Annotated in this window: 55 protein-coding genes; 26 read left to right on the top strand and 29 right to left on the bottom strand. The window is 45.0% G+C overall.

Annotated features, from left to right (window positions below):
- Window positions 1-55 precede the first annotated feature (55 nt).
- The 7 genes from QUA83_RS02715 (at window position 56) to gmk (ending at window position 8,862) form a co-directional block, all read left to right on the top strand.
- A complete protein-coding gene (locus tag QUA83_RS02715) occupies window positions 56-1,375 on the top strand; it encodes an NB-ARC domain-containing protein (protein WP_333291301.1) in 1,320 nt (439 codons plus the stop codon).
- Between the two features lie 392 nt (window positions 1,376-1,767).
- Window positions 1,768-2,244 (top strand): type II toxin-antitoxin system antitoxin SocA domain-containing protein, encoded by a 477-nt coding sequence (locus QUA83_RS02710; protein ID WP_333291299.1) that lies wholly within the window; start codon window positions 1,768-1,770, stop codon window positions 2,242-2,244.
- Entirely contained in the window at window positions 2,225-2,668 is a 444-nt protein-coding gene (locus QUA83_RS02705; protein WP_333291297.1) for a hypothetical protein, read from the top strand. Before QUA83_RS02710 ends, QUA83_RS02705 begins: the two co-directional genes overlap by 20 nt.
- An 807-nt stretch (window positions 2,669-3,475) precedes the next feature.
- Window positions 3,476-4,312, top strand: a complete 837-nt coding sequence (locus QUA83_RS02700) for a hypothetical protein (protein WP_333291296.1) — start codon at window positions 3,476-3,478, stop codon at window positions 4,310-4,312.
- Window positions 4,313-4,846: 534 nt separating this feature from the next.
- The gene (locus QUA83_RS02695; protein WP_333291294.1) at window positions 4,847-6,949 is read left to right on the top strand and encodes a M3 family metallopeptidase; all 2,103 of its coding nucleotides are present in this window, start codon (window positions 4,847-4,849) and stop codon (window positions 6,947-6,949) included.
- A 995-nt stretch (window positions 6,950-7,944) separates the two neighbouring features.
- A complete protein-coding gene (remA, locus tag QUA83_RS02690; RefSeq protein WP_190659785.1) occupies window positions 7,945-8,211 on the top strand; it encodes an extracellular matrix/biofilm regulator RemA in 267 nt (88 codons plus the stop codon).
- Window positions 8,212-8,289: 78 nt separating this feature from the next.
- A complete protein-coding gene (gene gmk, locus QUA83_RS02685) occupies window positions 8,290-8,862 on the top strand; it encodes a guanylate kinase (RefSeq protein ID WP_333291292.1) in 573 nt (190 codons plus the stop codon).
- Window positions 8,863-8,992: 130 nt separating this feature from the next.
- On the opposite strand, the gene QUA83_RS02680 is transcribed toward gmk, so the two are convergent.
- Window positions 8,993-9,727, bottom strand: a complete 735-nt coding sequence (locus QUA83_RS02680) for a hypothetical protein (RefSeq protein WP_333291290.1) — start codon at window positions 9,725-9,727, stop codon at window positions 8,993-8,995.
- A gap of 236 nt (window positions 9,728-9,963) precedes the next feature.
- Here QUA83_RS02680 and xseA point away from each other — a divergent pair, with 236 nt between their 5' ends.
- A complete protein-coding gene (xseA, locus tag QUA83_RS02675) occupies window positions 9,964-11,133 on the top strand; it encodes an exodeoxyribonuclease VII large subunit (RefSeq protein ID WP_333291288.1) in 1,170 nt (389 codons plus the stop codon).
- Window positions 11,130-11,357 carry an exodeoxyribonuclease VII small subunit gene (gene xseB / locus QUA83_RS02670; RefSeq protein WP_015176394.1) on the top strand — a complete coding sequence of 76 codons (228 nt, stop codon included), beginning with the start codon at window positions 11,130-11,132 and terminating at the stop codon, window positions 11,355-11,357. Before xseA ends, xseB begins: the two co-directional genes overlap by 4 nt.
- Before the next feature lie 212 nt (window positions 11,358-11,569).
- Here xseB and QUA83_RS02665 read toward each other — a convergent pair whose 3' ends face one another.
- The 7 genes from QUA83_RS02665 to QUA83_RS02635 form a co-directional block, all read right to left on the bottom strand.
- Complete coding sequence (locus QUA83_RS02665) at window positions 11,570-14,971, bottom strand: CHAT domain-containing tetratricopeptide repeat protein (RefSeq protein WP_333291287.1); 3,402 nt, start codon at window positions 14,969-14,971, stop codon at window positions 11,570-11,572.
- A gap of 173 nt (window positions 14,972-15,144) precedes the next feature.
- Window positions 15,145-15,996, bottom strand: a complete 852-nt coding sequence (locus tag QUA83_RS02660) for a DUF1822 family protein (protein ID WP_333291285.1) — start codon at window positions 15,994-15,996, stop codon at window positions 15,145-15,147.
- Window positions 15,997-16,007: 11 nt separating this feature from the next.
- On the bottom strand, window positions 16,008-16,976 hold the full coding sequence (locus tag QUA83_RS02655; RefSeq protein WP_333291283.1) for a hypothetical protein: 969 nt from the start codon (window positions 16,974-16,976) through the stop codon (window positions 16,008-16,010).
- A gap of 294 nt (window positions 16,977-17,270) precedes the next feature.
- A complete protein-coding gene (locus QUA83_RS02650) occupies window positions 17,271-17,480 on the bottom strand; it encodes a CsbD family protein (protein ID WP_190661281.1) in 210 nt (69 codons plus the stop codon).
- Window positions 17,481-17,677: 197 nt separating this feature from the next.
- Complete coding sequence (locus QUA83_RS02645) at window positions 17,678-18,505, bottom strand: PHP domain-containing protein (RefSeq protein ID WP_039886987.1); 828 nt, start codon at window positions 18,503-18,505, stop codon at window positions 17,678-17,680.
- Between the two features lie 318 nt (window positions 18,506-18,823).
- Window positions 18,824-19,105 (bottom strand): hypothetical protein, encoded by a 282-nt coding sequence (locus QUA83_RS02640; protein ID WP_333082156.1) that lies wholly within the window; start codon window positions 19,103-19,105, stop codon window positions 18,824-18,826.
- 39 nt (window positions 19,106-19,144) lie between these two features.
- Window positions 19,145-19,435 carry a hypothetical protein gene (locus QUA83_RS02635; RefSeq protein WP_333291281.1) on the bottom strand — a complete coding sequence of 97 codons (291 nt, stop codon included), beginning with the start codon at window positions 19,433-19,435 and terminating at the stop codon, window positions 19,145-19,147.
- 154 nt (window positions 19,436-19,589) lie between these two features.
- Between QUA83_RS02635 and QUA83_RS02630 the strand changes: the two genes are divergently transcribed.
- A complete protein-coding gene (locus tag QUA83_RS02630) occupies window positions 19,590-19,916 on the top strand; it encodes a hypothetical protein (RefSeq protein WP_333291280.1) in 327 nt (108 codons plus the stop codon).
- Between the two features lie 148 nt (window positions 19,917-20,064).
- On the opposite strand, the gene QUA83_RS02625 is transcribed toward QUA83_RS02630, so the two are convergent.
- Window positions 20,065-20,532 (bottom strand): hypothetical protein, encoded by a 468-nt coding sequence (locus QUA83_RS02625; RefSeq protein WP_333291278.1) that lies wholly within the window; start codon window positions 20,530-20,532, stop codon window positions 20,065-20,067.
- A 55-nt stretch (window positions 20,533-20,587) separates the two neighbouring features.
- Between QUA83_RS02625 and QUA83_RS02620 the strand changes: the two genes are divergently transcribed.
- Together QUA83_RS02620 and QUA83_RS02615 are read left to right on the top strand one after the other, a co-directional pair.
- Window positions 20,588-21,208 carry a histidine phosphatase family protein gene (locus QUA83_RS02620; protein WP_333291276.1) on the top strand — a complete coding sequence of 207 codons (621 nt, stop codon included), beginning with the start codon at window positions 20,588-20,590 and terminating at the stop codon, window positions 21,206-21,208.
- A 159-nt stretch (window positions 21,209-21,367) separates the two neighbouring features.
- On the top strand, window positions 21,368-21,739 hold the full coding sequence (locus QUA83_RS02615; protein WP_333291275.1) for a VOC family protein: 372 nt from the start codon (window positions 21,368-21,370) through the stop codon (window positions 21,737-21,739).
- Window positions 21,740-21,918: 179 nt separating this feature from the next.
- Here the strand turns inward: QUA83_RS02615 and QUA83_RS02610 are convergent, their stop codons facing one another.
- Together QUA83_RS02610 and QUA83_RS02605 are read right to left on the bottom strand one after the other, a co-directional pair.
- A complete protein-coding gene (locus QUA83_RS02610; RefSeq protein ID WP_333291273.1) occupies window positions 21,919-22,209 on the bottom strand; it encodes a hypothetical protein in 291 nt (96 codons plus the stop codon).
- A gap of 42 nt (window positions 22,210-22,251) precedes the next feature.
- A complete protein-coding gene (locus tag QUA83_RS02605; protein WP_333291271.1) occupies window positions 22,252-22,923 on the bottom strand; it encodes a phosphoribosyltransferase family protein in 672 nt (223 codons plus the stop codon).
- A gap of 167 nt (window positions 22,924-23,090) precedes the next feature.
- Here QUA83_RS02605 and QUA83_RS02600 point away from each other — a divergent pair, with 167 nt between their 5' ends.
- From QUA83_RS02600 to QUA83_RS02590, 3 genes are all read left to right on the top strand, one after another.
- Window positions 23,091-23,777 carry a uracil-DNA glycosylase gene (locus QUA83_RS02600; RefSeq protein ID WP_333291270.1) on the top strand — a complete coding sequence of 229 codons (687 nt, stop codon included), beginning with the start codon at window positions 23,091-23,093 and terminating at the stop codon, window positions 23,775-23,777.
- Between the two features lie 230 nt (window positions 23,778-24,007).
- Window positions 24,008-25,276 carry a DNA methyltransferase gene (locus tag QUA83_RS02595; RefSeq protein ID WP_333291268.1) on the top strand — a complete coding sequence of 423 codons (1,269 nt, stop codon included), beginning with the start codon at window positions 24,008-24,010 and terminating at the stop codon, window positions 25,274-25,276.
- On the top strand, window positions 25,269-26,186 hold the full coding sequence (locus tag QUA83_RS02590; RefSeq protein ID WP_333291266.1) for a Bpu10I family restriction endonuclease: 918 nt from the start codon (window positions 25,269-25,271) through the stop codon (window positions 26,184-26,186). The genes QUA83_RS02595 and QUA83_RS02590 overlap by 8 nt, the downstream gene beginning before the upstream one ends.
- 31 nt (window positions 26,187-26,217) lie before the next feature.
- On the opposite strand, the gene QUA83_RS02585 is transcribed toward QUA83_RS02590, so the two are convergent.
- From QUA83_RS02585 to tyrS, 3 genes are all read right to left on the bottom strand, one after another.
- Window positions 26,218-26,802, bottom strand: a complete 585-nt coding sequence (locus tag QUA83_RS02585; protein ID WP_333291264.1) for a hypothetical protein — start codon at window positions 26,800-26,802, stop codon at window positions 26,218-26,220.
- A gap of 166 nt (window positions 26,803-26,968) precedes the next feature.
- Window positions 26,969-27,679 (bottom strand): orotidine-5'-phosphate decarboxylase, encoded by a 711-nt coding sequence (pyrF, locus tag QUA83_RS02580; protein WP_333291263.1) that lies wholly within the window; start codon window positions 27,677-27,679, stop codon window positions 26,969-26,971.
- Between the two features lie 39 nt (window positions 27,680-27,718).
- Complete coding sequence (tyrS, locus tag QUA83_RS02575) at window positions 27,719-28,948, bottom strand: tyrosine--tRNA ligase (protein WP_333291318.1); 1,230 nt, start codon at window positions 28,946-28,948, stop codon at window positions 27,719-27,721.
- Window positions 28,949-29,259: 311 nt separating this feature from the next.
- Between tyrS and QUA83_RS02570 the strand changes: the two genes are divergently transcribed.
- The gene (locus QUA83_RS02570; RefSeq protein WP_333291261.1) at window positions 29,260-31,179 is read left to right on the top strand and encodes a transglycosylase domain-containing protein; all 1,920 of its coding nucleotides are present in this window, start codon (window positions 29,260-29,262) and stop codon (window positions 31,177-31,179) included.
- 140 nt (window positions 31,180-31,319) lie between these two features.
- Here the strand turns inward: QUA83_RS02570 and QUA83_RS02565 are convergent, their stop codons facing one another.
- From QUA83_RS02565 to QUA83_RS02550, 4 genes are all read right to left on the bottom strand, one after another.
- Window positions 31,320-31,643: a DUF1825 family protein gene (locus QUA83_RS02565; protein WP_006632589.1), complete on the bottom strand. Its 324-nt coding sequence runs from the start codon at window positions 31,641-31,643 to the stop codon at window positions 31,320-31,322.
- Between the two features lie 320 nt (window positions 31,644-31,963).
- A complete protein-coding gene (gene lepB, locus QUA83_RS02560) occupies window positions 31,964-32,557 on the bottom strand; it encodes a signal peptidase I (protein WP_333291260.1) in 594 nt (197 codons plus the stop codon).
- Between the two features lie 235 nt (window positions 32,558-32,792).
- Window positions 32,793-33,689: an abortive infection family protein gene (locus tag QUA83_RS02555; protein WP_333291258.1), complete on the bottom strand. Its 897-nt coding sequence runs from the start codon at window positions 33,687-33,689 to the stop codon at window positions 32,793-32,795.
- Window positions 33,690-33,955: 266 nt separating this feature from the next.
- Window positions 33,956-36,433: an ATP-dependent Clp protease ATP-binding subunit gene (locus QUA83_RS02550; protein ID WP_006632591.1), complete on the bottom strand. Its 2,478-nt coding sequence runs from the start codon at window positions 36,431-36,433 to the stop codon at window positions 33,956-33,958.
- A gap of 758 nt (window positions 36,434-37,191) precedes the next feature.
- Here QUA83_RS02550 and QUA83_RS02545 point away from each other — a divergent pair.
- The 5 genes from QUA83_RS02545 (at window position 37,192) to QUA83_RS02525 (ending at window position 42,828) form a co-directional block, all read left to right on the top strand.
- Window positions 37,192-37,530, top strand: a complete 339-nt coding sequence (locus QUA83_RS02545; RefSeq protein WP_333291317.1) for a phosphoglycerate mutase family protein — start codon at window positions 37,192-37,194, stop codon at window positions 37,528-37,530.
- Window positions 37,531-37,740: 210 nt separating this feature from the next.
- On the top strand, window positions 37,741-39,138 hold the full coding sequence (locus tag QUA83_RS02540; protein ID WP_333291256.1) for a hypothetical protein: 1,398 nt from the start codon (window positions 37,741-37,743) through the stop codon (window positions 39,136-39,138).
- A 160-nt stretch (window positions 39,139-39,298) separates the two neighbouring features.
- On the top strand, window positions 39,299-40,240 hold the full coding sequence (locus QUA83_RS02535) for a bestrophin family ion channel (RefSeq protein WP_333291254.1): 942 nt from the start codon (window positions 39,299-39,301) through the stop codon (window positions 40,238-40,240).
- Between the two features lie 217 nt (window positions 40,241-40,457).
- Window positions 40,458-40,775: a hypothetical protein gene (locus QUA83_RS02530; RefSeq protein WP_333150580.1), complete on the top strand. Its 318-nt coding sequence runs from the start codon at window positions 40,458-40,460 to the stop codon at window positions 40,773-40,775.
- 133 nt (window positions 40,776-40,908) lie between these two features.
- Window positions 40,909-42,828, top strand: coding sequence for a pentapeptide repeat-containing protein (locus QUA83_RS02525; protein WP_333291252.1), 1,920 nt, complete (start codon window positions 40,909-40,911; stop codon window positions 42,826-42,828).
- An 861-nt stretch (window positions 42,829-43,689) separates the two neighbouring features.
- Here QUA83_RS02525 and rimI read toward each other — a convergent pair.
- Window positions 43,690-44,298 (bottom strand): ribosomal protein S18-alanine N-acetyltransferase, encoded by a 609-nt coding sequence (gene rimI, locus QUA83_RS02520; protein ID WP_333291251.1) that lies wholly within the window; start codon window positions 44,296-44,298, stop codon window positions 43,690-43,692.
- 179 nt (window positions 44,299-44,477) lie between these two features.
- On the opposite strand from rimI, the gene lysA reads away from it, so the two are divergent.
- From lysA to QUA83_RS02505, 3 genes are all read left to right on the top strand, one after another.
- On the top strand, window positions 44,478-45,896 hold the full coding sequence (lysA, locus tag QUA83_RS02515; RefSeq protein WP_333291315.1) for a diaminopimelate decarboxylase: 1,419 nt from the start codon (window positions 44,478-44,480) through the stop codon (window positions 45,894-45,896).
- Between the two features lie 230 nt (window positions 45,897-46,126).
- Entirely contained in the window at window positions 46,127-47,020 is an 894-nt protein-coding gene (cdaA, locus tag QUA83_RS02510) for a diadenylate cyclase CdaA (protein ID WP_333291249.1), read from the top strand.
- A 20-nt stretch (window positions 47,021-47,040) separates the two neighbouring features.
- Window positions 47,041-47,787 carry an isoprenyl transferase gene (locus tag QUA83_RS02505; RefSeq protein ID WP_333151307.1) on the top strand — a complete coding sequence of 249 codons (747 nt, stop codon included), beginning with the start codon at window positions 47,041-47,043 and terminating at the stop codon, window positions 47,785-47,787.
- A 145-nt stretch (window positions 47,788-47,932) separates the two neighbouring features.
- Here the strand turns inward: QUA83_RS02505 and QUA83_RS02500 are convergent, their stop codons facing one another.
- The 5 genes from QUA83_RS02500 to QUA83_RS02480 form a co-directional block, all read right to left on the bottom strand.
- Window positions 47,933-48,205 (bottom strand): DUF3143 domain-containing protein, encoded by a 273-nt coding sequence (locus QUA83_RS02500; protein WP_333039717.1) that lies wholly within the window; start codon window positions 48,203-48,205, stop codon window positions 47,933-47,935.
- A 90-nt stretch (window positions 48,206-48,295) separates the two neighbouring features.
- Window positions 48,296-48,775, bottom strand: a complete 480-nt coding sequence (locus QUA83_RS02495; protein WP_333291247.1) for a J domain-containing protein — start codon at window positions 48,773-48,775, stop codon at window positions 48,296-48,298.
- 131 nt (window positions 48,776-48,906) lie between these two features.
- Window positions 48,907-49,818: an Rpn family recombination-promoting nuclease/putative transposase gene (locus QUA83_RS02490; protein WP_333291245.1), complete on the bottom strand. Its 912-nt coding sequence runs from the start codon at window positions 49,816-49,818 to the stop codon at window positions 48,907-48,909.
- Between the two features lie 62 nt (window positions 49,819-49,880).
- The gene (locus tag QUA83_RS02485) at window positions 49,881-51,464 is read right to left on the bottom strand and encodes a chloride channel protein (RefSeq protein WP_333291244.1); all 1,584 of its coding nucleotides are present in this window, start codon (window positions 51,462-51,464) and stop codon (window positions 49,881-49,883) included.
- A gap of 410 nt (window positions 51,465-51,874) precedes the next feature.
- Window positions 51,875-53,308: a hypothetical protein gene (locus tag QUA83_RS02480; RefSeq protein WP_333291243.1), complete on the bottom strand. Its 1,434-nt coding sequence runs from the start codon at window positions 53,306-53,308 to the stop codon at window positions 51,875-51,877.
- Window positions 53,309-53,381: 73 nt separating this feature from the next.
- Between QUA83_RS02480 and QUA83_RS02475 the strand changes: the two genes are divergently transcribed.
- Complete coding sequence (locus tag QUA83_RS02475) at window positions 53,382-53,996, top strand: pentapeptide repeat-containing protein (RefSeq protein WP_333291241.1); 615 nt, start codon at window positions 53,382-53,384, stop codon at window positions 53,994-53,996.
- 193 nt (window positions 53,997-54,189) lie between these two features.
- Here QUA83_RS02475 and QUA83_RS02470 read toward each other — a convergent pair whose 3' ends face one another.
- Window positions 54,190-54,408: a hypothetical protein gene (locus tag QUA83_RS02470; protein ID WP_445301754.1), complete on the bottom strand. Its 219-nt coding sequence runs from the start codon at window positions 54,406-54,408 to the stop codon at window positions 54,190-54,192.
- A 124-nt stretch (window positions 54,409-54,532) separates the two neighbouring features.
- Window positions 54,533-54,862, bottom strand: a complete 330-nt coding sequence (locus QUA83_RS02465) for a DUF433 domain-containing protein (protein ID WP_333291239.1) — start codon at window positions 54,860-54,862, stop codon at window positions 54,533-54,535.
- Between the two features lie 333 nt (window positions 54,863-55,195).
- Between QUA83_RS02465 and QUA83_RS02460 the strand changes: the two genes are divergently transcribed.
- On the top strand, window positions 55,196-55,360 hold the full coding sequence (locus QUA83_RS02460; RefSeq protein ID WP_333291237.1) for a hypothetical protein: 165 nt from the start codon (window positions 55,196-55,198) through the stop codon (window positions 55,358-55,360).
- Window positions 55,361-55,591: 231 nt separating this feature from the next.
- Here the strand turns inward: QUA83_RS02460 and QUA83_RS02455 are convergent, their stop codons facing one another.
- The 3 genes from QUA83_RS02455 to QUA83_RS02445 form a co-directional block, all read right to left on the bottom strand.
- Complete coding sequence (locus tag QUA83_RS02455; RefSeq protein ID WP_333291236.1) at window positions 55,592-55,954, bottom strand: hypothetical protein; 363 nt, start codon at window positions 55,952-55,954, stop codon at window positions 55,592-55,594.
- A gap of 187 nt (window positions 55,955-56,141) precedes the next feature.
- The gene (locus QUA83_RS02450; protein ID WP_333291234.1) at window positions 56,142-56,555 is read right to left on the bottom strand and encodes a hypothetical protein; all 414 of its coding nucleotides are present in this window, start codon (window positions 56,553-56,555) and stop codon (window positions 56,142-56,144) included.
- 21 nt (window positions 56,556-56,576) lie between these two features.
- Window positions 56,577-56,840, bottom strand: coding sequence for a hypothetical protein (locus QUA83_RS02445; RefSeq protein ID WP_333291232.1), 264 nt, complete (start codon window positions 56,838-56,840; stop codon window positions 56,577-56,579).
- Between the last annotated feature and the right edge of the window lie 220 nt (window positions 56,841-57,060).

Raw genomic sequence — 57,060 nt, 5'->3', positions numbered from 1 at the left:
TAAACAGCAGATAACTTGTGTATAATACATAAAAAATTGACATCTCCCTTATCCGATGAATCTTAAAGAAGTGTTAAACCTAGCAGATCGCATAGTCTTCGAGAAAACGGGTAAGCACCTTGACGATTTACAAGCAGCGGTACTGCGGGGAACTCTACAACGTGAGACCTACAAGCACATAGCCAAAGACTTTGACTGTTCGGAAAGTAGTGTTCGGAAAGTGGGAGCAGAATTATGGGAAATACTTTCAGAAGAGTTGGGGGAAGATGTTAGTAAATCAAATTTATCTTCGGCAATAGAGAGGTTGCAAGTATTCCTATTTTCAAAACATTTTGGGCAGGATTCTGTGCAAATAGGCTTCGTTAATTTTTGTGGAGAAACTTTACACTCACCAGATATCCCAAACTCAGATCCACCAAATCAGGAAACAGCTAACGCAAAACCAACTAAAACTCTACATCAAGATTTAAGCGAAATGCCGGAGTTGGGTAATTTCTTCTCACGCACTCCCGAACTCCAAACCCTCACAACCTGGATTCTACAACAAAACTGCCGCCTCATCACCCTCACCGGTATCAGCGGCATCGGCAAAACATCCCTAGCAGTACAACTCGTACAACAAATCAAACACGAGTTTGAGTACGCAGTTTGGTACACACTAGACGAATTTCCCACCATCGATAAATTTCAATCTAACCTAATACAGCTTTTTTCCCAGTCAGAAAACCCTGATTCATCCCCAACAAATCACAAACGATTACCAATAATTAAATATTTACAAAACCATCGGTGTTTAGTAGTCTTGGATGACGTTCACAACCTTTTCTGTAGCGGCGAATTGGCAGGAAAGTATAAACTAGACTACGAAGAATATCGCTCCCTATTCAAACAAATAGAAAAATTATCCCATCAAAGTTGCTTTCTGCTAGTCGGTTGGGAACCACCCAAAGAAGTTCCTCAACTCACCAGCGAAAATACTCCCATTCGTACCTTACAACTCACGGGTTTAGACACCGCTGCCGCCGGAGAAATTCTCAGAGATAAGGGATTAGCTGAAAGCGATAACTGCGAAGCACTCATTCACCGCTACCAAGGCAATCCCTTATGGTTAAAAAGCGTGGCGACTTTGATTCAAGAGTTGGGAATCGGCGCGAATGACTTATTAATAGATGATACCATATTGTTACCCGAAGATTTGAAAGATGTTTTACAGCAGCAGTACGATCGCACTTCCGAACTAGAAAAACAAGTCATGTCATTGTTGGCGACAGAAAAGCAGCCAGTCAACGTCGCCAACTTGCTACAAAATTCACAAATATCATCATCCGATTTGCTAAACGCATTGCAATCTCTATCGCGGCGCTGCTTGCTCTAAAAACAAGAAAGTCTTTACACTTTGCCACCTGTACTGAAGCAATATATTAAAGGGTTGTAACGGAGATATGGCACTCTTCTCGATAAATCTTTTAGGAACAGGCAAGATGCCTGTTCCACAATAAAATTCATCTTTTGTGGAACGGGCATCTTGCCCGTTCTTGAGAATGGTGCGAGATTGTGGGTTTTAGACAATTATTGTTGGTGAACCCGCCCCTACAAATTTTTGACAGAGGGTAAGATTTCAGTTATACCCAATCCGGCTTAAATACCTCCTTTATTTCTTAGTCTGCGGAGGCAGACTTTGTTTGACAAGAAGCGGTTTCAACCGCCCAATCATAAAGAGTGGTGACTGTGCTATCATAGAATACAAAACTTATTGAGTGGAGTTATATGACCACAATAACTACAGTCACAACAGCCTCCCAACTCGCTGATTACTACATCTGGTTTGCGAATGATGTAGGTTCCTATCTCAGCAACCACAAGCTACAAAAACTATTGTACTACGCTCAAGCATGGTATTTAGCTTTTGAAGATACACCGCTGTTTGATGAAGATTTTGAAGCTTGGGTGCACGGGCCGACTATCCCGGCTTTATTTTATGAATACAAAGAACAATTTGACTGGAATCCAATTCTGAAAGAAGTCGAAAAACCCGAATTTCCCGAAGAAGTACAAGAGTTTTTAGACGAGTTAGCTGACGATTATTTCTTCCTGGATGCCTATGAGTTAGAATTGATGGTGCGACGTGAAGACCCTTGGATTAATGCTAGAGGTGAGTTGCCAAGAGATGAACCTTCTCATGCTATTATTACGAAGGAATCAATGAGAATTTTTTACAAAACCCGTGTCATCGAAGAAGCGTAAAAAAAGACAAGATACAGATATTAGTCGTCAGCCATTTTCAGCACCGAGAGAGGTTGTAAAAATACAAATACCGGAAGGAGTTAGTTTTTATTTCAGGTATTATCAGGATGATAAAGAGCAGTTTTCAATTGGTGGTAGAGATGCTAAGTATCTAGCATCTCTATTGAGACGGCTGCGCGATTTGTCACAATTGAACGCTCAAGAAATTATCAATAATCAAAGTAAAAGTCTGCGCTGTCATGGCATAGTTTGGAAAAATACTACTGAACCTAATGGCTTTGGGATTCCCAATGAAGATATCCTAATCAATATCCCCTACCAGTTTCAAATATCTGCTAATGAATACGGCAGGGTGCATGGCTTTTTTAGTGAAAATGTTTTTTATATTGTCTGGCTAGACCCAGACCACAATCTTTACAGTTGAAATTATAACCGAAGGAAGAAGGAAGAAGGAAGAAGGAAGAATGCAATCCAAACAACTGATATCGTGCTTAAGATTCGAGACTTCTTGAAGAAGTGGGGAATCTCAAACAGTCTGGGACTCACTCCGACTAAAGAAACCGGGTTTTTTACCTTATCAGGAGGCTGCGACGAAGTATTTTTGTAAAAAAACTAGGTTTATGAACCCCATGCGTAAGTCCTAATTTTAAGAAAATTTTGCATAGAGAGCTGAAATAAAATTAACGCTTAAAAAGCCTACTCCTAGTACGAGAATGATAAAGATGCCGATACTGAAAATAGACTTTAGCCGATCGGCAATTCCGGGTTTTTCTGAGTTCATCGGTCAATTTTTGCAGTAAATTCTATCCGGGCAATTGAGCAACAGTAAATTATACCAATGCGCGCACAAAAAGGCAACTCCAGACAAGCTCCAAACCCCGATCGCCCTCAGTAGGTCGCCTTTTTTTAACTTTTAATCTAAAATCTAAAATCTAAAATAGTCTTAGGCATTGTTCGGTTAGCCTGGGCAGCTATTGTCGATCGCCCGAACCCGATGGCGCCCGCGTCCTGTAAAATAGAGGGCGCGTTGGGGCGAACCTTTTAACAGCCGGAATTGGGCGCGATCGCCACAGGCTCCCAAATACATAATAATATGGCAGTCATCCTTAACTTACTCACAAAGGTAAAAATAGAAGAGTGCCAAGAAATAATCTAAAACATATAACTGAAAAAAGGATAGAAATCGATGCTCCACCCAGTCTCGCAACCTTACCCACAACGAGCAAATACTATGACCCAAAGAGCCGTGCGGAAGCCAAAACCCTCTGTTGCAAACCACTTGAGACCAAGTTTTCCTCAAAGGCACTGGCTGGAGCTGGCAGAGTACGCCTCTCTGGCGGCCTCTGGTGTGGGTTCCCTGGCGGTGGCAGTGTCGGGTCAAGCTTTTTACGGGGTTGCTCCCCTAACTTTGGCTTTGTCGCTGAATGTTGCTAACCGGTATCGGTTCGAGCAGCAAGTGCGGGTGCATCAAAATTCGGAAATGGCCCAAGTCCAAAAGTCTGTCAATAAAGTCGAAAAAACGGCCGTGACGGTAATTGTTAAATTACGCAAGCAGTTGTCTGCAGATATTGCAGCGCTGCGCCAGCAAATGGCTGCACTACCTAGGCATGAGGCTGTTGAGGATTCTATCGACATCCAGCGGCAGTTGCTGAGTTTAGGAGAGTCGGTAGCTTCTTTGCAAGAAATCGTGGCGTCTGCTGTGCTCGATGTCCGCCAGCAGGTGAGCCAACAACTGCAAGATTTATCGGTTGGCCAACGGGCGAATCTCCAAGCTGTGGAACAGGCTATAGAGCAACTGCAAAGTGCGACGCAAGGCTTGGCAGAAACTTCTATCACCAGAGACGACTGGGAAGTAGTAAATACTAGATTTTTGGAAATCCAGAAAGTCATGGCCAATTTGCAAAGCCAACTGCAAGCTCCCGCACACCAATCGAGTGCGGATTTGTCGATTGTCCAAGCTCAAATCCACCGTTTGGAACACGAGCAGCAAGAAGTTGTCAAACCTCACCTCAAGCGCTTAATCTCAGTTGTCAAGGAGTTGCAGCACACACCAGATAACCGTCAGTAGTCATTAGTCAGCAGTCATTAGTCATCAGTCAGAAGGAATACTTTTCCCATCGGACACGCTGGACACTCTCCGACTCTGTGACTCACGCCCGATCGAGTCCAAATTTTTCGACAACTGTGTTACAAAATGAAAAGCTAATCTGTCTAGTTCACCAACAAAATGACTCTGAAGCCCCGTCCTTCGCTTGACGGCTTTGTGTTAGAACATTTAGAAAGGCAAGTAAGAACAACCATCTACGTGTTGAAACAATCTCAAAAGGTGTAACTCCTGATTTAGCTCGCCTCGACTCGATCGTAGTCTGGTTAAACAAGCAATAGTGAATTGTTGAGCGTACCTAACTGGCTTGGTGATGGACTCTGAAAGTATAAAAAGACAAAAGTAAGCGCAATTGCAATACTTCTGGTATTAGTAGTTGTTTTGAGCGTGTAGAGGCGATTTGTCAACGCCTTTAAGACTCAAATTGTGGTCTTAAGAATCTCCGTGGCTTTAGCCCGGAGAGTGTCAACTGTTTTCAACCTGTTACAAGAAAAATCAATGACTGCAACCGTAACTATTGCTGATAACCCGTTACTAATCGGTCAAGGATTGCCGACCTTTGACGCGATCAAACCAGAACACGTAGTCCCCGCTGTTACCCAACTGCTGACCGAACTAGAAGCCTCGCTAGCTGACTTAGAATCGTCTGTAGAACCGACTTGGAGCGGCTTAGTAGAACCATTGCAGCGACTCGGAGAGCGTTTAAATTGGAGCTGGAGCATTGTCGGACATTTGATGGGCGTGAAAAATAGCCCGGAACTGCGATCGGCTCACGAAACAGTGCAGCCGGAAGTAGTAAAATTTTGGAGCAAGCTCAGTCAAAGCAAACCGCTTTATGAAGCTTTTAAAGCACTGCGGGCTAGCGAAAATTGGGACAGCTTAGAGTCAGCTCAAAAGCGAATTGTCGAAGCCGCTCTCCGAGACGCCCAACTCTCCGGCGTCGGTTTAGAAGGCGAGCAAAAAGATCGTTTTAATGCCATTCAATTAGAATTAGCCGAAATTACTACCCAATTTTCTAATCACGTCCTCGACGCTACCAAAGCATTCAGCATCACCCTCACAAACAAAGACGAAATTGACGGTTTGCCACCGAGTTTGTTGAGTTTAGCAGCTCAAGCCGCTCGCAGCGCCGGCGAAGAAAATGCGGATGCCGAAAATGGCCCTTGGCGGATTACTTTAGACTTTCCGAGTTACGGCCCTTTCATGCAGCACAGCACCCGCGGCGACTTGCGCGAAAAGTTGTACAAAGCTTTTATCGGCAGAGCAAGTAGCGGAGAATTGAATAACTGGCCGTTGACCGATCGCATTTTAGCTTTGCGCCACGAAAAAGCTGCTTTGCTCGGGTTTAGCAGTTATGCCGAATTGAGCTTGGCGAGCAAAATGGCTCCCGACGTTACAGCAGTGGAAGCTTTGTTAGAAGAATTGCGTCAGGCTAGTTATGATGCTGCTGTCAAAGATTTAGAAGAATTGAAAGCTTTTGCTTCCGAAAAAGGCGCGGCGGAATCTGGAGATTTGAAGCACTGGGATATTGGTTTTTGGTCGGAACGGCGCCGGGAAGAAAAGTTTGCTTTTAGTGCCGAAGAATTGCGACCTTATTTTGCTTTGCCACAGGTATTAGAGGGGTTATTTGGATTAGTAAAGCGGCTATTTGGCGTGACAGTAACTGCGGCGGACGGTCAAACTCCTGTGTGGCACAAAGATGTGCGCTATTTCCAAATAGATGATGAAGCCGGAAATACGATCGCCAATTTCTATTTAGACCCCTACAGCCGCCCCGAGGAAAAGCGCGGCGGTGCTTGGATGGACGAGTGCGTGGTACGCGCTAAATTTGTCGAAGCGGGAAAAACAACCACGCGGTTGCCAGTGGCTTATTTGGTGTGCAACCAAAGTCCTCCGGTAGACGGCAAACCGAGTTTAATGACTTTCTTGGAAGTCGAAACTTTGTTTCACGAATTCGGTCACGGTTTGCAGCATATGCTGACAACGGTAGACTATCCGGGGGCTTCGGGCATCAATAATGTTGAGTGGGATGCGGTGGAATTGCCCAGTCAATTTATGGAAAATTGGTGTTACGATCGCGCGACTTTGTTCGGAATGGCAAAGCATTACGAAACCGGGGAAACTTTGCCGGAACACTACTACCAAAAACTGCTAGCAGCGCGCCACTACATGAGCGGCACCGTCATGCTCAGGCAAGTACATTTTAGCAGCGTTGACATTGAATTGCACCACCGCTATCGATCGGGCGGCAGCGAAACTGTGGCAGATGTCCGCAACCGCATCGCTAAAACTACCACAGTTTTGCCTCCTCTGGAAGAAGACGCATTTTTGTGCGCTTTCGGACACATTTTTGCGGGCGGGTATGCGGCGGGGTATTACAGTTATAAATGGGCGGAAGTGCTCAGCGCTGATGCTTTTGCGGCGTTTGAGGAAGCTGGTTTGGAAGATGAAAGTGCGATCGCCTCTACAGGTAAGCGCTTCCGAGATACAGTATTAGGATTGGGCGGCAGTTTGCACCCGATGGAAGTGTTTAAAACTTTCCGGGGACGCGAACCGAGCACTAAAGCTTTGTTGAGACACAGCGGTTTAGTTGCGGCTTAATTAAGTGTGGAATAACTGGGATTAATGCGGGTGAATTTATCTGCATTAATCCCAGTTTTTTGTTGAATAAGATTTATACATATCCTGTATGTGTAGGGTGCGGTGTGCATAGAGTCTTACCGCTATAATTCATATCAAATCCGCTAGCATCGGAATTATTCATCTCTCTGTTCTCTGACTCTGTGTTCTCTGTGTCCTCTGCGGTTTCATCATTCCAATTCAACCGGAATTCATATCATGAGTAAAACCACTTTTTGCCTAACTTGTGCTGAATTCAAAATGTTTGTAGTAAAAACTAAAATGTTCATATTTTTATACTAATTCCCACAATTCTTGCTAGCTATAATCCTGCAATAATCTGTAGAAAAACGGCAATGCCTTGTCCGGTCGGGACTCTGCAAATTGTCATAATAGTTATAAAAATGATAATTCTAGCCACACTTTTTTATTGGTATTAATAGGACTAAATTCCTCACTACACACCAATTTTATTGGTAGAACATCATGCAATAAACATCTGTAGTTTGGCACATCATCCCCAATCTTTTGGTTAAAAATCGGGCAGAAAGTGCGTTAGCGAAGCCCTCGAAGATGATCGCCAGCAGCTTTTAGTTTAGGTTGGAAAGCTCATCAAAGCAGCTTTTGCGAATATTTGCTGTCATCGATCACTGATTATACTTAAGTTTCCCTTTCCCTAAAATTATATTTATATTTCGCAACATTTACGGTTTTTTTTCTCGATACAGCTAATGCTTTTATTGGCAACTAAAAATCGACGCTTTTACCGAATCTTTAAGATAAAGTGGCAACAGCGAGCTTTTTTTAAATTTTTGATAAAGAACTGGGTACTCGGCGTCAAAAGGGTAAAGTTTTTAGTTAGAAACTAAAAAACTTAGTTGGGATTAATTTGAGGATTGTCAGAAAAAATCTTTGTATATTATATGATCAAAAGTAAGGATTGATAGTCAATCGTTCACCTACAGATTAAGAATTTCATGGATATTCAATTAATTAATATCGGTTTTGGTAACATTGTGTCTGCTAATCGAGTGATTGCCATTGTCAGTCCCGAGTCAGCGCCAATTAAGCGGATTATTACTGATGCGCGGGAGCGAGGACAACTGGTTGACGCAACTTACGGGCGCCGCACGAGAGCGGTAATTATTACAGATTCGAGTCACGTCATCCTCTCGGCGATTCAGCCGGAAACGGTTGCTAATCGTTTTGTAATCAGCAAAGACGGTCAAAGTCGGGATGATTGAGGTTGGTCAGTTGCAATTTGAGCGCTTACAGTCTAAAGTAAGCGGAAACTTAAATTGTTACACGTTTCTATTCTAAAAATGAAATCTGGTAAATTAATTGTTCTGACGGGGCCTAGCGGTGTGGGGAAAGGCACCTTAGTACGATCGCTCCTCAATCGCCATCCCAAATTGTATCTTTCGGTATCGGTGACCACTCGATCGCCCCGTGAGGGAGAAATCGAGGGAAAGCATTATTATTTTGTCAGCCGCAGCCGCTTTGAACAAATGGTTGAGGCTGGAGAGTTGGCCGAATGGGCCCAGTTTGCCGGTAATTTTTACGGTACTCCTTATTTTGGTCTCAAACAAGGAATCGGTGAGGGAAAGTCGGTAATCCTGGAAATTGAGCTGGAAGGGGCGAGGCAAATTAGGAATAATTTTCCAGAGGCGGTGCGAATTTTTATTTTACCTCCTTCTTGGGAAGAATTGGAACGGCGCTTGCGGAGTCGGGGTCAAGATTCCGAAACTGCGATCGCCCGTCGGTTGGTGCGGGCTAAAGAGGAAATTGAAGCGGCAGGGGAATTCGATTTCCAAGTTGTTAATGACGATTTGGAAGTTGCTTTGAAAAAGCTAGAATCAATACTTAATTTGGTTGAACTTTCAGGTGGTAACTAATGACTAATGACTAATGACTCATGACTAAATGACTCATGACTAATGACTCATGACTAATAACTAATAACTAATGACTAATGACTAATGACTAATGACTAATGACTAATGACTAATGACTAATGACTAATAACTAATGACTAATTACCCATTTCTCCGTCCTGGCTAAAACTTCGCTACTTTGTTTGATAGCAACACAAACTTTTAAATTCAATTCCAGAATATTAGATGAAGGCGAAATTTTTCTCAACGGTTCAATTTCGCGAGCAGAACAGCCCAACATTTCCATATAAGCTAGCGTCCAGCCAATAGCTGCAATGTCCCCTACATTGCCTTCTCCGGCGCAAAGGTAACAACCCAATTCGCCCTCCGGCCCACACTCAGGACAAACCCAATTGCCCAGTTGTGAATTGGGCAGGTTTGTGCGGGAGGCGGATGCGATTGTTAATGCTTTAATATGATTTTGAACTACTTGTTTAAAACCTCGGTTTTGGTTGCTGCGGTGGTCGGAATTGCCGTGCGATCGCCCGATTGCTACTGCTTGCTGTTGTGGCGAAGCAAGAGACGCTGTTTGGTTCTCCCTGGTTACTCTAGATTCGCCTAGGTTCGCAGTTAGCTGAATACCATAGTCTTTCGACTCTTCAGTCTGAGAGTGGTTGAGTGCGCTGGAGGAATCGGGTTCGGAAGTTGTGAAGGATTGTTCTATGCGATCGGCAAAATCTTGCATTGAGAGGTGATGTTCGATCGCCAAAGACCAAGTTCTTTTATGTCGGAGATCGCCATATTTCCTGGCTTCTTCCTCAGTAATGCCGATCGCCGCAGCCTCTTGGCGCAGCGCATTCATCGAAGTCATTGTATCTGATATCATTAGTTTGTTTGCAGTTAAAATTACGATCGCCCGCTCAGCCTACAAATAAATTACCTTAGATATACTACAATAGTCCGGACTATTTTGAGATCCTAGTCTGAAACCATTGATTTTCCGTTAGGAAGTCGATTCTGGAATCGCCCTGAAACCCTTATTTTACGCTTGGCAATCACACACTGTCCGAAGTGTTGATAGTAGCCTAAATCTAAAATCTAAAATCTAAAATCTAAAATTGGATGACTTCAATTCTTCCCGATACAGCTTTATCTGTTGCCGGACTAACATCATACCTGCAAGACTTGTTGGAGGGCGATCGCAACCTGCAATCAGTTTGGCTGACAGGCGAGGTGTCCAACGTTTCGCACCACCCCAGCGGCTGCTTTTTCACTCTGTGCGACACCGACAAAAGCGCTGCTATTCGCTGCGTGGTGTGGAATTCTCAGCGGCAAAAATTGGTGCAAATACCTGCAAAAGGGGAACAGTTGCTGGTTTTGGGAAGCATCCGGGTTTACAAGAATCGCGGCGAGTACCAGTTGACTGTTGTGCAATCGCTACCGGCTGGGGAAGGATTGCAGGCTTTGCGGTTGCAGCAATTGCGATCGCGCTTGGAGGCTGAGGGTTTCTTCGATCCCGCCAGAAAGCGCCCGATTCCCGCACACCCGCAAATTGTGGCCGTGGTGACATCCGATACTGGCGCTGCTTGGGGAGACATTCAGCGCACTCTAGCCCAAAGATATCCGGGTTTGCGGGTGTTGCTGTCGCCGACAGGAGTGCAGGGAGAATTGGCTGCTGCTGCGATCGCGCGGGCGATCGCCCGCGTAGAATTGGACGGTAGGGCTGATGTGATCATTTTAGGGCGGGGCGGCGGTTCTGCGGAAGATTTGGCTTGTTTTAATGATGAGAGAGTTGTCAGGGCGATCGCCAATTGTGCGATTCCAATTATCACAGGCATTGGACACGAAAGAGACGAATCTCTCGCCGATTTAGTAGCAGATAAACGAGCCCACACTCCCACTGCGGCGGCCGCTCAAGCTGTACCAATTTTAGCAGATCTTTACTTTGAACACAAGCAGCGAATGGTCAATTTAGCAAACGCTGTGCGGGCAAGATTTCAGACAGAAGAAGAGCATTTGCAACTGTTACAAAATCGATTAAAACGTTTGCCTGCGACATCCCGAACTTTGCGGCAAGCAACTGGTAAACTGGAGGTATTGCAAGAAAAGTTATCCGCACTGAATCCGGCGGCGGTATTGCAAAGGGGTTATGCGGCGGTAATCCAAAGTGACGGTACGATCGTCCGCACAACTGAGGGTTTGGAATTGGGAGAGGAATTGACTGTGAGGTTGAGTCGGGGCCTGCTGAAAGTTAAGATTGTAGAAGTATTGGATGCGGAAGAAAAGTTATGATTGATTCGCAGTTGCGCCAGTCTGACTGGAATTATGAGGAAACCGTCGATCGAATTGAAGCGATTATCGATCGGGTGGAATCGGGAGAGTTGCCTCTAGAAGAGGTTTTCGAGCAGTTTGCGGTGGCTGTCGAGTGTTTGCAGGAGTGCGAAAGCTTTTTGGCGCGGGGGAAGGAACAGATGGATTTGTCGATCGAGCTTTTAGCTGCAGAACCCGATTTTTAACCGGAGATAAACTCGGATTAATGTGGATGAAATAGCGCGTTTTGCCGAAAGTCCGACAGGGAATTAATTCCCTGTCTCATAGCGAAAGTCCTCTGAAGAGGACTGTTAAATTCATGAGTCCTCTTGAGAGGACTTTCGCTATGAGGCGGGGGTTGAAACCCCCGCCGGAATGTGTGTCTGACGTGTTTGTTGACACAATCAAACACCACAACTCAATGCAAACCCTGACAAATAAACCCCGACCAATAACTCAAATCATCAAAAGGATTTGACATAGTGTAAATATTTTGTTTCAAACTTTCATATCCTTTCTTCTGTTTCTGAATCTGATTCTCCCGCTTCGTTATTTTCTTCAACTCCGCCCCCAACTTATGAAACTCATCCGTCTCCTTGTGGTAGGATTTATGCCGCAATTTTAACTTTTGTTTTTCCTTTTGAACTACAGCCAATTTTGACTTTAAATCCCCAATAATTTTCTGAAGCAACGGATCGATTTGCAGTTGATAAAGCTCTTTCAACTCCGCACCCGAAATTGTCCGCAACCTCACCTGTGCCCGCCACAAAGCCTCTGGACGACTCAAACCTTCCCGACGATACTGATAGTAAAAAATCGAAAACAGCGAAGTAGCAAAATCATCCACAGCCCACAAAGTGCTGACCACACTCCGAGCTCCCGCACACAAAAACCCCGTTCCCAAGCTGAGCAGATTATCGGTAATTTCCGTCCCTCCTAAATTAGTTTCGCAGCAGGACATAAACACATCGGATAACTGCGGCAACCGCCAACCAGGTGTCATCAATTCCCCTAATGTGATACTCCCGTCTCCTAAAAACAATCGCGATTCTAAAGGATTGTCCAAACGCGAGACAGCGTGGTGACTGGAGTGGATTACATTCACATTTTGGGCTAGGTTTCGATAGGCTGCGACTGTTGCTTCTTGACTTCCTTTTAACCGCTCAGGTTTCGTCACAATTTCGGCAATTTGTTCGCACTCGAAAGGAGTGAAGTACAAATCATCCGTGGCATTTTCTACAATCCCGTATTTCGGCGATTCGATGGTTGGGCGTTGATTGCAATACTCCAAGATTCGGCAACTGGGCACGTAACGAATCAGGAATTTGTCACCAAGGAACGCCCTTCGTAGGGGCGGTGCCCCCGTGCCCGCCCTCGGTTGGGGGGGTTCTATGGGCAATGCCGCCAGCGGAATCTGATGCAAAAACAGATGCGGAATCACAATCAATTCCTCAATTCCATCCAAACAATTACCCATCAACTCATCAACTTTCAACCGCTGCGACAACTGAGACAAAAACTCACCCATCCCCTGTTGCCAAATTTTCCGCTCCTGCAAATAAGGCAACAACCAACTCTCGCCAATCCACTTCTGAAAACTTCCCTTACCCTCTCCCTGACAAGTGTGAATCTGCGGGGCTTTATCCTTGTAAATCACAAAAATATGAGTGTCATCAGTCGTGGTATAAAAACAGAGAATCGCCGTCTGCGAATTGTCAATGAGTTGCTGCATCGCCGCAAACTGCATCGGATCGACTTGAACTTGTCCAGCTAAAACTGGATCTAAACTGCGAATATTTTCCCAGATTTGCTGTTTCTCCCCTTCCAACTGTTGAATCTTCTCCGTGTAAGCAGACAACTCTGCCCGACTGCGCGACAGACTCCCCACACTGGCTAATTCTTTATTGCCTTCAGAAAGTTTGCGGAGTTGTTCAACTTCTGCGTCAATTTCCCGCTGCTTCGCCTCAAATTCCTGCAAATACTTTTGCCCTGCGGGCGGAATTTCGCTGCTAGCATACACATCATTGCTGTGCATTAAATCGACTAACCTCTGAGCACGGGTTCTGTCACAATATTCTATGGCTTTTTCCAGTTGGTTGCTGTTGACGCAAGCTTGAATTGCCTTTTCGTAAACACCTATAGATTCAGCTAAAATCTGCTGGCGGATATCGTCGGAAGTTGCCCAACTTCTGCTTTTTTCTACTGCTTGAATCGCTTTCTCGAATCCTTCCAGGGCGATATCCCAAAAACCAGCAGTGAAAGCGGTATTGCCGAGGTTTCTACCTGATAGCAAGCAGTCTAAAGGGAAAGCAGTAGGAGTGCGAATTTCTAATGCTAAGCGAAAACAGGCGATCGCCTCTTCTATATTCGCCGCCCTGAGTCCTTCTATTCTGTCACTATAGGCAGCCCCCAAATTGTTTTGAGTCATTGCCCACTTTTCGGGATAATTCTCAGGGGTACGGACTATTAAAGCTTCCCGATAACAGGCGATAGCCTCTTCTATATTCGCCGCCCTGACTCCTTCTATTCTCTCACTATAGGCAGTCCCCAAATTGTTTTGAGTCATTGCCCAATCTTCGGGAGAATTATCGCGGGTATAGACTTTTAATGCTTCTCGATAACAAGCGATAGCCTCTTCTATATTCGCCGCACTGAGTCCTTCTATTCTGTCACTATAGGCAGTCCCCAAGTTGTTTTGAGTCAATGCCCATTGTTCTGGATAATTCTCACGGGTATAGACTTTTAAAGCTTCCCGAAAACAGGCGTTCGCATCTTCTATATTCTTTGCCCTGACACCTTCTATTCTCTCCCTATAGGCATTCCCCAAATTGTTTTGAGTCAATGCCCATTGTTCTGGATAATCCTCGCGGGTATAGACATCTAAAGCTAGCCGATAACAGGCGATCGACTCTTCTATATTCGCCCCTCTGACTCGATCTATTCTGTTACTATAGGCAAGACCCAAATTGTTTTGAGTCGCTGCCCATTGCTCGGGATAATTCTCGGGGGTACGGACTTTTAATGCTTCCCGATAACAGGCGATCGCCTCTTCTATATTCGCCGGCCTGACTCCTTCTATTCTGTCACTATAAGCAATCCCCAAATTGTTTTGAGTCATTGCCCAATTTTCGGGATAATCCTCGCGGGTACTGACTTTTAAAGCTTCCCGAAAACAGGCGATCGCCTCTTCTATATTCGCCGCCCTGAGTCCTTCTATTCTGTCACTATAGGCAGTCCCCAAATTGTTTTGAGTCATTGCCCATTGTTCGGGATAATCCTCGCGGGTATAGACTTCTGATGCTGCGCTATAACAAGTAATGCCTATTTCTAAATTCCAGGCCCGCCGCCCCAGGGGAAACTGCTGAATTAAGTTGCCAAAATTGCCAATAACTGCTGCTAGTGATGCAGCTTCTTCTGAGGTAAGTTCTGTGAATGTGGATGTAGCCCAAGCTTGTAATATTCGAGCAAAAATTAAATCCAATTTATCGAAGTTTTGTTGTAAAATAGGATAAACGACTTGAGGATCTCCGCCACTGTCTGACGTTGCTTGCAACACCTCCCCCAAGAAAGATAAATACTCATCAGGACTTGCTGTACTGCTGACATAATTTGCCAAATGTACCGCTAGATTTTGCAACCAAGCTGCTGCATATGAGTTGCCCTCTGCTGCCATATTAGTCGCTACCACTTCCATGACTTGCACCAAATTGGCATCAACTAACTCTAGATTGGCGTTGATAATATCATTTACTGTACCGCTAGGGCACTCAAGCAGGGCTTGAATCAGTTGGATATAGGCGGCGAGGCGTTGTTCGTCCATTGGAGTTTCTCTTTATTCTGTATATATATCTAGCGGGAATTAGGGGGAGAATTATGCAGATTCCTGAAAAATTCTAGATATTTGTCTTGGGAATGTTGTAGATACCCCTTGACAGGTCAAGACAGTATCTACAAGTCATGGAAATTTATCCAGATTTCTGGGACATTGTAGATTTATGACAAGGCAAAATCATCACCATCTCCCCAAATCTCAGCTAACTTCTCCAACAAATCTTCAGCAATCAGATTCAGTTCCGCTTTCACATCCTCCTCAATATCTGAAGCTTTCTCAACAGGTGAAGATTTATCACGAGAGAAAGATATATCTCTATTTCCCAAACCTCCACTGCTAGAACCACTTCCCGCTAAAGCCTTCCCCCCTTCATATCCCCAGTCAGATTTCTCACTACTGTGCAAAACTTTATTCAAAATGGCCACAATTTCCGAAATAGATTTGTTTTGCAAATTATCCCGAACTTGTGCTTGTACGGGGTCATCTTCTCCCAAATCAGATAGCAACTCTTCAATTTCACATTGCAACAGCGGAATCGCCAACTCAATTCGATCCAAATAATCCCACAATTCCTCAAAGGGTTTGAGATTAGTTAGAGAAATCTCTTGAATTTCATCATGAATTTCCACAGCCGGAATAAATCCCAAAAGTTTCACCTTATCGAAAGGTTCCGCAAACTGAACGACGATATATGCAATGCGGTTTCCTCGCACTTCCGGCAGAGAAATCGCCGATTCTCCAAGCTGAACCGGACAGCATTCTATCTTGCCAATCCCCGGCAAAACCAAATCGCCGACATCCAAAACCGCCCGCATTGCTGGATTCCAACTATCACCGCCATCAATATCGGTTTCCATTTCCATCCATTCCAAGAAATAGTTAACCGCCCAAACCGCCAGGGTATTGAAATAAACCCGCTTGCCTTTTTGCGGATTAGCTTGCTCTGAAGCAAATTGCAGAGCTAAATTGCGGGCAGTTTGCTCCAGAGGAATTTGTAACAAATAAGTATCCATGCTATTCACCATTATTCCTCCGGTTGATATCCACATTCTTTAGCAATTCTATTGCCAATCTCTTTGACGAGTTCAAAACCTGTTCTTTTCCAGTGAGAGTTGAGAGTTTGATAGTCAATATTTAACTCTCTGGCAATTACCGATAATTTATCAGGAGGGTCTTTCAGCAGCAATCGCACTGCCAGTATGTGACAATTTGCATCCGGTCGAGGGCGACGATTTTCGGGAGTGTTTGGCTGAGTCTTATCTATTTTTTCATTGGGATAACTGTTTCGCAGTTCTCCCGTCGGATCGTCTTCAATACACTGCCATAGTTTGCGGCCGATGCGCTGCTTATTTTGAGCTTGTTCTCTCTCTATGAGTTGCTCAATCCCATTTTTCGTGGTATCGTCTATCGGTTCTTGAGCCTCAAATTCTTCACCTGGGTTGCTCGTAATCGGAGCATCAAAACTAACAGTAAAAATCTGTTGCTGCATCCGGCGATATTGGTCATAGACTTTGTTCTTGAGAGTTTTATTGAACCGCTGAACCACTCGGGTTCGCAACACATCAGCAGCGAGACTGTCGAGGTCTATTCCCCGCAAAAATACCGAAAGCGTTTTGATAAAACCGCAATAAGCTTCCTGCATCATTTCCTCTAAATCAATATTAGGATAAGGATGCTTGCGAATTCCGGGCAAATCAGGAATGAGTTGGCACACTTGATTTTTGAATCTTTCTTGTTCCTTACTCCCCTCTTGCGAGTCTTTCAAGAGTTGTAGAAGTTGGCGTAACTGTTCGTCGGTGTTCACAGGCACCTTCGGATGACATCGAGATAATTCGATTATCCCAGGGAAAATAGCGCTGTAACGTGCCAGCAATAACAAAGTCAAGGAAATCGGTTTGAGTTCCCAACCTGTGGGTGGAAGCAACAAGTTGAAACTTGCCGCTACAGGAACTAAACCTGCTAAGGGTTCGACGGGGGTATCATGTCTCGTCATAGTCCAGTTTTTGCGTGTTGATACTCTGATATCGCAGGTTTTGGCGGCTTTATGCAGAATTGAGCAAAAATTTTTCGTAAAGGCAATGCGATAAGGACTGAAGTCCTTACTACGAAATTAATCCGGTGTAAAATTAACAATCATAGGGACTTCTCCACTGCGCTTTTGAAGAGATATCGCAGAAGTCACCCAGTTTATGCACCTTCCCAAAATAAATCATATCAAACCCAATTGATGACACAGGATTTGATATGAAGCGAATTCTATTAGCCAGGATTGGGTATAACGCCGTTTCTACAATTTGTCGATCGACCTTTTGGCTTTATCTGCCAGATTTCTCACCGCATTTTTAGCATCTTCTGCTGCGTGGCGGGCGGCAGCTTCCGCTTGTTTGGCTTTGCCTTCAACCTGGTCTTTTCTGTTGCCGGTGATATTACCGAAAATTTCCTGAGCTTTGCCTTCTAAATTTTTGCCGATCGCCTTTGCTCTGTCTTCTGCACTCATAATAAGCTCCGTTTGGCAAGTTGCTATACTAAAATTGTAAAATCAACTCCCCTGCAATTGCCTTTAACTTCATATTAATTTATATTCTGCTTGACCTCGGTCTTCTGCTGATGATTTACTTCCGGCAAACTCCTCACTCAAAAAGCCAAGGATTTTTTTTGACAACTGTATACATCCGCAAAATGCGTCATAAAAAACTATTTCAAACTCGCCGCAGCAACTTTAATCGGTTCCAGCAATTCTAACGGCAAATGCAGCATATTCAATTGGGTGCTATCTGCTGCTTTCCTTTCAGGATCTGGGCCGTGATAATCGCTGCCACCAGTTGCCAGCAAACCGTAATGAAGACACAAATCTTTCAACTTTTGGATTTGGCTGGAACTGTGGCTGGGATGGTATACTTCAACTCCCATTAAACCAGCATCTACTAATTCTTTTAAGACTTCCTCAACAGCGCCGCCGCGAAATAAATAAGGGTGAGCCCAAACTGGTACTGCGCCACAACTCTTCAGTAAATCAATGCCTTCGACGATCGAGAATTTCTCGTAATGCACATAAGCCGGGCCGTCATCTCCCAGCCAGCGATCGAATGCTTCCCGCGATGATTTGGCGTGACCGGCTTTGACAAGTGCAGAGGCAATGTGAGGCCGTCCCGGTGCCATTCCTGGGGATGTTTTTGGCAGTTCGATCGCGTATCCCATTGCTGCTAATTTTTCGACCATTTCCTGCGATCGACGAAACCTTCCTTCCAGGCGATCGTTCAAAGGAACGCGCAACTTATTTGCATCGGGATAAAAACCTAAAATGTGCAGCGAACGGCCGTTGTGAACCGTGCTGAGTTCGAGTCCGGGGACTATTTCGATACCGTGCAAAGCAGCAGCGGCGAAGGCTTCATCCCACCCCGACATCGTATCGTGATCGGTGACGGCCAAAGCGCGAACCCCCGAAGACGCGGCGGCGGCTACGAGTTCGGCAGGGGTGAGAGTGCCGTCGGAATAAGTAGTGTGACAGTGGAGTTCTAGCATTTTTTATGGTAAGTCAAAGTCTGCGAAATCTGCAATTATTCCCCTCACTCACGCGACATCTATCGTCATACTATTTTAGATTTTAGGTTTTAGATTTTTAGATTGGGCATGAGTGACGATATAAGGGTTGGGAGCTTGTCTACTGTTGCATTTTTTTTCGTAACTGGTTTCACAACCAGCAACATTTTTTTTATTTTTATCGTTATTTGTAATAACTTCTTGCGCCTTTAATGGGTACACATTTATGATGATTCAAACTCGGCATAACATGGGTTTCAGCCCGCCTTTGCAGTTGAATTTAGATGCACAAGAGCTTAGCTATTTCTTGATTTCTCGCATTGGGTAAAGGACACCCTCTGGCAATTTGGGAGGAACCGGCGATATTTCAATACTTTGTATGTTGTGAACTGGGATAACTACCAGTTTATCTGCCAATTCGAGAATTATCGGGTCTGCCGTCAACATTTTGTGCAGGCGAGTGCCTAAAGTTGCTTGCTCTCCTACTGTTCCCTCTGGCGCAATGAACTGGAAGTGTTGCTGTTTGCCGTTGGTATAGTGGATTGTCAGATTGATAATTCCTTCTTGGTTGGTTGCTTGCATAATTTTTTTCCCCTAATAGTTGATCGGGACTTCGCAAAATTAACAATAAATCAAAACTGGCGATCGCACCACCGTTGCAAAGCTCGTTGCAAAGCTCGTTGCAAAGCTTTTGACCAAACGAGGCTGTCGGTACGAAAGTCCGGTTACTACTAATTTTACCACAAAAACTGTACGGAAACTCGCCAACTTACCCAGTATACAATTGGCAGTCGCGCTGTCTTTGCTCCTCAATGCGCGAGAGCCTTCGCCAACAATATTTGGTCGATCGGGCTTTCTTCTATGCCACTTGGCAAAGTGGCTCAATTTAGCCTCTCTAGCGACTTGACTCAAAGCGCTCTCAAGTCATACATCATCGGCATTTGAGCGCTTTAGGTGTCAAGGTTTTTCGAGGTGGGAACTGTGGAGGTTAGGATAGTGGCATTCTGCTTTCACTGCCGTAGAGGATTTTTTTATAAATTAATAACATAACATTCAGGTACAGCTTATGAAATCCACACTTTGTTTTCCCGAAACTTCTCTTCACTCTAACGCAGTCACTGTTAATAATAATGCTATTGACTCTTGTATCCTTGCAGCTTGGATTGACTTAGTAGGAGGAGATTTTGAGAGCTTGGGAGGAGATGATTGGCTTCCCTTGTGTGGCGACATTGATGACGGCGAAATTTACCGGGAATGGTTTTTGTGGCAAGACAGCGAAGTGACTCAAGAATGGGAAGCTTACGATCCCATTACTAATTATCGAGTTGTGGCACCTAGCCGAGAAATGATGATTGCTAAAATCGACCAAATAGAAGATGCCAGAACAATTTAGTTGAGAAGGAGAAGGTTAAATCTTGATTTTCAACTTTAATAAAAATTCTGTAAACAAACCCGGTTTCTCCCAACCACACTCAAGAAACCGGGTTTTTCAGACCTAAACTCTAGGTGTGAGTTGAGTTTCACGGGCAGAACATAATAATTTATGTCGCTACTGCTTTTTGTTTTTCTCGTTCTAATTTGCGCTGCTTCAATGCGGCCAGATTTTGTTTAATCGTGTCGATCGCAAATCCAGCCCCCTGCTGTTGGTATAATTCGCTGGCACGGATCAAATCTGCAACAGCCTCGTCATCCGATCGCAAATTTGCAAAAGCTAAGCCGCGATTGTGGTAAGCTTCTGCCAAAGTTGAAACTTGTTCTACAGCGCTGGTAAATTTATCTTTGGCTTTGCGGTACTTTCCCGACTGATAAGCCTCAATTCCTTGTTGAAAATAAACGGAAGCTTTACTACCGCTGTCGGTATCGGGAAATTCTGGGGAAGTTAAAATTGGTTCTTTAAAGAGTACAGAAATGCTGCCCTTGCCGAAGTAAGCCCAAGTCATTGTTCCAAACCCAATCCCCAGCACAAGGGCAATAATGACAGACAGAGCAATAAAATTGGTGAGTTCCATAGAGCAATATTTGTTGTATTATAATATGATAAGTTAATTCCTAACTTCTGCAACAATGGCTGCACGGATTTACCTTAACTGGAAATGGTTTTTCCGGTCGCTAGCTTTAGTATTGTCGATCGGCTTAATTACTGCAACTGCAAGTTCTGACGCAGCAACCAACGCCCAAACTCAAGCAGGGTGGCAATTGTTGCAGCGGGGTGAGACAGGGTTGGTGGTAGCAATGCGACACGCGATCGCCCCAGGTACAGGAGATCCTGCTAACTTTAAGTTGGGTGACTGTTCCACCCAGCGCAATTTATCAGCACAGGGACAAACCCAAGCCAAGCAAATTGGAGCAGAATTTCGCAACCGCAACATCAAAGTTGCCAGAGTTTTATCGAGTCAGTGGTGTAGGTGTTTGGAAACAGCAAAACTGATAAATTTAGGCAAAATCGAACCGTTCCCAGCACTGAACTCGTTCTTTAGCGATAGCAGCAAAGAAGCCCAACAAACAGCGACAATCCGCAAATTAATTGTTGACAACCGCCACACTAAAGGTGCAGTTATTATGGTAACTCATCAAGTAAATATTACCGCTATCACTGATATTGTACCGCAAAGCGGCGAAGCTGTGATTCTCAAAAGCGATAGACAAGGTAAAATCCAAATAGTCGGACGAATTGGAGGATTTTAAATCGATAGAAAGTTATAATATTATTAATAAGCTGTAGCGCATTTAAATTGTATATTCAGGGCGGGCGGGACGCCCACCCACAAGAATTTAATTTTTTTTGACATACAATTTAAAGGCAGAACAGCTTATCCCATTACTAATTCCCCATTACCAAATTATATGAGTTTCCAATACAGCGCAGCCCTCGTGACTTTAGCCGACCTTGATAAAGAAGTTCTCGTTAAATTTTACACAAAATTTCTCGACATAGAACCAAACCCTTACATTCCCAATACTTATGCTGAATTTCAACTCCCAGGGTTAAGACTCGGCATATTCAAACCCAAAGATTCCCACAAATCGGAATTTGCAAGTCGAGCAAAAACAGGCATGAGTTTGTGTCTGGAAGTCAGCGATATCGAAACTGCGATCGCCCGAATTTGGGCTTTAGGTTATCCGCCCAGCGGAGAAATTATCAAAGCTTCTCACGGTCTAGAAATCTATGCCTTCGATCCTGCCGGGAACCGCATAATTTTACATCAATCCCATTAGAATGTAGGATGATGGCTAATGATTTGTGAACTCTCGATCTTCTCTTCTCTTCCTTCGCGTTCTAGCGCTTACGCGCGGCTTCGCCTAACGCGTCTTCGCGGTTCGTTCAAAAAAACATCTAGTTCACAACCCGCTAATGACATTGTAAAACCCGCCTCTACAAATCCCAACTTCCTTAACTATCTAATCAGTTCAGCAAAACTATAAAAACTGATAATTAATAACAACAAAGCTATCAGGTGAGTTAGCTGAAATTGAGGCCGCGGGCCGAGGTATTCCCGCACCAAAATAGAAAAAGACGAACCAATTATATAACTCAGAGACAGCGTTAAATATTGCCACTGCAATGTTACACTCCACAGCCCCAGCAAAATCATAGCCAAAGTCAACATCACCAACTCAACAAAGCGAGGCGGATTGTGCTGAGTAGACAGAATCAAAGTGTCCAACCAATATTGCCAAGGTCTCATGTGTTAGCGATCGAGCTTTTAGATTTAGCCTTCTAGCTTAACCTACGATCGCCATTCAGTTTGTTGCTGCAAACACCTTAAAGCCTCCGCCGTCTCAACCTGCGGAAATTTCCCATAAAAGCGACTGACACTGTAAAAAGGGTGAGGAGTCTCCAGAACGATCAACTTATCGCCCATCTGGGCCAAAAATCCCATCAAATCTGCCGGGGCGACAGGCGCGCAAATCCACAAAGCCAGCGGTTGCTGCGACTCCAAAGCCTTAGCGGCCACAGCCATCGTCATCCCCGTAGCAATGCCGTCATCTACCAAAATCGCCAAAGCCCCAGCCGCGCTGAGATTTGGGCGTCCAGGAGACAAATCTGCCAGCAGAGATTGAGCATTATTTTGAGCCACGGGCAGTGCTGATTTTTGCAAGCGTAAATTGTGCTGCTTTTGCTTTTCCCAGAGGACGTGACCATCAGCAGTTGCAGCCCCGATCGCCAATTCTAAATTATCTGGGCGAGTAATTTTCTTAGCGACAACCACATCCAAAGGACAGCCCAAGCGGCGCGCAATCGGCACAGCAACGGGCAAACCCCCGCGCGGCAAGGCGTAAACAATCGGTTTCACCGCCTTCTGTGTCATTAAACTCAACTTGCCGAACTCGTCCACAACTGCCTCGGCCAGTTTTTCGCCTGCATCGGCGCGATCGTCAAAAAACGGGTTAGAGAACATATTTTTGCCTGTACGAGCTCAACTAAATAATCTGAAACTTGCGAGTATTAATTTGAGATTGTGCGATCGACAGCATCCCATACAAGCTTCTAGCCAAACTCAAATCACCAAACCCGATCTAAACTATAAACTCTAGACTCAAAAAAATCTCCCTAATTGTAAAATTCATGTCCAGCGACTTGCAACTGAGCCTTTTTGACAACAATCAAAGTGCCACTTTCCAAACAGACTCAATACCAGCAAATGCCAAAATTCCCATTCCTCCCGGCACTTATCAAAATATGGAACAAATCGGCGAGCACTGCAACCGCTGTCACCGCTGCGAATTGGGCAATACGCGCACTCACGCCGTCATCGGGCGGGGCAATCCTCAAGCCTCAATTTTGATTGTGGGAGAAGCGCCCGGACAAAACGAAGATGAAACCGGATTGCCCTTCGTCGGGCGATCGGGCAAACTGTTAGATAAGATTTTAGAATCCGTGGGATTGAGTGCAGAAACCGACGTATTCATTGCCAACGTCATTAAATGTCGCCCTCCCAACAACCGCCCTCCGACAGCAAAAGAAATCGAAGCTTGCAAACCTTACTTGCTCGAACAAATCCGCATCTTAGACCCCAAAATTATTTTATTAACCGGTGCAACAGCCCTCAAAGGTTTGCTAAGCGACAAGCGGCCCATTAGTAAAATTAGAGGTCAATGGATTCAATGGGAAAATCGTTTGTGTATGCCGATTTTTCACCCATCATACTTGTTGCGAAATCCCTCCCGTGAACCGGAGACTCCGAAATGGTATATGTGGCAAGATATGCAGGCTATCAAGGCTAAACTAGACGAATTCAAAGAGCAATTCTAATCAATTTTTGTTGTTGATTTGTCGCGGCTGGTTTCACCAACAATCTCTGATATTCACCCACAATCTTAAAACCCGCCCCGACCCACCGAAAAATTATAATTAATTTTCAGTGGCAATTTCTCGGGGCGAGTTTCACCTTCACCAACAATCTCTGATTCTTAACTGCCATCTACAAAACAAGTTCCCGCTTTCCATTCATAAATTCACGCCCCGTAGTAAATATCAGAATTATGGTTGTCTCTAGTATTTTTAGTGAAACTCCTATCAATAGACAAGAAATTCCTCAAGAACTATTAGACATTGAAGATAAACAACGTACTAATCCACTTCCTTGGAAAGGTCAATTTTCTCCCCAGTTTATCGAAACTTTGATTGAGAAATATGCCAATAAAAATAGTGTAATTTTTGATCCATTTTTAGGTAGTGGAACAGTTTTATATGAGGCAGGAAGATTCGGACTGGAAGCCTGCGGAACAGAAATCAATCCAGCAGCTTTAATCCTAGCTAACACTTATAAATTCATCACTCTTTCACCAAGAAAGCGTGAAAAATGTATCAATTGTTTTCTCACGCAACTAAAAACAGAGACCTGGGAGAGAATGCCACTCTTCCAAACAATACAAAAAGAACTTACACCCAATGATTTAATAGATAAAATTATAGACGTAGCCGTTGATGATGAAGAAAATTTCCTTAATATTCTACATGAAGTATTAGTGATATTGCTAGACTTAGAAAACAAAAAACTTACCCAATCGAGAGTTTTTACCATTGCGGAAAATATCGCTACTTTAGTCCTTAAACTACCCTATAGTAAAAAGCCGCTCAATGCCTACAATGCCGATGCAAGACACGTTCCCTTACAAAACTCCAGCGTCAATCTTGTGATTACCTCCCCCCCTTATATCAATGTATTTAACTATCATCAGCAGTATCGCGGTTCTACTGAAGCACTAAACTGGAAAATTTTAGAGGTGGCAAAATCAGAGTTTGGTTCTAATCGCAAGCATAGAAGCAATAGATTTCTAACTGTGATTCAATATTCCTTAGACATCGCTTATACTTTGCAAGAATTGCTAAGAATATGCAGCCCTAATAGTAGAATGATATTTGTAGTAGGTAAAGAATCAAATATTAGAGGAACGCCTTTTTTGAACGGGGAGTTAGTTGCAGAAGTTGCTCGTCAAGTATTGGGGCTTAGCTTAGATATCCGTCAAGAAAGAAGTTTTGTAAATCGTTATGGAAAAATTATCAAAGAAGATATACTACACTTTACAAAAAGAGAAGACTTACAGTATTATTTTGCCATACATCAAGCGAGAACTATTTCGATAGAAGCTTTAATATCTGCTTATTCCGTAGCGAATGAACAAGTAAAATATGAAATCAAGGATGCTATCGATAAGGTGGCAACAGTACAGCCCTCACCTTATTTCGATCGGCAGCGTTCACGGAAAACCATTGAAATACTCAACTCAAAAGAAGAAAATTATGTTTGATTTAGCTCAACCACATGGGGACAAACTAGCAGCATTACTTGATAACGTGAAATTACCTCCTACAGATAAACGGCGTGTTAATCAAGCAATCGAATACTATAAAAAATGGTTGGAAACGCTTAAAAACATCAGGGGGGATGATCTGAAAGTTGTTCCAGAGATGGTATCCCATCTAACCTCCTATAAGCGATACATTGACGTTGAACTAATTTTTGACAGTGACAATGATTTTTTGTACCGTCAAAAAGGGCAATTAAAACTTGACAACTCAATTATTGAAGAATTTATACCTATCTTAGTTACAACCGTCTTTGCAGATTCATTAAAGGACAAAGAATTATCCTTTGGCCCAACACAGTGTTTTTCATCACTACGATTTGAGTCAAGTTTAAAACTCAGTCCAAAAGGCGGTGGGATGAGTATTCGAGCCAAGGATCAAGATTTTGCGATTAGTAGAAAAATATTCCTAAAAGCCTCTCATAACCAAGATTTTAAGGAGACTACCTCCCGCGAGGCAAATATTGCTTATGTTGCGGCTGAGTGTAAAACAAATCTTGATAAAACCATGTTTCAAGAGGGCGCAGCAACTGCCCTGGATGTAAAATTGAGTGTACCAGGAGCAAAGTATTTCTTGCTATGTGAGTGGCTTGATATGTCGCCGATTAGCTCATCACTCACAGCTATTGATGAGATACTAATTCTGAGAAAAGCCAAGCGGTTATCGTCTAATATCAGAAGTGCTTTTAGTACGGTACAGGGAAGAAATAAAAATAGAGATTTTTTTGTAAGCCATCTCGATAACAACCCCTTTGCACCGGAAGTTTTTATGAGATTTTTACGTGAGATTGAAGGGATGATTGGTAAAGATGAACTAGACGAAGATGACGTGCTGTCAAGAGGCTATTTTTAAGTGTAAAAAAAATCATCGGAACCAGCGAAAGTTATGGCTTTGCCTGACAATCGCGCAACCACAAACGAATAGCCTCAGCAATTTCGCTTTTATCGCTATCTTGTCCGAATAAAGGACGGACATCCGCCGCAGTACCAAACCTAGAAACAATTTTTACTAATTCCCAGCCGTTCTCCGTTTTAGTGAAAAACAGCCAATGATATTGCTCAATTTCGACTGGTTTTTCCCCGCGATACTGCCGTTCCAAAGTAGTAATGAAAACTTGACTAGCATTGTCAGGAAGTGCATCCCCATAATTTAAAGGTAACGGTTCAAACTCCGGGCGACCGGCTAAAATTATTTGAGGCAGCGCGTAACCGGGCGGTGTAGAAGTTTTAGGAGAAAAGTGCGATCGCACAATTACGCGATTAGCATAACTCGGCAAATCTTGCAACAGGCGATCGACCAAAGTTTCTAAATCAGCGGGACAGTGCGATCGCACTAACAAATCATACCGACTGGCATTGATACTGTGAGTATGATTTATCACAAAATTAACTGCCCAAGTCGGAGTTGCAACCGCAGATATCAGCAGATAAACACAGATGAACGCAGATAAAATTCCATTGGCGTTCATGGGCGTTTATCGGCGGTTAAAACTGAGATCTTGCACCATTCTCAATAAGCCTTTTATGAACAGGCAAGATGCCTGTTCCACAAAGAGTGAATTTTCTTGTGGAACAGGCATCTTGCCTGTTCTTGAGAATGGTGCAAGATGTGAGTTAAAAACAACATTCATATTGTTATCCCAACTCTTCACAAATACGCGCAAAAGCCGCCGCCGGATCGTCGGAAGCAGTAATCGGCCGCCCAATCACCAGATAATCCGCACCAGCTTTCAAAGCAGCCTTCGGAGTCATCGATCGCTTTTGATCGCCTCCATCGGCCCATTTCGGACGCACACCAGGGCAAACTAACAGAAAATCATCCCCGCAACTCATTCTTAACTGTTCCACCTCTTGCGGAGAACAAACAGCACCAGCTAAACCCGTTTCCTTAGCCAACAATGCCATGTGCAAAGCATATTCCGGCAACTCCAAAGGTATTTTTAACTCAAAAGCCAACTGTCGCGAATTCAAACTCGTTAACAGAGTAATAGCAATCAACTTAGGACTCGGTTTATCCACAGCCGCCGCCCCTTCAGTCAAAGCCAACTGTGCCGCTTTCAAAGCATCTTTACCACAAGTAGAATGGATAGTCAATAAATCCACATTATACTTAGCAGCAGCCCGACAAGCACCAGCCACAGTATTCGGGATATCGTGAAACTTCAAATCCAGAAAAATCCGCTTTTCCCGCTGTTTTAAAATTTCCAAAATCCCCGGCCCGGAACTCACAAACAGTTCCAAACCCACTTTCCAGAAAGATACTTGCGGCAGTTTGTCCAGAAGTGCGATCGCCTCTTCTTGACTCGAAACATCCAAAGCAACAATAATTCGATTATCAGCGTTCATCAGCGTTCATCAGCCTTCATCGGCGGTTAAAAAAGAGATTCAAGACACCAATCGCACAAACTTATTCTTCCCAACCTGCAAAACCTTACCGCATAAATCAGCAGGTGATTCAAAAGTAAGATTAACATCAGAAACCCGATCGCCCTCCAACTTCACCCCGCCGCCCTGCATCAACTTCCGCGCATCACCGCTGCTTTTACAAAGCCCGCTAGCACTGAGAATATAAAACAACTTAGCCGGAAACTGCACACTGGCCAAAGAAAACTCCGCCACAGCATCAGCTTGTCCCGCAGCACCTTTAACCAGCGCAATTGCATCTTGTTGTGCGCGTTCCGCCGCTTCCTTCCCCCGATACTGGCGCACCACATCCAAAGCCAAAAGTTTCTGTTTTTCTCGCGGATTTGCGGGCAATTCATCAAGTGGCAAATCTGTCAATAGTTCAAAATATTGGGCGATCGAACTATCAGCAATTTTCTCCAACTTAGAATACATCGTCAGCGGGTCTTCCGACAAACCCACATAATTGTTCAAAGACTTCGACATCTTCTGCACCCCGTCAGTCCCGATCAAAATCGGCATCAGCAAACCAAACTGCGGTTTCATCCCAAAATGCCGCTGCAAATCTCTCCCCACCGCAATATTAAACTTTTGGTCGGTTCCCCCCAACTCAACATCCGCTTCCAAAGCCACCGAATCGTAACCCTGCATTAGTGGATACAGAAACTCATGCAGATAAATCGCATTCTCCTGCTGCATCCTGTTATCAAATCCCTCTTTAGCAAGCATCTGCTGCACCGTCATGGTCTTCAGCAGTTCCAAAATCTTCGCCAAGTCCAATTTTGACAACCACTCGGAGTTATAGCGAATTTCCAAACGTCCGGGTGTGTCAAAATCTAGAATCGGACGCACTTGGTCTAAATAAGTCTTGGCATTTTCCGCCACTTGTTCGGCCGTCAACTGGCTACGCATCTCCGACTTGCCTGTCGGATCGCCAATTCTGGCGGTAAAATCTCCGATCAGCAGTACGGCTGTGTGACCGGCATCTTGAAAAGCCCGCAGCTTGCGGACGCAAATGCTGTGTCCCAAGTGAATGTCACTGCCTGTCGGGTCAATTCCCAGTTTGACGCGCAACGGTCGATCGACTTTTGCCAGGAGTTGGGCTAAATTTTCGTCAGAGTTGCTAGAATCAGGTCGATCAGGAAAAATCTCGCTGACGCCGCGGTAAAGCGCTGAAAGGTTAGGAGTTATCATCGGGGAGCGATCGTCCATGATATTTTGCCAAAGTGCAGCAGAATTAGTTACACTCACTGGTTGACCCATAAAAACATAACTACCAAGCTACTATAATCCCAAAGCTGACCGGCTTTCATTAGCTGACCCCGCCCAAAAACGGATACGCTGCCACGTACAACAGTCGTGGAGATCCCCAAATTTTAGACTCTTGTTCAAACTCCCAGATTCATCTGTGGAATAAATCTAAAATCTAAAATCTAAAATCTAAAATCGACTGACAGTCTCTAGGTTTCGCATCTAAAATTAAAAGTCTTAAACCCCAAATCGAGTGAGGAAGTGAAATCCACGTGTCAACCAACGCAGTCCGCAATAACACGGAAAACTCAGCCCCCGTATTCGAGTTTGTTCAGTCAGTCAGTAAAGTGACCGCCGGAACCATACTCAGCATGACAATGCTTGCCAGTTCCGTAGTCGCTGGTGGACTGGTTGGCTTAGCGATCAGCTTCCGCAATTTGCCAGATGTTCGGATCTTGCAAACCTACTCTCCCACAGAAACTACCCACATTTACGACATCAACGGCAAGCCGCTAGCCAGTATCCACGACGAAGCCAACCGGGATGTCGTACCCCTTGACCAAATCTCCCCGAACCTAAAACGAGCTGTTCTGGCGATCGAAGATAGCAACTTCTTCACCCACAAAGGCATCAACCCCGGCGGGATAGCCCGAGCTTTGATGGTCAACCTAGAGAAAGGTAGAACCGTTGAAGGCGGCTCGACTATGACTATGCAGCTAGTCAAGAACCTGTTTCTCTCTCCCCAGTCAAAATTTAGTCGCAAGGTAGCTGAAGCGGTAATGTCTATCCGCTTGGAGCAAATTCTCAACAAAGACCAAATTCTGCAACTATACCTGAATCAAATCTACTTAGGTCACAACTTGTACGGCGTAGAGACAGCCTCTCGAAGCTATTTCAACAAGTCCGCAAGTAATTTGACTCTTTCAGAAGCAGCGATGCTGGCCGGCTTAATTTCTGCCCCCGAAGAATACAGTCCTTTCGTCAATTACAAATTGGCAAAAGAGCGGCAAACCCTCGTTTTAGGCCGCATGAAGGATCTTAAATGGATTACGCCGGCCCAAGAGATTGCTGCCCGCCAGGAAAAAATTAAGCTAGGCAAAATTACCTCTTTTGGTGGCTCTCAAGTTCCTTACGTAACACAAGCCGTAGTCCAGGAACTGACGAGGCGTTTCGGGCGAGATGCCGTGGTTAAGGGAGGAATGCGCGTTCAAACAACGATCGACCTCAAAATGCAGCGCATAGCAGAAGAAACCGTCAAAGCGTGGCACAATCGGCTTTACTACCAAGGGCTGTTTTACGATCGCGAGGAAGGTCAAATTGCCCTAGCCGCCGTCGATCCCCGCACCCACTTCGTCAAAGCAATGGTTGGCGGCGTCGATTACGAAAAGAGTCAGTTCAACCGCGCCATTCAAGCACGCCGCCAGCCCGGATCTTCTTTTAAACCTTTTATCTACTACGCTGCCTTTGCTAGCGGCAAATACGCCCCGGATTCAGTTGTCTACGATTCCCCTGTCGGCTACCGCGACGGCGACGGCTACTACTACCCTCAAAACTACGGTGGTGGCTTCTCCGGTGCAGTCAGCATCCGCAGAGCTTTGGAAGTATCTCTCAACATTCCCGCCGTCAAGCTTGGTCAAGAAGTCGGATTGAATAAAGTGATTGAGATTTGCCGCGTACTCGGCATCAGAAGTCCGATGGAACCGGTGATTTCTTTGCCATTGGGTGCCGTTGACCTCACTCCTTTAGAAATGGCCGGAGCTTTTGCTACCTTCGCGAACAACGGCTGGCATTCTGACACCACGTTTATCGTGCAAGTCACTGACAGCAGCGGCAACGTCCTGCTCGACAATACGCCCAAACCCAAATTAGTTCTCAATTCCTGGGCGGCGGCATCTGTCAACAGCGCCCTGCAAGGAGTAATTACCAGCGGAACGGCAAGGGCGGCTCAACTTGGCCGGCCGGCTGCTGGGAAAACTGGTACAACTTCCTCAGAACGGGATATCTGGTTTGTGGGTTACGTGCCGCAGTTGTCGGTGGCTGTTTGGATGGGCAACGACAATTATAGACCGATGAGCTACGGTGCTACTGGTGGTACTATTGTCGCCCCTGTTTGGCGCGATTTTATGAGCCAAGCTTTGCAGGGAGTTCCCGCAGAAAGTTTCAAACCTGCTTCATCTTTTGAGCGGCCTTAATTATCAGTCATTGGGCATTGGGCATGGGGCATGGGGCATTGGGCATGGGGCATCGGGCATTGGGCATTGGGAATACTTTCTTTTTCTTCCTTCTTCCTTCTTCCTTCTTCCTTCTTCCTTCTTCCTTCTTCCTTCTGACACTAGGATTGTTTTTCCAGCTCAGATTTCATCCGCTCCAGCGTTGAGTTCATTTGCTCAAACATCTGCTGGGGCGTGATGCCAAATTGATTGAGCTGTGTTTTTAACTGCTCTACAGTCATCTGAGCCATGAAGTCCTCAGACAGCTCAAAGCGCTTCATAAAAATACGGTAGCGCTCCATCATCGATTCCATCTGAGCGATGAACATTTTCTTGCCTTCGCGATCGAATTTGCCGTAATTGCCACCTAGTTTGATGAGAGATTGATAGTCTTCAAACAACAGTTTGGCTTCTTGCTGAACAATTTCTGAATCAAAAAATCCCATAGCTTTCCTAATTTTTTAATATTCAACTAATTTTGATCTAGACTAGAAATCCCGATGCTTTTTGTACTATTTTATCAGTTGCCGGAGGAAGTCCCTACCCCTTAAGGCACAAGAATAAGTAGAAATTTCCGTACAGCATAAGGCCTGGGCATTGGGCATTGGCCCGCGCAGCGCATCGAGCATCGGCCCGCGCAGGGCATTGGGCATTGGTACTAACTCACAAATAACCAATAACCAATAACTAATAACAACAGTCAACAGTGAACAGTCAACTGTCAACAGTCAACAGTCAACAGTGAACAGTCAACTGTCAACTGACTTCAAACTTGCCCGATGCGTTCTAGAGGCCAAAACCGCACTACAGCGCGGCCGATGATATTCTGCTTAGGTAAAAATCCCCACCTGCTGGAGTCGTTGCTGTTGTTGCGGTTGTCTCCCATCACAAAGTATTCATTTTCTGGGACGCGATAAGGCCCCCACTGGTATTTAGGAGGTTCGGCAATATATTTTTCGACGAGGGGTTTGTCGTTGAGATAAACTAAACCTTTTTTAACGGCGACGGTTTGACCCGGTAAGCCAATTACCCGCTTGATGAATGCTTGGTCTTGGGTAAAGCCTTGTTCTTGCAACTTTTCGGGCGGGGCAAATACTACGATGTCGCCAGTTTTGGGCGGTTCGAGGTAGTAGGAGATTTTTTCGACTACGACGCGATCGCCCACGTGCAAAGTGGGTACCATAGAATCTGAGGGTATGTAGCGCGGTTCGGCGACCAAGGCTCGAATCACTATTGCTAAACTCAAAGCAATAATCACTATCTGAATATTTTCTCGCTGCGACTTCCACGCTTTTTGCCACCAGCTTTCAGGCGGATTTTCTGCTACTTCTGTACCCAAATTCTTTTTCTCAGATGTCATTTATTCCTCCGATACATATCTAATTGTTATATTTTACTGCAAGGGCGATCGGTGCAGGATTTGAAAATTGTATCTTTCTTAATATTTGGTTCTCCAGCAATTCTTTAAAAAAATTAGATTGGCGATTTTAAAATCTAAAATCTAAAATCTAAAATTGCATGATGCGCCCTAGTTTGTCTGATCGTGGCTTTAGCCTGTAATACACGAATCAAACCAGTCAACATCATCAAAAAGGTCAATCATCCCTCTCATCTTGAATTTTATCTAGTCCATCAGTCTCAACATTTTTTTGTTCGAGAGCTTGTATAAACTTGATAAGACTACATATATTATCACATATTAAAACAGCTTCATCAGAATTTACGATAGGATTATCGTGAGCAAAAGTTTGGTGGTTTCTGACATAATTAAAATCTTCCAATATTGAAATTGATGACTTGAGTATTTTTATACTCATTTTTGATTCAACATATTTTTTTTGTTCTAAATGCTTTACGTATCCACCAAAAATACTATTTAATGGGTCTTTTTTATCATAGTTAATCCCATGTTTATTGCACAGGTGTCTAGTATATTTCATCGCAAAAGTATGCAGCCTATCTAATTCGATTTCTCGTGGATTTTTAATAGATTCTCTGAGTTTCTTTGCTAGTAATTCAAAATCCTTATCATCGGAATACGCTTGAATTGCATCAATATTTTCAACAAAACTATCCTGATTTAAGCGTGCTGCTATTTTATAGCATTCTTCAAATAAAGCTTTCTTGTGCTGGTCTGTTTTCAATAAATCTTGCAAAGAATCTTCCCAAAAAATTAGCCCTAGTTCGTTTATTTCTGTCTCTAGTTTGTTTTTTTCTGTATGGGTTTTTGACTCGACGATCTCTTTCCAATAATCTAGTAAATCTAAAAGTAATTTTCCTACTTTGTAGTTAGATTCTTGCTTCCAGAATGCTCTTAATCGATTAGCTTTAGAGCCACTTTCATAGTTGTATTTACTGTCATATATATCCAAACCTATGCTGTCAATTATAAACTCCTGAAATGTTCGATTATTAAAATTACACACAAAACCTGTACCCATTTCAAAGAGTTCTTCAAGTTTTCCCTTTTCAGAATATGATAAATCAGACATTTACTATTATAGGTGATTTCACAATAGTTTTAGTGTAACATAATTAATCCTGATCTATCCAATAAAACCAATCCCATCTCCGGTCAAAAACCTGCCAAACGATACTCTTTCATGCCATGCAATACCATGCCGAGCGCGAGTTCTACTCGCTATGTAAATCATGTCATAAAAGAAGCAGAGAATTTCACTTCCCTACTTCTTTTATACTATGCCTTTTTTAGCGGACAGTCGGCAGTCGTCAGCTATCAACTGTCAACTATCAACTATTACTCAGCGCCTTGGGGCAGCAATTCCCGCTTTTGACCTTGCAGCACCTTAACAATTCCGTCCTCGCCCACATCCACAACAGCGGTGTCGCCGTCTTTGATGCGGCCAGAAAGGATTTCCTCAGCCAAGCTGTCTTCCAGCAAGCGCATGATGGCGCGGCGCAGGGGTCGGGCTCCGTAGCTGGGGTTGTAGCCTTCTTCTACCAGCCGTTCTTTGAATTTTTCGGTCACTTCCAGGGTGATACCCTGTTCTGTCAAACGACCGAACACTTCTTTGAGCATGATAACCGCGATTTCCTTGACTTCTTCCTTGTTCAACTGGCGGAAGACGATAATTTCGTCGAGTCGGTTGAGGAATTCGGGGCGGAAGTAGTTTTTGAGTTCTTCGTTAACCAAAGAACGAATGCGGTTGTAATTAGCATCGGCTTGGTTGTCGCTGAACTCGAAACCGAGGCCGCCGCCGCCTTTTTCAATCACCTTAGAACCGATGTTGGAGGTCATAATCAGCAGCGTGTTTTTGAAGTCCACGGTGCGACCTTTGGCATCTGTTAAGCGGCCGTCTTCCAATATTTGCAACAGCATATTGAAGACATCGGGGTGGGCTTTTTCGATTTCGTCGAACAGCACGACGGTGTAAGGACGGCGGCGGACTGCTTCTGTGAGTTGGCCGCCTTCGTTGTAGCCGACGTACCCAGGCGGAGAACCGATGAGTTTGGAGACGGTGTGCCGTTCCATGTACTCCGACATATCCAGCCGAATCATCGCGTCTTCGGAACCGAAGAAGTAGCCGGCTAGGGCTTTGGTGAGTTCGGTTTTGCCGACGCCGGTAGGCCCGGAGAAGATGAAACTGGCGATCGGGCGATTGGGATTTTTCAAGCCAACGCGAGCGCGGCGGATGGCGCGGGAAACGGCTTTCACTGCTTCTTCCTGGCCGATCAAGCGCTGGTGCAAGGTATCTTCCATGTGCAGCAGCTTTTCGGATTCGGATTCGGTCAGTTTGTTGACCGGGACGCCCGTCCAGCTTGCCACGATTTGAGCGATATCTTCTTCGGTGACTACTGGCGATGGGTCTGTTTCGCCGGTGCGGGCCGAGTCGGTTTTTTTGGCTTGGGAAATAGCGCGAATTTCGGCTTTGATGGTCATTTCCCGATCGCGCAATTCGCCGGCTTTGTCAAAGTCTTGAGAACGCACCGCTTCGTCTTTATCTTTGAGGACTTGGCGCAGTTCTTTGTCAAGTTCTTTGGCTGCGGGGGGCAGTTGGGAGTTGATCAGGCGAACTCTAGAACCAGCTTCGTCTACCAAGTCAATTGCTTTGTCTGGGAGGAAGCGATCGGAGATGTATCGGTGAGAGAGTTTGGCTGCGGCTTCGAGGGCCGTGTCCAAGATTTTCAGCTTGTGGTGCTGTTCGTAGCGTTCCCGCAGACCGAAGAGAATCTCGATCGTCTCGTCAACGGTTGGTTCACCGACCATAACGGGCTGGAAGCGTCGTTCTAGGGCTGCGTCGCGCTCGATGTGCTTGCGGTACTCGTCGAGGGTGGTGGCGCCGATACACTGGAGCTCGCCTCTTGCCAAAGCCGGCTTGAGAATGTTGGCCGCGTCGATCGCCCCTTCAGCCGCACCTGCACCGATCAAAGTGTGCACTTCGTCAATCACCAAAATCACGTTACCCGCAGTGCGGATTTCGTCCATGATTTTTTTGAGGCGTTCTTCAAATTCGCCCCGATATTTCGTCCCCGCAACCAGCAAGCCGATGTCGAGGGTAACGACGCGCTTTTCTTCGAGGATGTCTGGGATGTCGTTGTTAGCGATGCGCTGGGCCAGACCTTCGGCGATCGCAGTTTTACCGACTCCGGGTTCGCCGATGAGCACCGGGTTATTTTTGGTGCGGCGACCCAGTATTTGAATTACCCGTTCGATTTCTTTTTGGCGTCCGACTACTGGGTCTAGTTTCCCATCCACCGCCATTTGAGTCAGGTTGGCACCGAATTCATCCAGGGTTGGGGTTTTGGTGCGAGCGCCGCCGCCAGTGGCTGCGACTTCTGCGGTTTCTCCCAGCATCCGAATCACTTGGGTGCGGACTTTCGATAAGTCTACTCCCAGGTTTTCTAAGACTCTGGCCGCTACTCCTTCACCTTCGCGGATCAGGCCCAGCAGCAGGTGTTCAGTACCTATATAGTTGTGTCCGAGTTGGCGAGCTTCTTCTAGGGATAGTTCTAGAACCCGCTTGGCGCGGGGGGTGAACGGAATTTCGACTGCTACGAAGCCGGAACCGCGCCCGATGATTTTTTCCACTTCAATGCGCGCGTCTTTCAGGTTGACGCCCATTGATTTGAGGACTTTTGCTGCAACCCCGGTTCCTTCACCGATCAGACCCAGGAGGATCTGTTCTGTCCCTACGAAGTTGTGACCCAGGCGGCGAGCTTCTTCCTGGGCCAACATGATTACTTTTATTGCTTTTTCTGTGAAGCGTTCAAACATGATTTATTCCCATCACCTGCTGCTATGTGCCCGTTTCGAGGTCACGCTCGCACAACGAGCGTTTGTGTTCGAGTGTTAACTCGTACTGCTTATTCTAGCGCGACACTCCCAACCTATCTGCCGCACTCGGCTGCGGTTGCAGATTCCAGGCTCATGTTGCAGGGTGGCTTTCAACTGGGAAGACCCAAATGGTGGCTGACCTACAACCTCCCCTAGACTGCAAGAAGATTGCTCTTCTCGGCCCGTGCCCAACCTACGACTGCGTATTGATGGATTCTAGCATAATCTTTTTGGCTGTCATGCAGGCGCAAAAGTGATAATTCTCGCAGTACAGGCCGGGTTTTGCACAAAACTTATTAGTTAGATGGGCGATCGATCCCCTAAACTCACCCTTAAGTAGCAGCCCATCTCAAGAAGGTGTTGGTTTGGGAGGGCGAGAGCGAGCTGGGCTTTCTTCCTCTAAAATTTTGCCTCAGATGCGTGGGGGATTTGGGTAGTATTCATGTTGTCAGTTGTGCGATCGCTCCCGATCAATTAGTGAGTGTTACTACATTCCCAGGGGTTTGGCTCTGACTATACTCAGCACGGTTCAAGACCTTGCTTTCGTAGCAGAGTGCTTTGGTCGTTAACTCGTCTGACTTAAAAGTCTGAAACTTCTATTTTGGAAAAGAATCTAAATCCTGTTTAAGGCGTAGTGAAAATAAATAATGAACCCTAGAAACTTAGATGATCGGGTAGAAAGTACCGAAAATTGATCGATCGAAGTTACAGGTAAATTCCCGGATGGAGCCACAACAACTTCTGCCGATTCACCAAAAGAATTCAATGCAGAAGAGCTAGGACGTGTCTACTTTATTCGGCACGGTGAAAGTACCAGTAACGAACGCAACATTTTTGCGGGAGTTCTGGATGTTGACCTCACATCATTTGGCCGATTGCAGGCGCGCCGTGCAGGTGTTGACCTGAAGAAAAAAGGTACAAAGTTTGACGCAGTATATGTCTCCCACATGAGGCGTGCACGGCAAACCTGTGAAATCGCCCTTGCTGAAAGTCAGGCATTAAAGTCGTCCGATACCCCAGTTGAAATAGCTCATTGAATTAGCGAAAAATCCTTTGGCATTTTTGCGGGTCGTAACCTAAATTTGCTGCGTCTAGCACTGCTTGTAATTTTCCGGGCAAGGGTGGGATCTGCTGTTAAATCAACAGCTATCCCTCTGACTAACTGGTTAAAATCCCAAGAACATGGAATAAAGACATAATCGGACTAATCAACTTATTACTTTCGGATTATAAATTGTAGAGGTAAAATGCTAGAAGCTATCAAATTTAACAATAATCAAACCGCCACAGCCGATTGGCGACTAACTCCTGGCTACTTGCATGAAGGTAGATCGGATTTTGAATCAGCACATATTTTGCTAGGTCGTTTTTTAGCCGATAGAACCTCAGAAGACCCCTTGGTAGAAAAACAACTATTTGCCAGCGACGGCATTTTTGAGTGGGGACACGCCAAGCCTTTAGAAAAAGTGATTAATTCACGGTCTGACTTGGATTTTCTACTGTTGCATCCCAATTTGTTACGCAACTGTATTACTATCATCGAACCTTGGGAACACGTAGGCCTTAACGCTCTTGGCGAAGATGTTCGGGCTTCCAAAAATGTCGCCTACATTGCTCAAAAAGTAGCGGATATGGACTCAGTATTGCTGCCTGTTTGGTCAACAGGAGTCCTCGATCCAGAAATAGTTGTTCCCGCAATTAACTCTGGTTATGCAGTGGTAGTCGAAGGCGGCGATCCATCGACATACGATGCCTCCACCTGGACAAGTCCGGCGTGTCCGCGAGAGGATATGTTTACATTAGTGGAAAAACTATTGATCTCGCGATCGCCCACCAGTGCTGCTGCCATCTTTATTTGTGTGGGACACCAGTTAGCTGCTGAATGTCATATACGGCTCATCCGTCGTGCAGTCAAAGAAGTTTTGGGCACGACATCTCTGGATCGCGATCGCTCAGGGATGGCTCTGAGATCGTTGCAAGAAGTCTGCCAGCGCATTGAAGTAATGGGCAAGACACTCGAAGTCAAAAAGCGTGATGGACGAGTTGTTGCCAATGGCTGGAATGACGAGCATTTTGCCGTGACGCGCAATGAATTAAAAGAAGTAGGCGATCGTGTGTTGTTGCCTTATCAGTCTCCAGACGGCGATGCTTTAGGTATTCCTTGGGAAATTATCCATGCTCATGATGTCACAGCCGACAGCCATGAAGGCGTGATTGACACAACAATTCAATATGAGGCAAGAGTATCAATTTCGATGTTTCATTCGGATGAAGTCAACGAAGAAGCAATATTGTTTGCAAACTGGGCTTACCGCAGTATTCATGACGCTATTGTTCCCTATCGTCATATCATCGCTGGTAGCTCTCTGAGTTGGCTAATACAACTGCCCGACGCCATTGAAATTCTTTGTTCAACAGCAGAGGAAGATGGTGAAATAGTTACCGAATGTTCAGCAACCTGCATTAATTACAAAGACTTTGAAACTAAGAAAATTAGACGCTCGTTTACTTGCCAGTTCCATCCAGAACTGCTCTCCGATTTGCGTGCGATCGGTAACAGTGAAGCTCCCTCCTATTCAACCTTGAAAAATGATGATGGTGTCCGCTTATTTGTCCGACTGCTGTATGCAGGAATGCAAGAGTAAGGCTGTTAGCTTGCGCCACTACTTGCGTGGCGCAAGCGGTGCTTTTAGGGATGACGATAATCATTAATTTATGATCCGGGAAATACAACTAATTATCTAGTTGCCTCATCAAATAAACTTAATAAAAATAGTTTTATTAAAATAAAATTCTGGATTAATTATGAAAACAAAAACTCAAAACTGGTTTAAACTTGCTTTCCAGTTCAGAGGCTCAGTTATTTTAGCCATTTATCAACGAGTTATTGGGTTTGGTCTGTTTAGTTCGATTGTTTCTGTACTTTACTATTTCAACCTCCCTGTATCCCAACCTATTTTGGGAAGTATTATTCCCAGCATCGTCTTAGGCTTATTACTGGTTTTCCGAACTAATACCGCTTACGAACGGTTTTGGGAAGGTCGTAGGTTATGGGGAAATTTAGCCAACGACACCCGTAACATGGTTTGGCAAATTGGCGCAATGATGAACGACATTGAACCCGAAGATCAAGCCAAAAGAATTGCACTCATTCGCCTCGTAGCTGCTTTCCCCATAGCGTGTAAATTGTATCTTAGGTCAGAACCTGTAAATAGCGAATTAGAAGAATTGATGTCTCCATCTGAGTATTTGCAGCTAAAGACTATTCACAATCCACCGCTACAGATAGTCTTTTGGATAGCAGATTATCTACAACAGCAGTATCAACGTGGTAACGCTGTCTTACATTACAGTCATGTAGTTTTTCTGCAAACTACTGTGAAGAGTATGATGGAGTCTGTAGGACACTGCGAACGCATTTTAAGAACGCCCCTCCCCCTAGCTTATTCCATTCATCTCAAGCAACTGTTATTAATTTACTGCCTGTTATTACCTTTTCAGCTTGTTAAAGATTTGGGATGGGGGACAGGCCTATTTGTTAGTTTGATTAGTTTTACGTTACTTGGAATTGAAGAAATTGGTCTGGAAATAGAAAACCCGTTTGGCTACGATACGAACGACTTGCCTCTTGATGCTATTTGCAACACAATCAAATACGACATTGAAGAGTTTCTCACTTGTAATCCCCACCTCAACTCTAAGTCAGAGAAAATTTACCAAGAAGATGGGTATGATAAACAACTGTAACATTTTTAGACCTCTCACAAAAAAAATGAACTTTGAGGTAAGATAAATTGTTAGGACTTACGCACAAACTATCTATAGTTGTAGTATGGGTCTGAAGCACCTTACTACTAGAGATAGTCTAATAATAGAAGGAAGGCAGCGTAAGTCCTCTTGGTTTCATTGATCCCAAAAAAATACTTAGGTGAGTACCTTAAAACTAGGAACAGGAAAGTATCCAATGAAGTTAGACAAGTTTGTACTAGCACAAAACATGGCATTTCTAATAGCCATTCCACCACAAAGTAATTTGGCAAAATTGCTCTCCTTTTGCTTGGCGACAAAAGCTAGACAAAAGACAACTGGAACAGAAATCTTAAGGATCACCTGTGAGCTAATGGCCAACCCCTCTAATTTGCCCTATTGGACTCAAGACGTGATGGGACTAGATTTAGATTACACCAGTGAAGAGTGGAAAGCTTTAGGAGAAATGGGCATCAACGATGCAGAGGAGTTTATGGCTACCCTCTGCCAAGAGTTGGAAAATTTAAGTTTGTAATATCTAGCCCTAGCGTCAGCAAACAAACTCTCAGGTTCCAAACACTCTATCAAAAGCATTCATCACAGCCGGATAGTTAAAAAACCCTGTCTAAAGACAAGGAAGCGTCAACTTTCAAGAGAGAAACAAAAATATGTCTTTAAATGTTGAACTTTTAGAGCAAAGTTTCGAGAAAATCAAACCTCGTGCTGATGAATTTGCCACTAGCTTCTACGAAAAATTATTTACAACTCACCCAGAGTTGAAACCCCTGTTTGCCAAAACTGATATGGCAAAGCAACAGAAAAAGCTCATAAGCGCTCTGGTTTTAGTAGTAGAAAATCTCCGCTCTCCAGAGGCTTTAGGGCCAGTTCTCAACGCACTGGGAGGCAGACACATCGGTTATGGAGTAATTCCCAAATATTACGGCCCAGTTGGAGACGCACTACTAAGTGCTTTTGAGCAGTCTCTCCAGCAAGATTGGACAACCGAAGTAAAGCTGGCGTGGACAGATGCCTACAGAGCAATTACTGCTTTGATGTTAAAAGGCGCTGGGGTAGAAACTACACCTGAAGAAGTTCAATTACAAACAGAGATAATTCCCGATCAACAGGTAAGTATAGCAGCTAATCATCAACTAGAATCAGTCCCAGAAAAAGAGCCTGAATTAGCCGTAGAGGTACTGGAAAGCAGTTTTGAGAAAATCAAACCTCGTGCTGATGAATTTGCCGCTAGCTTCTACGAAAACCTCTTCATTGCTCACCCTGAATTTAAACCGCTGTTTGCTAATATCGATTTAGAAAAGCAACAGAAAAAGCTGATAAATGCGTTGGTATTGGTAGTAGAAAATCTCCGAACTCCAGAAGCTTTAGGCCCTGTTCTCAATGCCTTGGGAGGCAGACACATCGGCTATGGGGTAATTCCCAAATATTATGGGCCAGTTGGAGACGCACTGCTGATGGCTTTTGAGCAGTATCTCCAAGAAGATTGGACTCTCGAAGTAAAACTGGCGTGGACAGATGCCTACAGAGCAATTACAGGTTTGATGTTAAAAGGCGCCGGTGCAGATTCTTCACCAAATGTTGTTGCAGATAAAAAAGATGTCACCCATCATCAGCCACAAGAATCAAAGACAGAATTACTGAAAGAATCTCAGCCGATCGCACCACCAACCGAGGAAGAGAAAAAGCCTTTAGTATCTATTCAGTTAGATGGTAAAAATATCCAAAAAATGCTCTCGAAAATAACTGATAGTTATCAGCTATTTCAGGGTAAATCATTCGTTCAGCGATTGGGTGAAGTTCTCAAAGGAATTTTAGAAAAATTTATTGATATTTTTTGGACACAACCTGCCTGGTTAGTGGCTAGTTTTTCAGCCATTCTGTTCATCATAATTTATGTGTGGGCGGATGATAATTCCCTGATCGGAGAAGTTTTGGAGAGTGTTGATTCTCTCAGTCTTGTCGTTGCTTTAATTTTATTCATCAAGGAAGCACCCGATCGCAGAAAGCAATTTCACTACCAAGCTTGGAGTACGGTTGATGCAGCGCACAACGTAAAAGTTAGCTATGCCAGAATTCTGGCACTCCAAGATTTGAATGAAGATGGTGTTTCTCTTAGAGGTTTGGATGCTCCTGGTGCGGAGTTAGTAGATATTAATCTCCCTCATGCCAATCTCAGTAAAGCCAATTTGATGGAAAGCGACTTGAGTAATGCTAATTTGAGTTATGCAAATTTAGATAATGCTAATATCAGTCAGGTTAAACTTAGTGGTGCAAATTTAAGTCATGCAAAACTGAGTTTTGCTCGGTTGACTCAGGCTAATCTTAGTAGTGCGAATCTTAGTAATGCTAATTTAATCTGTGCAGATTTGAGTAATGCGAACCTGAGTGGTGCAGATTTGAGAGATGCTAGTTTGAGTGGTGCAAACCTGAAGAGTGCCTACCTAACTGGTGCAAATCTCAAAGGTGCTAAAGTTAGCATTTCTGACCTGAGTGGTGCTTTGCTAGAAGGTGCTGTTATGCCTGATGGCTCGAAGTATAAGTCTTTGGAAGATGAGGTCACAAATAAATAAATTTATGCCAGCTTGTTTATGACCTTGAAGTCTGTTTTTATACGAGAAGGGTGACGAATCCTTGAGGAGAAAAGCTTTGGCTTACTGAAATGCGATCGCTACTAATGGTGAGAGATTACGTTTTGGGGCGCTTGTCGCCCCCTGAAAATTCTACGACAATCCGCCGTCAGTAGGTCTTTTGACAGAGTTTTCACCCCGTCAGGTCAAGAAATCTAAATGCTTTCCCGGTTGCGATCACAACTCCTCCAAAGTCCCTTGAATTTTTAACTGCCCATTTTCCAGCATCACAATCCAGTCTGCTCGATCGATCTAGGGCGATGGCTAATCATAATGGTAGTTTGTTTGACCTCGCCTGTGAGCGAATAGCTGGTCTAAAACTTCCGTTTCGCTAACAGGGTCTAGATATCTCGTCGATTCATCTAAAATGAGTACAATCTATTAAGCCTACTTACAAAAACAACTGACGTACGCTCAGTTGATTCTACTGACAATCTAACTTAACCTGCTAGAATAGCGAGAAACAAGTGAGATCAAAACGGAGCGCACGGGTATTTACATATCCAAGTACAACCGAAAGTCGCCATCGCCAACGGCAAAAATTTCTATCCTGTACCTCAATTAACGATCGCACTAATTTTTCATTAATAAGTTATTGGTTAAGAAGTTACAGAGAGAGCAATGAGTAAATTATCTCGATCAATATTCATTAGATGTGCAAGACTTGATGAAGTTCACTCGTAATTAACGTCGCTTTTATCAACGTAGTTGCAAGGCTGCAACCGTTATTCCGTCGAGTAACTCGACCTGTTGACCACCCTCCCAGCAATGCAAGTTAAAGGCGCAATAAATTACATTCTCAACTCAAAATTTATCGATCGCCCAATGCCAGTTTTTCTGGTAAAGCCGATCGCACATCTGCACTTTCTCAACCGTCAAATATCGCTGAAATTCCGGTTTTTCCAGACCGCTGCGCCACATCACCAGAGCATCTTCCCCAGTGTCTTCGTAGTATCGTTTGCGCCGTCCTGCTTCTTTAAAACCAAATTTTTTGTACAGAGAAACTGCGGCTAAATTAGAATCCCGCACCTCTAAAGTCGATCGCTCTAATTGTCTTTCACAAGCCGATTTTAGCAAAGCCCAAAGCAGAGCTTGTCCCAAACCCTGACCTTGAAACTGAGGATGAATTGCCAGCATGATAATGTGAGCTTCTTCTAAAATCGCCCACAAACAACCGATACCAATGAGAGTTGGCGGAATTTGTAGGGGCGGTGCCCCCGTGCCCGCCAGGTTTTGAGCTGATTCACAGTCGTCAGTTTCCCATGTCCAAAGACCTAATAAATCGCTGTTAGGACTGTCTAACTCGCGCCTGTAGCCTTCGATCGCCCAAAGTCCCCCAAAACAAAGCCGATCAAGTTCGACTGCACTGTTGAGGTCTTCAGCGGCGAGATGTTTAATTTGTAGAAAACGCACAGCCGATTTTAAATTTTAGATTTTAGATTTTAGATTTGATCATTACTCACTGCAAGGATGCGGAGTTCGAGCGAGTCTCAGTCAGTCAGCCTGCTTGCGGAATGAATCTGGGGGCAACTGACCCAATTGCTTGCCGTCAATTGTACACTGGGAAAGACCGTAAGGATAGTTATTGCGCGATGGTATCAACTCAATCTTTCGGGGTGGAATCGGGACTTAAGTATCTGTCTGAGTCTCAACCAGCCCTGCAAACTCGATCGCCCAATCAAGAACTGTTACCGCTGACAGCCAGTGTTAACAGCAGCGATCGGTTGGAAATCGGAGGCTGCGAGGTGACAGCTTTGGTGGAGCAATTTGGCTCGCCGTTGTATATTTTAGACGAAGAAACGCTGCGGGCGGCTTGTACCCAGTACCGGGATGCTTTTAAGCGTTACTATCCGGGCGAATCTCAAGTGCTCTATGCTTCTAAAGCTTGGAGTTGTTTGGCAGTTTGCGCGATCGCAGCTTCGGAAGGTTTAGGCATAGATGTCGTATCCGCCGGAGAAATCCACACCGCACTGCAAGCCGGTGTCAGCCCCGACAAAATCTACTTCCACGGTAACAACAAGTCCCGCGAGGAACTCCAGCTAGCTGTCGAAAACGGCTGCATTACCGTAGCCGACAATTGGCGGGATTTAGAGACTCTAGCAGAATTGGGAGAATCGGGTGTCAGCAGCCTCACAGGTGGGCCGACACGAGTTATGGTGCGGTTTACTCCTGGAATTGAGTGTCACACCCACGAGTACATTCAGACGGGTCAAATCGACAGTAAATTTGGATTTGATCCCAACTCACTCGATCGAGTTTTTAAATTTATCAGCCAACAATCGTCGTTATTTTGCGTGGGAGTGCACGCTCACATCGGCTCTCAGATTTTTGAACTGCAACCCCATGACGATTTAGCCGAAGTCATAGTTCACGCCTTGACTAAAGCACAAAGTTATGGTTTACCAGCAACAGAAATTAATATTGGCGGTGGGTTGGGCATTCGCTATACTGAAGCGGACGATCCTCCTAGCATTGAAGATTGGGCTCGTACAATTTGCTCCGCAGTGGTAGCAGCTTGCGAGCGGCAGCAATTGCCATTACCAAAATTGCTTTGCGAACCGGGTCGATCGCTCGTCGGTACAGCCTGTGTCACTGCTTACACCGTTGGCTCTAAAAAAGTCATTCCGGAAATGCGGACGTATCTAGCTGTGGATGGAGGGATGTCCGACAATCCGCGTCCTATTACCTATCAATCAGTTTATCGAGTCCTCGCAGCCGGCAAAATGCGTGATCCCTTAACGGAAACAGTGACAATTGCTGGGAAACACTGCGAATCAGGCGATGTTCTGATTAAAGATGCCAAATTGCCAGAGTGTCATGCCGGAGATGTCCTCGCGGTTACGGCCACAGGGGCATACAATTACAGTATGGCTTCTAACTACAACCGAGTACCCAGACCGGCAGCGGTTTTAGTAAGAAATGGGGAAGTTAACACGATTATACAGCGGGAAACTTACCAGGATTTGCTAAGGCTTGACCGCCTTCCTGAACGACTCGGAGCTCAAAAGTAAAAACTTAGAAGTTAAAAGTTAAAAGTTAAAAGAAAGACAATCCATATTTACTTAGTGATGATTGCATTTTCACTTTTAACTTTTGCCTTGTTCAGTCACACGATTGGATTGACACTCCCCGCTCTAAAAACACGGGGATTTTCAGCGTATTCCTTATAACAACTGTTCATGGTTCACGGGTTCGAGTGCATCACGGTTCGCGGTTCACAGGCGGTAGCGTTCGATGAACCATGAACAATCAACAATCTGGCTTTGACTTGGCCCTGGTTCAGTCCTTATTGATTCAAGGGATCGATATTGGACTGGTTTTTGCCCTTGCGTATTTGGTGCTCGTCATTGTTGGCGAGCGCAGAACGCTGTGGATGGTACGGGGATTTATCATTTTGATGCTGGCGGCGGCGGTGAGCAACTGGGCTGGATTAAGGCTGTTGCACGTTGCGCTCAATAGCTTGGTGACTGGTTCGGCTGTGGCAATGGCGGTAATATTGCAGTCGGAGTTTCGCCGATTTCTGGAACAATTGGGTCGGGGGGAATTTCGGCAATTGTTTGGACGCGATCGCCGACCAACTCCCGAACCGGACAGCGTAATAGATGAAATTGTGGACGCCGTAAAAGAACTTTCGCAAAACCGCACGGGCGCTTTACTAATTATAGAAACTGATTCTCCGATCGACGATCGGGATTTTTCAGTGCCGGGATTAAAGCTAAATGCTGAAGTTTCTAAAGAATTGTTGCAGACTATCTTTCAGCCGCAAACTTTGCTGCACGACGGAGCTGTTTTGATTCGAGGTTCGCGGATCGTGTCGGCGGGGGTAATTTTACCTTTGTCCGATCGCACTGCGTCGCGGCAGTTGGGAACCCGCCACCGGGCGGCGATGGGGATTACAGAACGGGTGCAAGCTTGCGTGTGCGTGGTGGTGTCCGAGGAAACGGGTTCTATTTCTTTAGCTCAGATGGGACTTTTAAATCGACCTTTGACTAGCAACAAACTTAAGGAATTGCTGGAAGCAAAGCTGTTTCCGTCCGAGGGAGAAAGAGCTGTGGCTCCAATTCCGATCGGCAATCTCGGACGCCAGATAGGATTGAAGGGAGTGACGCTATTAAAACGGATACTGCGCCGTTAGTCGGGTAATCGGGAGAAACCATGAGTCAAGGAATTTGCTTGGAAAAGTTGCCGGAGGATCTGCAACAAGAACTACTGCCTAAGCACATAGCAGTGATTATGGACGGGAATGGGCGCTGGGCTAAGAAGAGGGGGTTGCCGCGGATTGCGGGACACCGCCGAGGAGCTAGCACTCTGAAGGAACTGCTGCGCTGCTGCAAAGATTGGGGGATTCCAGCTTTAACGGCCTATGCTTTTTCGACGGAGAATTGGGGGCGGCCGGCCGGGGAAGTAGATTTTTTAATGAGTTTGTTTGAGGGAAAGTTGCGACAAGAATTGCGGGAGATGGTGGACGAGGACGTGCAAATTCAATTTATGGGGAATTTGCAGGCTTTGCCGAAGTCTTTGCAGGCGGAAATCGAGCGTTCTGTGACGGCCACTCAGCACAATCAGGGGATTTTGTTTACGGTGGCGACGAATTACGGGGGGCGTCAGGAAATTGTACAAGCTTGTCGGGCGATCGCCACTCAGGTGAAAGAGGGCAAGTTGCAGCCGGAGGAGATTGATGAGGTTTTATTTAAACGCTATTTGTATACTGCTGATGTTTGTGACCCGGATTTGCTGATCCGGACGAGTGGGGAAATGCGGTTGAGCAATTTTCTACTATGGCAAATGGCTTATTCGGAAATTTACATTACTGAGACGCTGTGGCCGGATTTTGATCGATCGGAGTTTCACCGCGCTTTGTCTGATTATCAGAAGCGCAGCCGCCGATTTGGTAAAGTCTAACGAATTTGGATTTGGGATTTTAGATTTTAGATTTTTTGGTTGATTTTTCAGTTTCCAAGTAGGTCATCTCCTGCTCAGCATAACGATTTTAGATTTTAGATTTGTCCTCCAATCTAAAATCTAAAATCTAAAATCTAAAATCTAATTAGGGGCCGGAGAAAACGGCCGCTTCAATGTCCTGACGTGAGAGGGAGTATTTGAATGCTCGCTGAATGTCTTGGCCGTCGGCTCCAGCATCGATGTAGCGGACGGTAAGTTGGTCAATATCGAGGGAGAGTTCTGCTTTCCATGTAAGTTGCTCGATCTGCCAGCAGTGGAGTTCTCGCCGATCTTGCTGGCAGCCGCGGCTTTTTAGCCACTGCTCAATTTCCGGGAGTGGATGGTTGTACAAAGGAGTGTCAGCGGAAGGAAGAGTCATGGGATTTTAGATTTTAGATTTTAGATTTTAGATTGGGGATTTCGGATTGAGGATTTCCGATTTTAGATTGGAGATTTGGGATTTGAGGGTTTAATTGCCCCGAATTAAGCCGATCGCGATCGCCAGTACCAAACATCCGATTAAGCTAGCTCCCATGATAAACAGAGCGAACATTTCTCCGGGGGAAAGAGGTCGATCCGTGGGATCTAGGTAAGCGGAGTTGTAAGTTTTTTTGCCGGAGCCCGAAACCGGAGTATCGAAGCCTGGGGGCGGCCCAATCACGTTCAGGCGAGAATAGCCTATTTTGAGGTCATAGGCGAGGCGACGTTCTGGGTTGCTGAGGGTGGCGTAGGCGTTGTTGAGCTGCTGAAATTTGGCGGTTGCGACTGCGGGCGGCAGCTCGGTGGTATCGGGATGGTAGAGTTTGCTCAGTTCCCGGTATGATCGCCGAATTTCGATCGGCGATGCGGAAGGATGCAGCCCTAACAAGCCGTAGTAACTAGAACCCAAGGGGGTTTTGCCGGGTATTTTTTGACTTGTGTTTTTTGCAGTTGCCTCGTTAGGAGTCACCTCAGCGCCTCTGGGCTTGTTGTTGATAATTTTTGATTATTTTAGAGCAGATTTGAGGGTAGCGCCACTGTCTGCGATGTCGAGGGGTTGAGGGTGGGCGATCGGCTCAAGGTACGATCGCCCACTTTAAACTATGAATTGGTCGAGCGCAAATTCTGCACATCTTCAACGCTAAGCCCCGTAACTTGGGCGATCGTGGCATTATCTAGCTGTGAAAGTAATTGTCTGGCGATCGCGATCGCCTTTTCTCGCATTCCTTGTTCTCGTCCTTGTTCTATGCCTTGTTCTCGTCCTTGTTCTATGCCTTGTTCTATGCCTTGTTCTATGCCGTCTTGAACAGCCTTAAGAATTGCTCCCTGTTGGTCATAAATAAACTGTTCTCTTCTGTCCAAATCTTCCACTTCCTCTCTGCTCAAACTGGCTTGATTCGCAATATTAAAAGCTTCATGTATTTCTGGTATGCTATCCATTGTTTCTGGAACCGATGTCAGACTTCTGGCATTTTTCATAAAATAAATCCATTTGTCTGCTAAAGTTTCAAGTTCCTCCTGTCCTTTGGTAAACTTCGGCAACTCTACAAACACTAAATCCAGATTGTTTTCGGGATAAATAAAGTTTTTATTGACTTCTTTGAACACAAATCTGGAAATGAATTCGGGGCTGTTAGGAAACATTTCAAAATCAGTAATTGTCAGAGCAATTACTGGCTTTAGCAATCGATATCCTTGTGCTGCTTCCAATTGAAAAGCGTAAGTCTTCGCTGCATTGTACAAAACTCGTTTCCCAAAAGACTGGACGTTGAGCACTTGCATTTCAATAATTACTAACGTGCCGTCGCTGAGTTTGGCTTTAACATCCAGATAACTATCTTTTAATCCTTCTAGTTTGGGTGGTAGATTCGGGTTGATGATTTCTAAGTCTTGAATTGTGGGATTGCCTTCATAAATCAAGGCGTTGAGAAAGCTAATTAGAATGTCTTTGCTTTCTGAGGAACCGAAGATTTTTTTGAAGGCGTAATCGGTTTTCGGGTTGATAAATATCATAGTTGTCAGATTTAGCTTTAAGATTATCGGTTTGGTGGCGAAACAACGGGATTTGAGAGCAGTCAAACTGCTGATTTTGTTTCAGGTAATGGTTTGACATTTTCCGGCAAATGTGCATTGGCGATCGCCAGCACTGGCTCATCGTCCCTGTGTTCGCCCTCGGTGGGGAGTTGGCAAGAAATCAGTTCTGTGACGATGCGATCGCCCAGAACATCTTCCCAATCTTGCAACTGTTCTCTAGCTTTGATCGGTGTATTGAGAGCCACGTCTACGCCCATTTGCTGAAGGTTGAGGCTGTGGGCTGTCGATCGGCGGTTTACCCACTCCACCAGCCAAACGCTCAATCCGACTGCTGCCATCAAAGGCAAGACAATCCGGTAATCGCGGGTTAATTCAAACATCAATAGGATGGCTGTCAGCGGTGCTCTGGCGCTGCCGGCGAGGACGGCGGCCATTCCCACCATTGCGTAGGCGGCAGGGCCTGCGACTCGATCGCTCATTGCGGGCAGCATTTCCAAAAAGAGGCCGTAAGCCGAACCCAGGGAAGCTCCCAAAAACATCGCCGGAGCAAAGATGCCGCCCACTAAACCGCTGCCGAGGCTGATTGCTGTCATCGCCAGTTTGACAAACAGCAGCAGCAACAGCAAAGGCAAGGAAAATTTAACATCTTGGAGCATTGCTTGGACTGTTTCGTAGCCGACACCCAAAATTTGAGGCAATTGTAGGGCGACTAAGCCGACTCCGGCCCCGCCGATGATCGGGTGAAGCGGCCGGGGCAGTCGTCCGAGCCAAGCAAATCCTCGGACTTTTCCTTGAAAACAGCCCTCGGCTAATTGAATTGCTTCTGTGTAGGCTAGAGACACTCCGCTCGCCAAAAGTCCCAATCCCATATACAGAGGCAGTTCCAGGGGGCTGCGGACATCGTAGATCGGCAAAGAAAAAGCCGGCTGAGCTCCCAAGCAGATTTGAGCGATGAGCGCGGAAACTACGGCGGAGAGCAAGACAACGCTGACTGAGGAAGTGGCGAAGGTGCTGCCGAGCACGACTTCTAAAGCAAAGAACACTCCCGCGATGGGAGAGTTAAACCCGGCGGATAAACCAGCAGCAGCTCCGGCGCCGAGGAGCAAGCGCTGCCGTTCTGGGGAAAGCTGCAAAACTTGAGCCAGCAGCATTCCGAAGTTAGCGCCGATTTCGACGCTGGGGGCTTCCGGGCCGAGGGAGGCGCCGGTGCCGAGGGAAACTGAGGCTGCCACCATTTTGGTGATGGGTTTGAGGGGGGAGAGTTCTTGCAGGCCGCGGGTGGCTGCAATTAAGGAAGACATATTCGGGCCAAAGTCCCGAAATCGCCACCGCATCAGCCCGATGATGACTCCGCCGATGGTGGGAATGCAGGCTAGAGTCCAAGAGCCTTTCGACGCGATCGCCCCCATGAAGTCTTCCAGCATCAGGCTGTGGATGAAGTGGATGAGATAGTGAAATGTGACGACGCCTGCACCCGTAACTCCCCCGATGACTAGGGAGAGGATGAGCAAGAGGGTTTCTGGGCTGGGGTGCAGGCGGTTGAATAGCGGGCTTAGGCTGGAGGCTTGGGGAGTTGCTGCGGTTGGCCCGGGTGGCGGCAGATCCACAGGAGGGATGGCTCTCATTTAGCGGTTAATTCTTCGGTGAGAAGTTATATAATATTACAATTTATTTCTTATTTTCATTTTGAGTGATTTTAGGGGAATTGACAACTTAATTAAGGCGTATTTTAGGGTGATTTTTTGGGGGTGGCTGCTGGGCTGGAATGACTGATTCTGAGGAGCGGCGGATTTGGCGTGATTGTATGCTCAGTTACATTCAAACTTAGATATACTCTGGCGATAATGCTAATTAACTATATTTACCGTGTGGGTGGTTAGGCCGATCGCATCTGTGAAATCGCAATATCATATAACTCAGTAAAAAACAACTTTCCAATTAAAGAATTGGCGATAGGAGATTTTACCTTACAACCACAAATCTCAAATCTCCAATTTTAAATCTCCAATTTTAAATCCCTCGCTCGCGCATACTATCACATTGGTTGTTGACTGGGCGGGATTCTTGGTCTGGGTTTGGCGATCGACATTAGCGGATCGCCGATGGTGGTGACTTTCCAGGGTGGGGATTCTAGCTGGCGTGCTGCGATTAAAAAGGGTGCTCCTCGCTTTAGGCGATCGACCATTAATTTAGGTGGAATAAATGCAGATAAAAGAGGTTCGTTGACGCTGCCAATATATGCGTAAGCACCATTCTCTAGCCACCTTCCGGCAACGGTGTTTGTGTCATCGGGCGCTGCTGCTGACCAACTGTGGATCATGTGGATTGCTGCGGGAAATTGAAGTTTTGGTAGGTCTTCAACTGAAGCGTCGCCGTTGCCGACTTGGAATGATTTTGGATAGCCTTTGGAATTCATTAATATTAAGTCAAATGTCCACGGTTTTGAGGCTAAACTCCGCCACTTTTCCAGGCTAGATTCTGGTTTATGCACTACTTCGACATTTAAACCTATGGTTTTTAGTCCGCTAGCTGCTTCCTCCATTTCATATTTTGCCCAATTTCCTTCCTTGGGGTAACTGTCATAAAGCATGGCTGTTTGGCTGTCTAGAAATATGGCACACATGGCTTGATAGATCGATCGTACCTCGGAACCGTAAATCCAGCCAACAGCCGCCCAACGTTCGCCGTTGGGGTGCCTTCCCAAACCGTCGGTAACGGCTAGTTGTTCGTCTGGTTTTTCAGGAGATTGATATTTGACTGCTAGTTGGCGTACAATGGTTATTGTGTCGATCGCGTCTGCGAGTTGAGAATAAAAAAATCCGGTTGATTCGACAGCTTTTGTAACGGCTAGTTGCAGATTTTTCCACTGTGTGTTATTAAGGGTATCGTTGGGTTTCCCGAAGTTGCCTTCTAGAAATACTAAAGGTTGGCCGTGAGCGGCTGCTAAGGCAACTGCTGCTGAGCGTGCGGGGTCGTTTTCTGATGTGATTACTACTCCTGGGGGTTCCCAGCCGAGTTGCGTCCATTTTGCTTTTAAGGTTTGAGTATCGGTGGCATTCCAGGCTGCTGCTGCTGCGTTCAGCATTAATTGTTGGAGTTTTTGATTTTTTGGCAGTTGCTGTTTGATGCTTGGCAAACGAACTATTTCTTCGGGTTGAAAGCGCTGCAAAAACATGGGCGCATATTTTTTATCTTCGATGAGAATAGGCCAGTTTCCTTTGAGATTCCATTTTTGGATTGCTGCTAAGAATGTGGCTTCGTCGGGTACTAAAACTACGCGGTTGACTGTTGGTATATTTTCGCGGACGATGGCTGTTCGGAGGCCTGTTTGAATTGGCCAGGGTTCTTGTTTGGCTGAGGCGGGAAGTTGAAAGGGTTTTTTGAAAAGGCGATCGCACCCGACACCGATTATTGCTAAGCTTACAATAAGTGCGATCGTCAGGAATTTAAATTTTAACTGTTTTTTCATAGGGGCAGGGGAAGGAAGGAACTAGGTTATAAATACTAACAATTATCGAAATATTTTTAGGGACGGCAAGCGGATGTTTCGAGGCGTGGGACAAAGGAATATTGTAAGTGCGATCGGGCTGGCAACTTTTAGTATTATTGCCTTAGCAACTACAGGTTTAATAATTTTCGCAGCGAACCGTTCGTCAGTCAAGCATAAAGTCCGGCAATTGCTGACAGCGAGGGAATGTCAAGGTTGCAATCTTTCCCGGGCGAATTTGAGCGAAGTTTTTCTGGAAGGCGTCAATTTAGAAAAAGCCAACCTTAAAGATGCGAATTTGTGGAGCGCGCATTTGGTAAAGGCTAACTTGAAACAGGCAAATTTGGCTGGGGTTTACCTGATAAGCAGCAATTTAGCCGGGGCAAATTTGGAGAGAAGCAATCTAGAAAATGCGTTTTTAGAGGATGCTTATTTGGGAGGAAGTAATTTGAGAACTGCTAACTTAAGAGGTGCTTTTATGAAAGGTATTTTTCTCGTTAACGCTGATTTGGAAGGGGCGAATTTGGAGGGTGCTAATCTGTGGATGGCTAATCTGGAAAGTGCTAATTTGAAGGGTGCTAATCTGAGAAATGCTTGGCTGTTGGATACTAATTTGGCGGGGGCGAATTTAAAGGGGGCGGTGATGCCTGATGGTAGGCGGCATGAATGAAAGTCAGTTGACAGTTGACAAGAAAGCTGTCAGGAGTGATCAGTCAGGGGAAAGCGCGATCGCGCCTGCAACCTTCATTTCCTGTTATTTGATGAGGGAATGAAGGGGTGAGGTGCGATCAAAGTAATGGAGCAAATAAGGGCGATCGTTGATCAACATGATAACTCCAACAATATCTTGTTGTTAGCCTGCGTCAAAGGGGTAGCTTGGCAATACGATCGACCCACTCTTCTGCGGTGGATGCTGCCCAAATCAGCAAAAGTTCCTCGATAACGACTTCAATTGGTAGCTTTCTGGAGACAATGATAACTCCTGAACTTTGATTGATGGTGATGAATTCAGCAAATTCTGATGGCATCGTTTTCCGATCGTGGCTAACGAGAATACGTTTCTGCTGTGCTGCAATCGCCAATACTTCTGGATCTTTAACACTTTCTAACCCAGCAGCAAAGGCGGTTGGAAAATCAATTGTCGGTTCCCGTCTTAAAACCCCTGTGACGCCTGATTCAAGTCAGCATCAGCTTGGTAGCAAACATTCACGAATTCACCTGCTGTCTTGCTGTTTTGGCTGCCATCAACTTGTCGTATAAAGCAGGATCGGTAGACTGTAATGGTTGGGGCATCGCATCAAAAGCTGCTTCCTCGGCTGCTAAGTAAGCATCGATCTCAGCACGATTGGCCAGGTAAAACGCGATCGCCCCATAAACCTGCTCGAGTTTCAGCAACGGAAAAGACTGAACGATACTTTCCGGCGATCTACCTGCGCGGAAGGCGTATACCACTGAGTCAAGGGAGATTCGAGTTCCTTCCACCCAGTAAGAATCATTCCGATATTCTACATAAGCTTTGGTTGCAACAACCGACATAATTTTACTTTGATTCAATCCCCTCATTAGACCTCTTGCAAAATAATTTTATGCTATAATTAAGGGTTTGGCTTAAGCGGAGCAGATTGGAGGTTATATCAGCACTTTACAATTATGAGTTAACTCTCAGGTCTAAAATTCAAAACCTTTAATTGTAACATAATTTTTTTTTGCAAGAGGTCTATTATAGATAGATTCTTGTCAGGCTACCAATTGTTCTCTGCTTTAATTCAAACAATAAACCATCCCGATCGCCCTGCTGGTGCGAAAAAGTGACAGGCTTTTGTAAAGGTCTGTAAATTGGTAATAAGCAACAGGCAAGGAAGGGTATGAATGCCTCGAAAAATTAAGAGTTCGACTAGAAAGCACGAAACCCTAACGATCGAAGTCAATTGCTTAGCAAATGCAACTCTGAATTCTGACAACCTCGCTACTGGCTTAAACGAAAGTCAGTACCGCGATTTGGGAACTGACGAGAGAATTCTTCTCCAGAAATAGAAATGGAGTTCCCACCACCTACTGCTCTTATGAACTCAGCACTGTTAATGTAATGCCTGTAAGGTTTACCGTCACGATGAATAGACCTCTTGCAAAAAAAATATGTGTTATACTTAAAAGTTTGCTCAAGTTTAGGTCAAAATTGGAATTATTGGGTTGATTGGCATCTCCTTAAACTTGCCCACCCTGCTAGATTTAAAAATTGTCTAAACTTTCTATAATAGCACAAAATTATTTTGCAAGAGGTCTAATAATCACCAACGCACCAAGCCCTCTAGGTGTGGTGACATATGGATCGACTGAACCATTGCAAGGAATGTCAGCGACCACAGGATTAGCACTTATAATCCGGTTAAATACACCAGAACTAACAGCCGTTTGGACTTGAACTCGACTCCAAAGACTTCTGAAAGCAGGACAGCCAAGTGCATAGGACTGCTTTACATCTTCAAACACTGCGATATCTGGCTTTCCCTGATACTGAACAATGTAATCAGGAACACCATTGTCAGCATGAGCAATTGAGGCTGGAATAACACTGAGAATTGAGATACCTGCTGTAAGGCAAGCTTTGAGAGCAAAGTTCAGTTTCATGATTACTACAAGCTAAGTTAACACCGACCAATATCCCAGTTTTACTGTCCTAACTGAGAGATAAAGCGGGCTAACATTGCTGTTCAGCGCCTGCTTACAAACCTTGCATCACCACAAGCAGCTTTCAACAGTCCGCTGCAACAGCGTTGTTATGCACCTTTTACGAATACGCAGGTGAGTTTGACTTCTATTCAACTAGAGAGTTTGTGAAGCTCAAACTGATTTCAGCATGATCGCCTCCACCAGTTCCAGCACTCCTGAGTTGAATACCGTGATGAGCAGCTTCACCACCTTTGGGCACAGTGAAACTAATTACCTGTTCATCTTCTTTATCAGTTGTGTCTTCAGAAGTACCCTCAAACAACTTGGCATTTCCTTCAATCTGAACTGTAGTTCCAGAAACAACTCTGGCTGTAAGTCTTACTTCAACGCGGCATTCTCCTCCCCATCGAACGTCTGGGATATCCATTGCAGAAGCAGGTTGTCCTTCATCAAGCATCATTTGCACATTGAAGACACGATGAACTTTTTCATCACTTTGAGGCCAAAACTCATCATCAGTGCCATCAATGATTACTGTTCCAGCTAAACGTCTTGTCATTGTCATTATCTCCATTCAAGATTAAAGATCTATTTTGATACCAACACGAACAGAACCGTCTCTTTCACGAGTCCCTTGAATGCTGACTCGATCGTTGACGGGTATATCAACGCGCGATCTACCTTCCATAGAATCTCGAACAGATTCGGCAAGGTCGCGCTTTGTATCTTCACTAATGCGATCGAAATCACCATTCAATGCGTGTCCGACATCCTCTCTGACTCGATCTACCCGTTCACGAACTGCATCAACAACACGTTCTACTGGATCGCGAGCTTGTGGCATTTGTTTTCTCCTTTGCGATTTGCTAAAAAACAGGTTCTAATTCTTGTAGATGAAGTACAAGCAACATCCGACCACAACCTGATACTAGAGGGACGATCTAACGCACTGCATTTTTAGTAGAAGTTTTCAAATTTATAGCAACGATATTAGAGTAGATGCCACCCAGTCTAAGAGTAGTTTCAAATTCCATCTTAAGTTATGGAATTACAAGATTTTGCCC

Source organism: Microcoleus sp. K1-B1 (assembly GCF_036704705.1).
Lineage (GTDB): Bacteria > Cyanobacteriota > Cyanobacteriia > Cyanobacteriales > Microcoleaceae > Microcoleus.
Note: the sequence above shows the minus strand (reverse complement) of the source record. Positions and strands in the feature narration are given on the sequence as shown.

What these genes read in the sequence shown, in the direction of transcription:
- QUA83_RS02595 (WP_333291268.1), top strand. Translation starts at nt 24,008, where the DNA reads ATGGTTGTCTCTAGTATTTTTAGTGAAACTCCTATCAATAGACAAGAA.
- QUA83_RS02710 (WP_333291299.1), top strand. Translation starts at nt 1,768, where the DNA reads ATGACCACAATAACTACAGTCACAACAGCCTCCCAACTCGCTGATTAC.
- QUA83_RS02485 (WP_333291244.1), bottom strand. Translation starts at nt 51,464, where the DNA reads ATGAGAGCCATCCCTCCTGTGGATCTGCCGCCACCCGGGCCAACCGCA.
- QUA83_RS02450 (WP_333291234.1), bottom strand. Translation starts at nt 56,555, where the DNA reads ATGACAAGACGTTTAGCTGGAACAGTAATCATTGATGGCACTGATGAT.
- QUA83_RS02610 (WP_333291273.1), bottom strand. Translation starts at nt 22,209, where the DNA reads ATGAGACCTTGGCAATATTGGTTGGACACTTTGATTCTGTCTACTCAG.
- QUA83_RS02540 (WP_333291256.1), top strand. Translation starts at nt 37,741, where the DNA reads ATGCTAGAAGCTATCAAATTTAACAATAATCAAACCGCCACAGCCGAT.
- lysA (WP_333291315.1), top strand. Translation starts at nt 44,478, where the DNA reads ATGGTATCAACTCAATCTTTCGGGGTGGAATCGGGACTTAAGTATCTG.
- QUA83_RS02625 (WP_333291278.1), bottom strand. Translation starts at nt 20,532, where the DNA reads ATGGAACTCACCAATTTTATTGCTCTGTCTGTCATTATTGCCCTTGTG.
- QUA83_RS02630 (WP_333291280.1), top strand. Translation starts at nt 19,590, where the DNA reads ATGAAATCCACACTTTGTTTTCCCGAAACTTCTCTTCACTCTAACGCA.
- QUA83_RS02445 (WP_333291232.1), bottom strand. Translation starts at nt 56,840, where the DNA reads ATGCCACAAGCTCGCGATCCAGTAGAACGTGTTGTTGATGCAGTTCGT.
- gmk (WP_333291292.1), top strand. Translation starts at nt 8,290, where the DNA reads ATGAAATCTGGTAAATTAATTGTTCTGACGGGGCCTAGCGGTGTGGGG.
- QUA83_RS02490 (WP_333291245.1), bottom strand. Translation starts at nt 49,818, where the DNA reads ATGATATTTATCAACCCGAAAACCGATTACGCCTTCAAAAAAATCTTC.
- QUA83_RS02655 (WP_333291283.1), bottom strand. Translation starts at nt 16,976, where the DNA reads ATGACGAGACATGATACCCCCGTCGAACCCTTAGCAGGTTTAGTTCCT.
- QUA83_RS02535 (WP_333291254.1), top strand. Translation starts at nt 39,299, where the DNA reads ATGAAAACAAAAACTCAAAACTGGTTTAAACTTGCTTTCCAGTTCAGA.
- QUA83_RS02500 (WP_333039717.1), bottom strand. Translation starts at nt 48,205, where the DNA reads ATGACTCTTCCTTCCGCTGACACTCCTTTGTACAACCATCCACTCCCG.
- QUA83_RS02600 (WP_333291270.1), top strand. Translation starts at nt 23,091, where the DNA reads ATGTCCAGCGACTTGCAACTGAGCCTTTTTGACAACAATCAAAGTGCC.
- remA (WP_190659785.1), top strand. Translation starts at nt 7,945, where the DNA reads ATGGATATTCAATTAATTAATATCGGTTTTGGTAACATTGTGTCTGCT.
- QUA83_RS02565 (WP_006632589.1), bottom strand. Translation starts at nt 31,643, where the DNA reads ATGGGATTTTTTGATTCAGAAATTGTTCAGCAAGAAGCCAAACTGTTG.
- QUA83_RS02660 (WP_333291285.1), bottom strand. Translation starts at nt 15,996, where the DNA reads ATGGATACTTATTTGTTACAAATTCCTCTGGAGCAAACTGCCCGCAAT.
- QUA83_RS02505 (WP_333151307.1), top strand. Translation starts at nt 47,041, where the DNA reads ATGAGTCAAGGAATTTGCTTGGAAAAGTTGCCGGAGGATCTGCAACAA.
- QUA83_RS02465 (WP_333291239.1), bottom strand. Translation starts at nt 54,862, where the DNA reads ATGTCGGTTGTTGCAACCAAAGCTTATGTAGAATATCGGAATGATTCT.
- QUA83_RS02645 (WP_039886987.1), bottom strand. Translation starts at nt 18,505, where the DNA reads ATGCTAGAACTCCACTGTCACACTACTTATTCCGACGGCACTCTCACC.
- QUA83_RS02605 (WP_333291271.1), bottom strand. Translation starts at nt 22,923, where the DNA reads ATGTTCTCTAACCCGTTTTTTGACGATCGCGCCGATGCAGGCGAAAAA.
- QUA83_RS02680 (WP_333291290.1), bottom strand. Translation starts at nt 9,727, where the DNA reads ATGATATCAGATACAATGACTTCGATGAATGCGCTGCGCCAAGAGGCT.
- tyrS (WP_333291318.1), bottom strand. Translation starts at nt 28,948, where the DNA reads ATGGACGATCGCTCCCCGATGATAACTCCTAACCTTTCAGCGCTTTAC.
- cdaA (WP_333291249.1), top strand. Translation starts at nt 46,127, where the DNA reads ATGAACAATCAACAATCTGGCTTTGACTTGGCCCTGGTTCAGTCCTTA.
- QUA83_RS02590 (WP_333291266.1), top strand. Translation starts at nt 25,269, where the DNA reads ATGTTTGATTTAGCTCAACCACATGGGGACAAACTAGCAGCATTACTT.
- QUA83_RS02585 (WP_333291264.1), bottom strand. Translation starts at nt 26,802, where the DNA reads ATGAACGCCAATGGAATTTTATCTGCGTTCATCTGTGTTTATCTGCTG.
- QUA83_RS02550 (WP_006632591.1), bottom strand. Translation starts at nt 36,433, where the DNA reads ATGTTTGAACGCTTCACAGAAAAAGCAATAAAAGTAATCATGTTGGCC.
- QUA83_RS02475 (WP_333291241.1), top strand. Translation starts at nt 53,382, where the DNA reads ATGTTTCGAGGCGTGGGACAAAGGAATATTGTAAGTGCGATCGGGCTG.
- lepB (WP_333291260.1), bottom strand. Translation starts at nt 32,557, where the DNA reads ATGACATCTGAGAAAAAGAATTTGGGTACAGAAGTAGCAGAAAATCCG.
- QUA83_RS02455 (WP_333291236.1), bottom strand. Translation starts at nt 55,954, where the DNA reads ATGAAACTGAACTTTGCTCTCAAAGCTTGCCTTACAGCAGGTATCTCA.
- QUA83_RS02530 (WP_333150580.1), top strand. Translation starts at nt 40,458, where the DNA reads ATGAAGTTAGACAAGTTTGTACTAGCACAAAACATGGCATTTCTAATA.
- QUA83_RS02700 (WP_333291296.1), top strand. Translation starts at nt 3,476, where the DNA reads ATGACCCAAAGAGCCGTGCGGAAGCCAAAACCCTCTGTTGCAAACCAC.
- QUA83_RS02480 (WP_333291243.1), bottom strand. Translation starts at nt 53,308, where the DNA reads ATGAAAAAACAGTTAAAATTTAAATTCCTGACGATCGCACTTATTGTA.
- QUA83_RS02695 (WP_333291294.1), top strand. Translation starts at nt 4,847, where the DNA reads ATGACTGCAACCGTAACTATTGCTGATAACCCGTTACTAATCGGTCAA.
- pyrF (WP_333291263.1), bottom strand. Translation starts at nt 27,679, where the DNA reads ATGAACGCTGATAATCGAATTATTGTTGCTTTGGATGTTTCGAGTCAA.
- QUA83_RS02650 (WP_190661281.1), bottom strand. Translation starts at nt 17,480, where the DNA reads ATGAGTGCAGAAGACAGAGCAAAGGCGATCGGCAAAAATTTAGAAGGC.
- QUA83_RS02525 (WP_333291252.1), top strand. Translation starts at nt 40,909, where the DNA reads ATGTCTTTAAATGTTGAACTTTTAGAGCAAAGTTTCGAGAAAATCAAA.
- xseA (WP_333291288.1), top strand. Translation starts at nt 9,964, where the DNA reads ATGACTTCAATTCTTCCCGATACAGCTTTATCTGTTGCCGGACTAACA.
- QUA83_RS02460 (WP_333291237.1), top strand. Translation starts at nt 55,196, where the DNA reads ATGCCTCGAAAAATTAAGAGTTCGACTAGAAAGCACGAAACCCTAACG.
- QUA83_RS02620 (WP_333291276.1), top strand. Translation starts at nt 20,588, where the DNA reads ATGGCTGCACGGATTTACCTTAACTGGAAATGGTTTTTCCGGTCGCTA.
- QUA83_RS02715 (WP_333291301.1), top strand. Translation starts at nt 56, where the DNA reads ATGAATCTTAAAGAAGTGTTAAACCTAGCAGATCGCATAGTCTTCGAG.
- QUA83_RS02665 (WP_333291287.1), bottom strand. Translation starts at nt 14,971, where the DNA reads ATGGACGAACAACGCCTCGCCGCCTATATCCAACTGATTCAAGCCCTG.
- QUA83_RS02555 (WP_333291258.1), bottom strand. Translation starts at nt 33,689, where the DNA reads ATGTCTGATTTATCATATTCTGAAAAGGGAAAACTTGAAGAACTCTTT.
- QUA83_RS02640 (WP_333082156.1), bottom strand. Translation starts at nt 19,105, where the DNA reads ATGCAAGCAACCAACCAAGAAGGAATTATCAATCTGACAATCCACTAT.
- QUA83_RS02615 (WP_333291275.1), top strand. Translation starts at nt 21,368, where the DNA reads ATGAGTTTCCAATACAGCGCAGCCCTCGTGACTTTAGCCGACCTTGAT.
- xseB (WP_015176394.1), top strand. Translation starts at nt 11,130, where the DNA reads ATGATTGATTCGCAGTTGCGCCAGTCTGACTGGAATTATGAGGAAACC.